General features: G+C 73.3%; 55 protein-coding genes. 32 read left to right on the top strand and 23 right to left on the bottom strand.

Annotated elements, in window-relative coordinates:
- Positions 1-336 precede the first annotated feature (336 nt).
- Positions 337-759, top strand: a complete 423-nt coding sequence (locus tag PSD17_RS10105) for an ATP-binding protein (protein ID WP_339122476.1) — start codon at positions 337-339, stop codon at positions 757-759.
- A 45-nt stretch (positions 760-804) separates the two neighbouring features.
- Here the strand turns inward: PSD17_RS10105 and PSD17_RS10110 are convergent, their stop codons facing one another.
- Both PSD17_RS10110 and PSD17_RS10115 read right to left on the bottom strand, forming a co-directional pair.
- Positions 805-1,074 carry a hypothetical protein gene (locus PSD17_RS10110; RefSeq protein ID WP_339122477.1) on the bottom strand — a complete coding sequence of 90 codons (270 nt, stop codon included), beginning with the start codon at positions 1,072-1,074 and terminating at the stop codon, positions 805-807.
- 311 nt (positions 1,075-1,385) lie between these two features.
- Positions 1,386-1,994, bottom strand: a complete 609-nt coding sequence (locus PSD17_RS10115; protein ID WP_339122478.1) for a TetR/AcrR family transcriptional regulator — start codon at positions 1,992-1,994, stop codon at positions 1,386-1,388.
- Positions 1,995-2,100: 106 nt separating this feature from the next.
- Here PSD17_RS10115 and PSD17_RS10120 point away from each other — a divergent pair, with 106 nt between their 5' ends.
- From PSD17_RS10120 to PSD17_RS10135, 4 genes are read left to right on the top strand one after another with little or no spacing between them, the layout of a single operon-like run.
- Complete coding sequence (locus PSD17_RS10120; protein ID WP_339122479.1) at positions 2,101-3,033, top strand: ketopantoate reductase family protein; 933 nt, start codon at positions 2,101-2,103, stop codon at positions 3,031-3,033.
- Between the two features lie 5 nt (positions 3,034-3,038).
- Complete coding sequence (locus tag PSD17_RS10125; protein WP_339122480.1) at positions 3,039-4,145, top strand: enolase C-terminal domain-like protein; 1,107 nt, start codon at positions 3,039-3,041, stop codon at positions 4,143-4,145.
- 16 nt (positions 4,146-4,161) lie between these two features.
- Positions 4,162-5,103: an alpha/beta fold hydrolase gene (locus PSD17_RS10130; protein WP_339122481.1), complete on the top strand. Its 942-nt coding sequence runs from the start codon at positions 4,162-4,164 to the stop codon at positions 5,101-5,103.
- A 1-nt stretch (position 5,104) separates the two neighbouring features.
- On the top strand, positions 5,105-5,503 hold the full coding sequence (locus PSD17_RS10135; RefSeq protein ID WP_339122482.1) for a hypothetical protein: 399 nt from the start codon (positions 5,105-5,107) through the stop codon (positions 5,501-5,503).
- A gap of 572 nt (positions 5,504-6,075) precedes the next feature.
- Here the strand turns inward: PSD17_RS10135 and PSD17_RS10140 are convergent.
- Entirely contained in the window at positions 6,076-6,378 is a 303-nt protein-coding gene (locus PSD17_RS10140; protein ID WP_339122483.1) for a hypothetical protein, read from the bottom strand.
- 218 nt (positions 6,379-6,596) lie between these two features.
- Here PSD17_RS10140 and PSD17_RS10145 point away from each other — a divergent pair, with 218 nt between their 5' ends.
- Complete coding sequence (locus tag PSD17_RS10145; protein WP_199796693.1) at positions 6,597-6,845, top strand: hypothetical protein; 249 nt, start codon at positions 6,597-6,599, stop codon at positions 6,843-6,845.
- 391 nt (positions 6,846-7,236) lie between these two features.
- Here PSD17_RS10145 and narI read toward each other — a convergent pair whose 3' ends face one another.
- Genes narI through PSD17_RS10165 form a run of 4 tightly spaced genes read right to left on the bottom strand, consistent with a single transcriptional unit; the run spans position 7,237 to position 14,058 of the window.
- Positions 7,237-7,971, bottom strand: a complete 735-nt coding sequence (gene narI / locus PSD17_RS10150; RefSeq protein ID WP_339122484.1) for a respiratory nitrate reductase subunit gamma — start codon at positions 7,969-7,971, stop codon at positions 7,237-7,239.
- Positions 7,968-8,612: a nitrate reductase molybdenum cofactor assembly chaperone gene (narJ, locus tag PSD17_RS10155; RefSeq protein WP_339122485.1), complete on the bottom strand. Its 645-nt coding sequence runs from the start codon at positions 8,610-8,612 to the stop codon at positions 7,968-7,970. Before narJ ends, narI begins: the two co-directional genes overlap by 4 nt.
- Positions 8,609-10,351, bottom strand: coding sequence for a nitrate reductase subunit beta (gene narH / locus PSD17_RS10160; protein ID WP_339122486.1), 1,743 nt, complete (start codon positions 10,349-10,351; stop codon positions 8,609-8,611). The genes narJ and narH overlap by 4 nt, the downstream gene beginning before the upstream one ends.
- Before the next feature lie 2 nt (positions 10,352-10,353).
- Positions 10,354-14,058 carry a nitrate reductase subunit alpha gene (locus PSD17_RS10165; protein WP_339122487.1) on the bottom strand — a complete coding sequence of 1,235 codons (3,705 nt, stop codon included), beginning with the start codon at positions 14,056-14,058 and terminating at the stop codon, positions 10,354-10,356.
- A gap of 192 nt (positions 14,059-14,250) precedes the next feature.
- Between PSD17_RS10165 and PSD17_RS10170 the strand changes: the two genes are divergently transcribed.
- A complete protein-coding gene (locus PSD17_RS10170; RefSeq protein WP_013676375.1) occupies positions 14,251-15,477 on the top strand; it encodes an MFS transporter in 1,227 nt (408 codons plus the stop codon).
- A gap of 19 nt (positions 15,478-15,496) precedes the next feature.
- Here PSD17_RS10170 and PSD17_RS10175 read toward each other — a convergent pair whose 3' ends face one another.
- From PSD17_RS10175 to PSD17_RS10190, 4 genes are all read right to left on the bottom strand, one after another.
- Positions 15,497-15,985: a hypothetical protein gene (locus tag PSD17_RS10175; protein WP_103381119.1), complete on the bottom strand. Its 489-nt coding sequence runs from the start codon at positions 15,983-15,985 to the stop codon at positions 15,497-15,499.
- 183 nt (positions 15,986-16,168) lie between these two features.
- Entirely contained in the window at positions 16,169-19,948 is a 3,780-nt protein-coding gene (locus tag PSD17_RS10180; RefSeq protein ID WP_339122489.1) for a hypothetical protein, read from the bottom strand.
- Positions 19,949-19,963: 15 nt separating this feature from the next.
- Positions 19,964-21,280, bottom strand: coding sequence for a helix-hairpin-helix domain-containing protein (locus tag PSD17_RS10185; protein ID WP_339122490.1), 1,317 nt, complete (start codon positions 21,278-21,280; stop codon positions 19,964-19,966).
- 110 nt (positions 21,281-21,390) lie between these two features.
- On the bottom strand, positions 21,391-21,993 hold the full coding sequence (locus tag PSD17_RS10190; protein WP_013676372.1) for a TetR/AcrR family transcriptional regulator: 603 nt from the start codon (positions 21,991-21,993) through the stop codon (positions 21,391-21,393).
- A gap of 171 nt (positions 21,994-22,164) precedes the next feature.
- Between PSD17_RS10190 and PSD17_RS10195 the strand changes: the two genes are divergently transcribed.
- The 10 genes from PSD17_RS10195 (at position 22,165) to PSD17_RS10240 (ending at position 29,833) form a co-directional block, all read left to right on the top strand.
- Positions 22,165-22,965 (top strand): alpha/beta hydrolase, encoded by an 801-nt coding sequence (locus PSD17_RS10195; RefSeq protein ID WP_339122491.1) that lies wholly within the window; start codon positions 22,165-22,167, stop codon positions 22,963-22,965.
- A 145-nt stretch (positions 22,966-23,110) separates the two neighbouring features.
- On the top strand, positions 23,111-23,644 hold the full coding sequence (locus tag PSD17_RS10200) for a DUF421 domain-containing protein (RefSeq protein ID WP_339122492.1): 534 nt from the start codon (positions 23,111-23,113) through the stop codon (positions 23,642-23,644).
- Between the two features lie 75 nt (positions 23,645-23,719).
- Entirely contained in the window at positions 23,720-24,529 is an 810-nt protein-coding gene (locus PSD17_RS10205; protein ID WP_339122493.1) for a 2-keto-4-pentenoate hydratase, read from the top strand.
- A complete protein-coding gene (locus PSD17_RS10210) occupies positions 24,526-25,296 on the top strand; it encodes a 2-keto-4-pentenoate hydratase (RefSeq protein WP_339122494.1) in 771 nt (256 codons plus the stop codon). Before PSD17_RS10205 ends, PSD17_RS10210 begins: the two co-directional genes overlap by 4 nt.
- 12 nt (positions 25,297-25,308) lie before the next feature.
- Positions 25,309-25,524: a tautomerase family protein gene (locus PSD17_RS10215; RefSeq protein WP_013676367.1), complete on the top strand. Its 216-nt coding sequence runs from the start codon at positions 25,309-25,311 to the stop codon at positions 25,522-25,524.
- Entirely contained in the window at positions 25,521-26,225 is a 705-nt protein-coding gene (locus PSD17_RS10220; protein WP_013676366.1) for an alpha/beta fold hydrolase, read from the top strand. The genes PSD17_RS10215 and PSD17_RS10220 overlap by 4 nt, the downstream gene beginning before the upstream one ends.
- Positions 26,222-26,734: an aromatic-ring-hydroxylating dioxygenase subunit beta gene (locus PSD17_RS10225; RefSeq protein WP_013676365.1), complete on the top strand. Its 513-nt coding sequence runs from the start codon at positions 26,222-26,224 to the stop codon at positions 26,732-26,734. The genes PSD17_RS10220 and PSD17_RS10225 overlap by 4 nt, the downstream gene beginning before the upstream one ends.
- 10 nt (positions 26,735-26,744) lie before the next feature.
- Positions 26,745-27,728, top strand: coding sequence for an amidohydrolase family protein (locus PSD17_RS10230; protein ID WP_339122495.1), 984 nt, complete (start codon positions 26,745-26,747; stop codon positions 27,726-27,728).
- 16 nt (positions 27,729-27,744) lie between these two features.
- The gene (locus PSD17_RS10235) at positions 27,745-29,034 is read left to right on the top strand and encodes an aromatic ring-hydroxylating oxygenase subunit alpha (protein WP_339122496.1); all 1,290 of its coding nucleotides are present in this window, start codon (positions 27,745-27,747) and stop codon (positions 29,032-29,034) included.
- 10 nt (positions 29,035-29,044) lie between these two features.
- A complete protein-coding gene (locus PSD17_RS10240; protein WP_339122497.1) occupies positions 29,045-29,833 on the top strand; it encodes an IclR family transcriptional regulator in 789 nt (262 codons plus the stop codon).
- Positions 29,834-29,848: 15 nt separating this feature from the next.
- Here PSD17_RS10240 and PSD17_RS10245 read toward each other — a convergent pair whose 3' ends face one another.
- Positions 29,849-30,682: a 2-keto-4-pentenoate hydratase gene (locus PSD17_RS10245; RefSeq protein WP_339122498.1), complete on the bottom strand. Its 834-nt coding sequence runs from the start codon at positions 30,680-30,682 to the stop codon at positions 29,849-29,851.
- Between the two features lie 133 nt (positions 30,683-30,815).
- Here PSD17_RS10245 and PSD17_RS10250 point away from each other — a divergent pair, with 133 nt between their 5' ends.
- The 5 genes from PSD17_RS10250 (at position 30,816) to PSD17_RS10270 (ending at position 36,281) form a co-directional block, all read left to right on the top strand.
- A complete protein-coding gene (locus tag PSD17_RS10250) occupies positions 30,816-31,889 on the top strand; it encodes an extradiol ring-cleavage dioxygenase (protein ID WP_013676360.1) in 1,074 nt (357 codons plus the stop codon).
- Complete coding sequence (locus PSD17_RS10255; RefSeq protein ID WP_339122499.1) at positions 31,886-32,890, top strand: NAD(P)/FAD-dependent oxidoreductase; 1,005 nt, start codon at positions 31,886-31,888, stop codon at positions 32,888-32,890. Before PSD17_RS10250 ends, PSD17_RS10255 begins: the two co-directional genes overlap by 4 nt.
- Positions 32,891-32,907: 17 nt before the next feature.
- Positions 32,908-33,249 carry a ferredoxin gene (gene fdxA / locus PSD17_RS10260; RefSeq protein WP_296139361.1) on the top strand — a complete coding sequence of 114 codons (342 nt, stop codon included), beginning with the start codon at positions 32,908-32,910 and terminating at the stop codon, positions 33,247-33,249.
- 44 nt (positions 33,250-33,293) lie between these two features.
- Positions 33,294-34,817, top strand: a complete 1,524-nt coding sequence (locus PSD17_RS10265) for an aldehyde dehydrogenase (NADP(+)) (RefSeq protein WP_339122500.1) — start codon at positions 33,294-33,296, stop codon at positions 34,815-34,817.
- Between the two features lie 147 nt (positions 34,818-34,964).
- Positions 34,965-36,281, top strand: coding sequence for an MFS transporter (locus PSD17_RS10270; protein ID WP_339122501.1), 1,317 nt, complete (start codon positions 34,965-34,967; stop codon positions 36,279-36,281).
- A gap of 339 nt (positions 36,282-36,620) precedes the next feature.
- Here PSD17_RS10270 and PSD17_RS10275 read toward each other — a convergent pair whose 3' ends face one another.
- From PSD17_RS10275 to PSD17_RS10285, 3 genes are read right to left on the bottom strand one after another with little or no spacing between them, the layout of a single operon-like run.
- Positions 36,621-38,108, bottom strand: a complete 1,488-nt coding sequence (locus PSD17_RS10275) for a DUF2252 domain-containing protein (protein ID WP_339122502.1) — start codon at positions 38,106-38,108, stop codon at positions 36,621-36,623.
- Positions 38,109-38,142: 34 nt separating this feature from the next.
- A complete protein-coding gene (locus PSD17_RS10280; protein WP_339122503.1) occupies positions 38,143-38,706 on the bottom strand; it encodes an HD domain-containing protein in 564 nt (187 codons plus the stop codon).
- On the bottom strand, positions 38,706-40,088 hold the full coding sequence (locus tag PSD17_RS10285) for a hypothetical protein (RefSeq protein WP_013676353.1): 1,383 nt from the start codon (positions 40,086-40,088) through the stop codon (positions 38,706-38,708). Before PSD17_RS10285 ends, PSD17_RS10280 begins: the two co-directional genes overlap by 1 nt.
- A 152-nt stretch (positions 40,089-40,240) precedes the next feature.
- Between PSD17_RS10285 and PSD17_RS10290 the strand changes: the two genes are divergently transcribed.
- The 4 genes from PSD17_RS10290 (at position 40,241) to PSD17_RS10305 (ending at position 43,122) form a co-directional block, all read left to right on the top strand.
- Positions 40,241-40,771 (top strand): hypothetical protein, encoded by a 531-nt coding sequence (locus tag PSD17_RS10290; protein WP_013676352.1) that lies wholly within the window; start codon positions 40,241-40,243, stop codon positions 40,769-40,771.
- 613 nt (positions 40,772-41,384) lie between these two features.
- Positions 41,385-42,059: an RNA polymerase sigma factor gene (locus PSD17_RS10295; protein WP_013676351.1), complete on the top strand. Its 675-nt coding sequence runs from the start codon at positions 41,385-41,387 to the stop codon at positions 42,057-42,059.
- Entirely contained in the window at positions 42,050-42,613 is a 564-nt protein-coding gene (locus tag PSD17_RS10300) for a hypothetical protein (RefSeq protein ID WP_013676350.1), read from the top strand. The genes PSD17_RS10295 and PSD17_RS10300 overlap by 10 nt, the downstream gene beginning before the upstream one ends.
- Positions 42,610-43,122 carry a hypothetical protein gene (locus PSD17_RS10305; protein WP_013676349.1) on the top strand — a complete coding sequence of 171 codons (513 nt, stop codon included), beginning with the start codon at positions 42,610-42,612 and terminating at the stop codon, positions 43,120-43,122. The genes PSD17_RS10300 and PSD17_RS10305 overlap by 4 nt, the downstream gene beginning before the upstream one ends.
- Positions 43,123-43,124: 2 nt before the next feature.
- On the opposite strand, the gene PSD17_RS10310 is transcribed toward PSD17_RS10305, so the two are convergent.
- The 4 genes from PSD17_RS10310 to PSD17_RS10325 form a co-directional block, all read right to left on the bottom strand.
- Positions 43,125-43,289 carry a hypothetical protein gene (locus PSD17_RS10310; RefSeq protein ID WP_339122504.1) on the bottom strand — a complete coding sequence of 55 codons (165 nt, stop codon included), beginning with the start codon at positions 43,287-43,289 and terminating at the stop codon, positions 43,125-43,127.
- Positions 43,286-43,660, bottom strand: coding sequence for a hypothetical protein (locus tag PSD17_RS10315; RefSeq protein ID WP_013676347.1), 375 nt, complete (start codon positions 43,658-43,660; stop codon positions 43,286-43,288). Before PSD17_RS10315 ends, PSD17_RS10310 begins: the two co-directional genes overlap by 4 nt.
- Positions 43,661-43,840: 180 nt before the next feature.
- Positions 43,841-44,356, bottom strand: a complete 516-nt coding sequence (locus PSD17_RS10320; protein ID WP_143770564.1) for a hypothetical protein — start codon at positions 44,354-44,356, stop codon at positions 43,841-43,843.
- 238 nt (positions 44,357-44,594) lie between these two features.
- Positions 44,595-45,086 carry a potassium channel family protein gene (locus PSD17_RS10325; RefSeq protein ID WP_132975611.1) on the bottom strand — a complete coding sequence of 164 codons (492 nt, stop codon included), beginning with the start codon at positions 45,084-45,086 and terminating at the stop codon, positions 44,595-44,597.
- A gap of 224 nt (positions 45,087-45,310) precedes the next feature.
- Between PSD17_RS10325 and PSD17_RS10330 the strand changes: the two genes are divergently transcribed.
- Positions 45,311-45,835, top strand: coding sequence for a DUF1269 domain-containing protein (locus PSD17_RS10330; protein WP_013676344.1), 525 nt, complete (start codon positions 45,311-45,313; stop codon positions 45,833-45,835).
- A 128-nt stretch (positions 45,836-45,963) separates the two neighbouring features.
- On the opposite strand, the gene PSD17_RS10335 is transcribed toward PSD17_RS10330, so the two are convergent.
- The 3 genes from PSD17_RS10335 to PSD17_RS10345 are packed head-to-tail and all read right to left on the bottom strand — an operon-like array spanning position 45,964 to position 51,423.
- Positions 45,964-47,724, bottom strand: a complete 1,761-nt coding sequence (locus PSD17_RS10335; RefSeq protein WP_339122505.1) for a SulP family inorganic anion transporter — start codon at positions 47,722-47,724, stop codon at positions 45,964-45,966.
- Positions 47,721-50,441 (bottom strand): cation-translocating P-type ATPase, encoded by a 2,721-nt coding sequence (locus PSD17_RS10340; protein WP_339122506.1) that lies wholly within the window; start codon positions 50,439-50,441, stop codon positions 47,721-47,723. The genes PSD17_RS10335 and PSD17_RS10340 overlap by 4 nt, the downstream gene beginning before the upstream one ends.
- A gap of 13 nt (positions 50,442-50,454) precedes the next feature.
- On the bottom strand, positions 50,455-51,423 hold the full coding sequence (locus PSD17_RS10345; RefSeq protein WP_013676341.1) for a polyphosphate kinase 2 family protein: 969 nt from the start codon (positions 51,421-51,423) through the stop codon (positions 50,455-50,457).
- A 153-nt stretch (positions 51,424-51,576) separates the two neighbouring features.
- On the opposite strand from PSD17_RS10345, the gene PSD17_RS10350 reads away from it, so the two are divergent.
- Genes PSD17_RS10350 through PSD17_RS10370 form a run of 5 tightly spaced genes read left to right on the top strand, consistent with a single transcriptional unit; the run spans position 51,577 to position 56,034 of the window.
- Entirely contained in the window at positions 51,577-52,416 is an 840-nt protein-coding gene (locus tag PSD17_RS10350) for a hypothetical protein (protein ID WP_339122507.1), read from the top strand.
- Positions 52,413-52,958 (top strand): RDD family protein, encoded by a 546-nt coding sequence (locus tag PSD17_RS10355; RefSeq protein ID WP_202946302.1) that lies wholly within the window; start codon positions 52,413-52,415, stop codon positions 52,956-52,958. The genes PSD17_RS10350 and PSD17_RS10355 overlap by 4 nt, the downstream gene beginning before the upstream one ends.
- Positions 52,955-53,374 (top strand): DUF7144 family membrane protein, encoded by a 420-nt coding sequence (locus PSD17_RS10360; protein WP_013676338.1) that lies wholly within the window; start codon positions 52,955-52,957, stop codon positions 53,372-53,374. The genes PSD17_RS10355 and PSD17_RS10360 overlap by 4 nt, the downstream gene beginning before the upstream one ends.
- 5 nt (positions 53,375-53,379) lie before the next feature.
- The gene (locus PSD17_RS10365) at positions 53,380-54,759 is read left to right on the top strand and encodes a diacylglycerol/lipid kinase family protein (RefSeq protein ID WP_233899096.1); all 1,380 of its coding nucleotides are present in this window, start codon (positions 53,380-53,382) and stop codon (positions 54,757-54,759) included.
- Between the two features lie 57 nt (positions 54,760-54,816).
- Entirely contained in the window at positions 54,817-56,034 is a 1,218-nt protein-coding gene (locus PSD17_RS10370; RefSeq protein WP_013676336.1) for an AI-2E family transporter, read from the top strand.
- Positions 56,035-56,117: 83 nt separating this feature from the next.
- Here the strand turns inward: PSD17_RS10370 and PSD17_RS10375 are convergent, their stop codons facing one another.
- Complete coding sequence (locus PSD17_RS10375) at positions 56,118-56,387, bottom strand: hypothetical protein (RefSeq protein WP_013676335.1); 270 nt, start codon at positions 56,385-56,387, stop codon at positions 56,118-56,120.
- Between the last annotated feature and the right edge of the window lie 16 nt (positions 56,388-56,403).

Raw genomic sequence — 56,403 nt, forward strand, 5'->3', positions numbered from 1 at the left:
GGTCCTTCCCCCGGGACACGCCCGGAGCTACAGACCAGTTACACCGAAGATCAGACACTCCCCCCGGTGGTGCGGCCCCGTTTCAGCAGGTCAGGAGGACGGAGGGATTGGTGCGGTGCGGGGTGACTGCTAGTGTGAACCGCCCGTTCAGGTGACAGGTCGGGGTTCGGGCGCACTGGAGCGACGATCGGCCCTCGCCGACGGGTTTGCCGGGGTCGTGGCGCAGTCACGCCGTGGTGGGGGAACCGGGAAGTGGTCCGACGACCGACCGACGACGAGGCGCCCGGTGGACGGCCGTGCTCGATGACGCTGCGGGCCGAGGAGTGGGCCGGGGGAGTGGCCCGGACGGAAGTGTCGGCCTGGTTGGAGATCGTGGGCTGGCCACTGGTGCAGGCGGTCGGGATCGTCGCGGCCGTGGGCGAGGCCGTCGACAACGTCGCCCTGCACGCGTACCCGCCGGTGGAGGGCGTGGCCGCCGGAACGGTGGCCGGGCTGTGGGGGGCGGTGTCGGTGGAGGCGGTGGTGCTGGCCGCCGCCGGGACCCGGCGGGTGCGGGTGGTGGTGCGTGACTGGGGGTCGTGGAACTCGCTGGGCGTGCTGCAGGCCGACGGCCTCGGTCTGCAGCTGATCAACGACCTGATGGACGAGGTGACGATCCGCCCCGGCATCCCGGAGCACGGTCACGGCGCCAGGCCCGGCGACGGCGCCGGCACCGAGGTCACCATGATCAGCTACGCGGTGTCCCGCCGGCCGGGATGAGTCCCCGCCGTCGCCGCTCCACGGGCGGCACCTGCCCGGGCGTGGTCAGGCGGCCGGCCGCAGGGCGGCGAAGAAGAACGCGGTCTGGGCCACGATGAACTCGTCGAGCGACATCTGGGACCGGACCCCGCCGCGGTTCAACGCCCACAGGTGGCCGAGCCACAGGATGCTACGGGCGCACAACCGGGGGTCGACCTGGGCGAACTGGCCGGACTCCGTGCCGTTGAGCAGGATCTTGACGCGCGTTGCCTCGAGCTCCTCCTCCACCGACCGGATGTACGCGCGCACGTCGTCGAGCCGGGCGCGGTCGGGCACGAGGTGGCGGCGGCGTCGTCGTCGCGACCGGCGCGGACGTGGGCGGCGTCCGGGTCGGCGACCACGTCACGACGTGCGTCGCCGGATACTGCGGCACCTGCCGGAACTGACAGCGCGGGCGGCCGTGGCTCTGCGTCGGCAAGGACGCGCTGCGGCGCGGGCCCGACGCGGAACCGCGGCTGTCGCTCGACGGGACGCCGGTGTTCGCACTCGGCGCCATCGGCGGGTTCGCCGAGCGGGCTGGTCTCCGAACGGCGGTCGTCCGATCGACGAGGCGGTGCCCGTCGGTAGCCGTATCGCCGCCGTGGAAGCTATGTCGCAGACGACGCCGTCGCCGGCTCGGCGACGAGGCCGGCGAGGGCGGAGTCGGCGACCGCGCGCAGCCGTTCCCGGCCGGGCCGGCTCTTCGCCAGAACGTTCATCCCCTGGACGACGGCGACCAGGAGGTCGGCCGAGGCCGCGCCGGCACCGGGGCGCAGTTCGCCCGCGGCGGCCGCGCGCGTCAGGGCGGCCTCGAAGGCCGCGCGCAGGTTCGCGAGGTGCAGGCCGACCATGCCGGAGAGCTCCGGGTCCCGGGCCGCGAACTCGACGAGTGAGTTGGTGATCAGGCAACCCCAGCGCCGGTCGCCGTCGACCATGGCGTCGATCAGGTGGTCGAAGTAGTCGCGCAGGCCCTGCACGCCGCTCGCGGGCGCGGTGATGCGCCGGACGGCATCGGCCGACACCGTCTCGGTGTAGCGGCGCAGAGCAGCGGTGAAGAGGTCGCGCTTGGGGCCGAACGCGGCGTAGACGCTGCCCGGCTGGAGCTGCATCGCCTCGCAGAGCGTGTGCATCGACGACGCCTCGAACCCGTGCTCCCAGAACGTGCGCAACGCGGCGTCGAGCGCCTCGTCGACGTCGAACTGCCGCGTCCTTCCCACGAGTCCGATTCTAGTACACGTCGCCGCCCTCGAGAGGCGTCGGACGGGTTGTACTGCATGCTCTTACATGAAATATTTGGCGGAGCATTCATGAAAGGGGCGCTGCATGCGGATCGCCGTGATGGGCACCGGCGGGGTCGGTGGGTACTTCGGGGCCCGGTTGGCCGAGGGCGGCCACGACGTCGCGTTCGTCGCTCGCGGACGACACCTGCAGGCGCTGCGCGAGAACGGGTTGCGGGTCCTCAGCCCGCTCGGCGACCTCACCCTGCCGGACGTCACCGTCACCGACGACCCGGCCGAGCTCGACCCGGTCGACCTGGTGTTGTTCGCGGTCAAGCTGTGGGACACCGAGCAGGCCGCGGCACAGGTCGCGCCCCTGGTCGGGGAGCGGACGGCCGTCGTGTCGTTCCAGAACGGCGTGGCCAAGGACGAGATCCTGCGCCGGGTCCTCGGCGACCGGCACGTCATGGGCGGGGTCTGCTACATCGCCGCCTCGATCGCCGAGCCCGGCGTGATCCGGCACGCCAACATGCTGCAGCGGCTCGTCTTCGGGGAGTACGACGGGACGGCCTCGGCCCGGACCGCTGCGCTGCACGACGCATGTGTCGACAGCGGTATCGACGTCGAGGTCAGCGACCGCATCGAGCAGACGATCTGGGAGAAGTTCGTCTTCCTCGTCGGGCTCTCGGGCACCACGAGCCTGGCGCGCACGCCGATCGGACCGATCCGGGACGAGCCCCGGGCGCGGGCCTTCCTGCGCGACGTCATGGACGAGGTCGTCCGGGTCGGTCGCGCGCAGGGCGTCGCGCTCCCGGAGGACTACGCCGACGACCGGCTCGCCTTCGTCGACACCATCCCGGCGACCATGAGCTCCTCGATGCACCACGACCTCGAGCACGGGAACCGCCTCGAGCTCGCCTGGCTCAGCGGCGACGTCGTCGCCCGCGCCGCCGACCTCGGTGTGGCCGCGCCCGCGAACCGCGCGATCGCCGACATCCTGTCGGTGCACGCGGCCGGCGCCGCCGGACGAGCGGGGTGACGGGGATGGCCGAGCCGGCGCTGACGGTGCGGGGGCTCGACGCGCGGCTCGTGCGGGTGCCGATGCGAAGGCCGTTGCACACGAGCGGCGGCCAGGTCACCGAGGCTCCGCTGATGCTGCTCGACGTGCACACCGAGCAGGGCGTCACGGGTCGCGCGTACCTGTTCTGCTACCTCGACGGGGTCGGCCACGCGGCCGTCGCGGTCGCTGCGTCCGTGCAGGACCTGCTCGTCGGGTCGTCGGCGGACCCCGCGACGGTCGGGCGGACGCTGGCGGCGCGGATGCGGCTCGTCGGGGTCCGCGGCGTGGTCGCCGGTGTCCTGGCGACGATCGACGTCGCCTGCTGGGACGCCGTGGCGGTCGCGGCCGGCATGCCGCTCGTGCGGCTGCTCGGTGCCGAGCCCCGGCCCGTTCCCGCCTACAACAGCAACGGGCTCGGACTGGTCGCGCCCGCCACGGCCGCGCAGGAGGCGGTCGAGCTCGCGGCGGAGGGCTTCGGAGCGGTCAAGATGCGATTGGGCCGCCCGGACCCGGACGAGGACCTCGCCGCGGTCCGCGCGGTCCGCCGGGCGCTCGGGGAGGGGACCCCGGGCGGCGTCGCGGTGATGGCCGACTTCAACCAGGCGCTGACCAGGGTGGAGGCCGACCGGCGCTGCCGCGCGCTCGACGACGAAGGGCTCGCCTGGATCGAGGAGCCGATCCGGCACGACGACCACCGGGGTGCCGCGGAGCTGGCCGCCGCGCTGCGCACACCCGTGCAGCTCGGCGAGAACTTCACGGGACCGCGCGCGATGGCGGCGGCGATCGATGTCGGGGCGAGCGATCTCGTCATGCCCGACCTGGACCGCATCGGTGGCGTCACCGGCTGGCTGGCCGCTGCCACGCTGGCCGACGTCGCCGGCCTCCCGATGTCCAGCCATCTCTACCCGGAGGCGTCGGCCCACCTGCTGGCGGCGACACCCACCTGCCACTGGCTGGAGTACGTCGACTGGGCCGACCCGATCCTGCTCGAGCCCCTGACCGTCACCGACGGTGCGGTGTCGCCCCCCGACCGACCCGGGACCGGTGTCCGATGGGACGAGGACGCCGTGGCCCGCCTGCGCATCGGCTGAGTACGGAGACCGCCCTGTGATCGTCACCCTGGACCAGCTACCGGACGCCGTCCGCGCCGAGTACCCCTACGTGTCGCGGTTCGTGAGCGTCAACGGCATGCGGATGCACCACGTCGACGAGGGCCCCCGGGACGCCCCACCCGTCGTGCTGTTGCACGGCAACCCGACCTGGGGCTACCTGTGGCGCGACACGATGCGCCCGCTGCTCGAGGCCGGGTTCCGCGTCGTCGTCCCGGACCAGATCGGGTTCGGCCTGTCGGAGAAGCCGTCGCTGCACGGAACGCACACGTTGGCCAACCACACCGCGAACGTCGTCGCGCTCCTCGACGCGCTCGACCTGCGCGGCGTGGTGCTCGGGCTGCACGATTGGGGCGGCCCCACCGGACTCGGCGCCGCGGTCAGCCGGCCCGACCGCATCGCGGCGATCGCGGTGATGTCGACGTGGGCCTGGACGGCCTCGCCCGCCGAGTTCCATCAGCGGGTCCTGCCCTGGCGGACGCTGCACGCGCCGCTGCTCGGGCCGTACCTGATGGGCAGGCGGGCGGCGATGCCCGGCCGCGGGATGTACCTGTCGGTCGTCGACAGGGCGCGCTTCGCCGACGGCGCCCAGCACGTCTACGAGGCGATCCTGTCCGACCCGGCCGACCGGGACCTCACCTGGACCTGGCCCCGGTCCATCCCGATCGGCCTGCCGAGCGACATCGAGACGGAGCACTTCCGGTGGCTCGAGGCCGAGGTGCGCGCCCTCCACCGGCCGTCGACGGTCATCTGGGGACGGGAGGACGACGTGTTCGAGCCCGGGGTCTTCGCCGCGCACTGGCACGAGATCTGGCCGCACGCGGAGGGAACCCATCTCGTCACCGGGAGGCACTTCCTCCAGGAGGACTCGGGCGCCGAGATCGGAGCGCTGCTCGTCGACTTCGCGGACCGCGCCGTGCGCTCCGCCGGGGGGAGCTGAGATGGCCACCGTGGAGGTCGTCACCACCCGGCCGCCCCGCACGCGCGCCGTCCCGCTGCTGGCCGAACCCGACCTGGGGCACTACCCGGGGTTCCGGTCGTTCCTCTCGACGACGTTCGGGCTCGACGAGGATCCGCTCGGTGCCCCCGGTCTGCTGGCCGTGGACGGGCGGGTCTACGAGCTCGTCTTCGTCGGTCGCTCCGGTCGGCCGTTCCCGTCCGGGGTCGAGGTCAACGCCCTCGTCGAGGGTCTCGAACCCCTCGACGAGCAGGCCGCCGACACCGACCTGTGGGCCATCCTGCGCTGGCTCGTCGCGGGTGTCGGGGGCGAGTGGACCGACGATGCGCTGTCGACGACCGGCCGGGTCTATCGGATACCCGCGGCAGGCGAACGGGCCTGAGCGAGCCGGGGCGACGACCGCGGGGCGTCGACGTCAGGGCGGCCGCAACCTCACCGTCGTCGTCGGGCGGCAGGACGACAGTGGGGTTGCGCTCCTGCGGGCGGCGACTCGCTGCGCGATCTCGCCTCTACCGACCAGCGCGACCTCCTGCGGACGGGAGCGGGGCGCCCCTCCGTGGAGGTGCGCCCCGCTGGATGGTCGTCGCCGTCGGCCCTGCGGGCGATCAGTGGCCGAGTGGCTGCTGACGACCACGTGCTGGATCGGCGTCGCCGCCGCGGGTCGCGGTGCGGCCGAGGCGGTGCCGGTCGCGAGGGTGGCGACTGCGAGCGCCGCGGTGGCGCCCACGGCGAGCGCGGCTCTCGCCAGGTGTTTCGACATCGACGAGCCTTCCTGAGGGGGAAGGCACAGTGCACCCCGAATCGGTGTCACCCGTCGGTGTGAGGAGTGAAGCCCGGGCGAGCGGCGGGTGACTTCCTGGCATCGCCCGGGGGATTCCGGCCACCTCGAGGCGTCTGTCCCCGATGCGCGTCGTGCTTCGTTCGGGCGGTCGCACGTCCGAGCGCCGTCCGCGGTCAGTGCGCGAGCCGGACCGCCCGCGCGGCGGCGCCCCGACGGGCGACGAGCCGGCTCGACGTCGGCCGGCCCGCTCGGTGACAGTCGGTGATGGTGTCGAGCAAGCGATGCAGGGTCGTGGCGACGAGCCCGCTGGGAAGGTGGTCGACAGCGGTGCGGGCCGCGTCGACCGCATCGATCACCGTACGTGACTCGGGGTCGCGGCAGAGGGTGCGGACGGCGGTGTCGACGGCGTGTGCGGCGAGGTGTACGTCGGCGACGGCGAGGGGCGCCGCAGTCGATGGTCCGGAATCCAGGTGCACGGTCCACCTGTCCTTGACAGTGAGTGTGCGGGCCGCCCGGCCGGCTGTCGCGTGGTCGGGCGGCCCGCGCCGGCGTAGGGGACTACTTCTTCTTCTTGCCCTTCTTGCCCTTCTTCTTCTTGGCCATCGCGCACCCCCCGGACCCGTCGTTGTAATCTCGGTTCCATCCCGGTCAAGGTAGCATTGACCGCGGCTCGGTCAAGGGGAAGTTGACAGGGTTGACCAAGAAGAAAGTGTTTGCGCAGCTCAAAGACACTGTGGAGCAGATCGAGTCGTCGACCTCGGAGATCGATCGGCTGGCTGCGGGGCGCACATTGCGACTACTCGCCGACCAGCTCGAGCGCGACCTCGTCACGGAGGCCCGGGCGGCGGGAGTTCGCTGGGCCGACATCGGCGAGCTCTACGGAACGTCCAAGCAGAGCGTGCAACAACGGTTCCGCGCGCGCCCGACGACTGCCGCGGACTGAGCCGGTCCCCGGGCGGTCCGGTGGCGCGTCCGTGGGGGCACCGCCGACCGTGGCAGCGTCGGGACGGACCACCCGACCCGGGACGTGCGGCCGCGGGCCGTTCACGGTCTGTCACCTGACTGCGCGGGGTCGCCCGTGTGTCCGGGGTGCCGTTCCGGACCGGCGGACACCGGCAGCGAGTTGCCGTCGGTGACACTCCGTGGACTTCGGCCGACTCGGCACCGTCATCGGCGGATGTCGCCACGAGCAGGTGCGGGCAGCCATCGCGCCGGACCGCCGCGGCGACGGGCGCGGCCGTCGGAGACGAAGACCAACCTTGTCGGGGGTCGCCGACCCGACTGCGGCCGGGCCGTCGATCCCACGTCGCCGACAGTGCCGGGCGGCATGGCACCTAGCGGCTGCCGACGTCCTCCCAGCCCCGGCGCCGGGGCCTGGCGGCCGGACCGGTGGCCCGGGAGCGGTAGACGATGTACGGCCTGAAGAGGTAGTTGAGCGGCGCGGTGAAGGCGTGCACGAGCCGGGTGAAGGGCCAGATGGCGAAGAGGGCCATGCCGATCAGGGTGTGGATGTGGAACGCGAGACCCGCGTCGGCCATCCTCGCGACGTCCGGCTGGAGGACGAACAGCGACCGGAACCACGGCGAGACCGTCTCCCGGTAGTCGTGCTCGTCGCCGCCCATGGCGCCGAGCAGGGTGGTGGCCAGCCCGGCGACGAGTGCGGCGACCAGCACCACGTACATCGACTTGTCGTTGCGGGTCGTCGCCGAGAACACCGGCCCGGTCGTCCGGCGCCGGTAGACCAGGATCCCGACGCCGACGAGGGTGCAGAAGCCGGCGACGCCGCCCAGGGTGAGGGCCTGGACGTGGTACGCGGTGGGGGACAGCCCGACCGCACTGGTCCAGGTCCGCGGGATCAGCAGGCCGATGACGTGCCCGATGACGACCACGAGCAGCCCGAAGTGGAACAGGGGGCTCCCGATCCGCAGCAGCCGCGACTCGTACAGCTCCGACGAGCGGGTGGTCCAGCCGAACTTGTCATAGCGGTAGCGCCAGATCGTGCCGACGACGAGCACGGCGACCGCGACGTAGGGCAGCACACCCCAGAGCAGCACGTCCCACGCACTCACCGGCCACCTCCACCGGGGTTCGCTGCGAACGGGGCGAGGTCGAGCCCGACCTGTTCGCGGGGCGGACCGTCGCGCCCGAGCCGCCGGGCGGCCGCGACGTCAGTGGGGGAGGGTCCGGGCAGCAGCGCGCAGACGGCCTCGACCGGCGCCGCATAGGGGGAGGACGCGTCGAGCAGGGCGAGCCGGAGCAGCTCCAGGCCGGCCCGGTTCTGCTGGAGCAGGGCCAGGCCGTCTCCGAGATCGGCGGTGGCGGCGTACTCGCAGACGACGGATAGGTGGTCCGGCAGCTCGTCGCCGCGCAGGTCCAGCCCGGCCGCGCGGTACCGGGCCTTGAGCGCGGCGAGTGCACCGCCGCGGCGGCGGGTCTCCCCGTCGCTCCACCACGTCAGGTACAGGCAGCAGCGACGACGGCGGTCGAAGGTCGCGACGTAGTGCTCGGCCAGCGCGGTGGACGGGGTCCGGTCGGCGGCTCCGAGGAACGAGGTCAGCCGCTCGCGCGGCGGTCCGGCGGAGAGCCCGTGGACGGCCCTGCGCACGAGCGGCAGCGTCGCGAGGACGGTCTCGTCCGGGTACTGCAGGCAGACCGACGCCGCCTGCAGGACGACCGCGGACTCCCGCGCGCGGAGCGCCCCGGCGTTCATCGGCGGTCCTCGGGTGCCGCAGTCCCGGCGGACCCATCCGGTGCCGACCCGCGCGCGGTGACGTCGCCGTGCTCGGCGGGCGCCTCGCGCGGCGGCGGGAACAGTCCTGGCGGGCGGCCCTTGCCATCCCAGTTGAGCAGGTTGACACGCGCCCCGCGCACGCCGGGATCGGCGACGTCCTCGCTCGTCTGGCGCACGCGCAGCGCGTGGAAGGTCTCGACCGACACCGGGACGGAACGGCCCGAGGCCTCGCCGAACGGGCCGAGGCCACCCATCCCCGGGCCGCCGTCGACGTCGAGGCTGCACCCGAGCTCCTCGAGCTGGTGGGCCTCGCCCTCGTAGGCGGTCGGGATGACGTAGCGCTCGTCGTACTTCGCGATCGCGAGGAGCCGGTACATCTCGATGATCTGCTCGGCGTCCATGCCGACGGCGGCCGGGATGGACTCGTCGATCTCCCGGCCGAGGGTGACGTCGCGCATGAACGAGCGCATGGCGGCGAGCTTGCGCAGGACCTCGGTGACGGGGGCGGGGTCCCCGGCGGTGAACAGCTCCGCGAGGTACTCGACGGGGATGCGGAGGGCGTCGATCGCGCCGAACAGGTTCGGCGCGGACTCGCCGTCGTGCCCGGTTTCGACGAGCCTGTCGACGACCGGGGAGAGCGGCGGGATGTACCAGACCATGGGCATGGTGCGGAACTCCGGGTGCAGCGGCAGCGCGACCCGGTACTCCTTGGCCAGCCGGTACACCGGCGAGCGCCGGGCGTGCTCGAGCCAGTCCTCGGCGATGCCCTCGCGCCGGGCGGCGGCGATCACCTCGGGGTCGTCGGGGTCGAGGAGGAGGTCGAGCTGGGCGGCGTAGAGGTCCTGTTCGTCGGGGACGGACGCGGCGGCGGTGACCCGGTCGGCGTCGTAGAGGAACAGCCCGAGGTAGCGCAGCCGGCCCACGCAGGTCTCCGAGCACACCGTCGGCAGCCCCACCTCGACGCGGGGGTAGCAGAAGGTGCACTTCTCGGCCTTGCCGGTGCGGTGGTTGAAGTAGACCTTCTTGTAGGGGCAGCCCGTGACGCACATCCGCCAGCCGCGGCACCGGTCCTGGTCGACGAGCACGATGCCGTCCTCGGTGCGCTTGTACATCGCGCCGGACGGGCAGGAGGCCACACAGGACGGGTTGAGGCAGTGCTCGCAGATCCGTGGCAGGAAGAACATGAAGGCGCGCTCGTAGTCGAACCGGACCTTCTCCTCGGACTCGCTGCGCAGGCGTTGGACGATGGGGTCGAGCGGTCCGTGCTCGGGTGCCCCGCCGAGGTCGTCGTCCCAGTTCGCGCTCCACTCCACGGCGAGGGGCTCGCCTGAGAGCAGCGACTTCGGTTGCGCGACAGGGAAGTCGTCGCCCAACGGGGCGTCGGTGAGGGTCTCGTAGTCGTAGGTCCAGGGCTCGTAGTAGTCGCGGATGTTGGGCAGCACCGGGTTCGCGAAGATCGTGAGCAGCTTGCGGAACCGGCCCCCGGCCCTGAGCTGCAGCCGCCCGCGGCGGTTGCGGACCCAGCCGCCGCGCCAGCGCTCCTGGTCCTGGTAGCGGCGCGGATAGCCCTGCCCGGGCCGGGTCTCGACGTTGTTGAACCATACGTACTCGACGCCGCTGCGGTTGGTCCAGGCCTGTTTGCACGTGACGGAGCAGGTGTGGCACCCGATGCACTTGTCGAGGTTCATGACCATGCCCATCTGGGCCATCACACGCATCGTCAGTACTCCACGTTCTGGCCGGCGCGGCGCCGGATCACGGTGACCTCGTCGCGCTGGTTGCCGGTCGGGCCGAGGTAGTTGAAGGCGAACGAGAGCTGGGCGTAGCCGCCGATCAGGTGCGTCGGCTTGACGAGGATGCGGGTCAGCGAGTTGTGGATGCCGCCGCGGCGGCCGGTGGCCTCGGACCTCGGCACGTTCACCACGCGTTCCTGGGCGTGGTAGACGAACACGGTGCCGGCGGGCATGCGGTGGCTGACGACGGCGCGCAGCACCATGATCCCGTTGCGGTTCACGGCCTCGACCCAGTCGTTGTCGCGCACGCGGATCGCCGCCGCGTCCTGCTCGCTCATCCACACCACGGGACCGCCGCGCGAGAGCGAGAGCATGAACAGGTTGTCCTGGTACTCGGAGTGGATGGACCACTTGGAGTGCGGGGTGAGGTAGCGGACGGTCACCTCGGCGCCGTCCGCGGCCACGTCGCCCGGCCGGTTCTCGCCGAACAGCCGTGACATGTCCAGCGGTGCGCGGTAGACGGGCAGCGTCTCGCCCATCTCGCGCATCCAGTCGTGGTCGAGCAGGAAGTGCATCCGCCCGGTCAGCGTGTGCCAGGGCTTCGCCCGCTCGATGTTGACCGTGAACGGCGCGTACCGCCGGCCGCCGGTCTCGCTGCCCGACCACTCCGGGCTCGTGATCACCGGGACGGGACGGGCCTGCGTGTCGGCGAAGCGGATCCGCTTCTCCTCGCTGCCCTCGGCGAGGTCCGCCAGCCGGGTGCCGGTGCGCCGCTCCAGCTCCCGGAAGCCCTGCACGGCGAGCCGGCCGTTCGTGGTGGCGGACAGGGCGAGGATCGCCTCGGCCAGCTTGGCGTCGGTGTCGATCGCGGGGCGGCCGTCGGCGACGCCGCCGAGCATGACGCCGTTCGTCGCGGCGAGGTGTGCGACCTCCTCGTCGGGCCGGTAGGTCACGGCCTTCGTCGTCACCCCGAGCCGCTCGACCAGCGGCCCGAGTGCGGCCATCTTCTCGGCGACCGCGGGGTAGTCCCGTTCGACGACCACGAAGTTCGGCATGGTGCGGCCCGGCACGGCCTCGCACTCGCCGGCCCGCCAGTCCAGCACCCGCCCGCCCGGCTGCGCGGTCTCGCCGGGGGTGTCGTGCTGCAGCGGCACCGCGACGACGTCGCGGCGCACGCCGAGGTGGGTGCGGGCGAGCTCGGAGAAGCGCCGGGCGATGGCGTGAAAGGCGTCGAAGTCGGTGCGGGACTGGAAGGGCGGGTCGATCGCCGGGGTGAAGGCGTGCACGAAGGGGTGCATGTCCGTGGTGTTCAGGTCGTGCTTCTCGTACCAGGTGGCCGCCGGGAGCACGACGTCGGAGAGCAGCGTGGAGCTGGTCATCCGGAAGTCGAGGGACAGGAGCAGGTCGAGCTTGCCCTCCGGCGGCCGTTCGCCGCGCCAGACGACGTCGCGCGGACGCCGGTCCGGGCCCGCCTGCTCGGCGTTCAGGTTGTGGTGCGTGCCGAGCAGGTGCCGGAGGAAGTACTCGTCGCCCTTGGCCGAGGACCCGAGCAGGTTCGCCCGCCACAGCGTCAGGCAGCGCGGCCAGTTCTCGGGAGCGTCGGGGTCCTCGATCGCGAACCGCAGGGTCCCGTCCTGCAGCCGGCGCGCCACGTGGTCGGCGACGTTCCCGTCCCCGGCGTCGTCGGCGACGTCGAGCGGGTTGCGGTCGAACTGGGGGTAGGACGGCATCCAGCCCAGCCGGGCGGACAGGGCGACGGTGTCCATCGTGTGCAGGCCGGCGAGCTTCCCCTCGGCCAGCGGCGAGGCGAGCGCGTCGGCCCGGTAGCCGTCGTAACGCCACTGGTCGGTGTGGGTGTACCAGTACGCCGTGCCGATCATCTGCCGTGGCGGACGCTGCCAGTCGGTGGCCATCGCCGTCGTGGCCCAGCCGGTGACGGGACGGCACTTCTCCTGGCCCACGTAGTGCGCCCAGCCGCCCCCGTTGCGGCCCATCGACCCGGTGAGCATCAGCAGGGCGAGCACCGCCCGGTAGGTGGCGTCGCCGTGGAACCACTGGCAGATCCCCGCCCCCATGATGATCATGGTTCGGCCGTGGGACTCCTCGGCGTTGGCGGCCATCTCGCGGGCGATGCGGGCGACCTGTCCGGCCGGTACGGACGTGATCGCTTCCTGCCAGGCCGGGGTATACGGCTCGGCGGCGTCGTCGTAGCCCGACGGCCAGACGCCGGGCAGCCCCTCGCGGTGCACCCCGTACTGGGCCAGCATCAGGTCGAAGACGGTGGTGACGAGTCTGCCGGCGACCCGGCGGGTGGGCACCCCACGGCGCAGGACACCGCCGGTGCCGTCGAGGTCGTCGAAGCGGGGCAACAGGACCTCGGCCGACTGACCGTCGAGCAGGGTGAGCTGCGGGGCGACGTCCCCCAGGTCGAGGTTCCAGCGGCCCGTACCGGAGTCGGTGTAGCGGAAGCCCAGCGATCCGTTGGGCACCACGGGGTCCCCGGTCCGGCCGTCGACCAGCACGGTCTTCCACTCCGCGCCCTCGCCCGTGTCGCCGAGGTCGGCGGCGGTGAGGAACCTGCCCGGGACGTGCGCGCCGTCCCGCTCCTCCAGCGTGACCAGGAACGGCAGGTCGGTGTAGCGGCGGACGTAGTCGACGAAGAACGGCACCCGCCGGTCGACGAAGAACTCCCTGAGCACGACGTGGCCCATCGCCATCGCGAGCGCGCCGTCGGTGCCGGGCTGCGCGGGCAGCCAGGTGTCGGCGAACTTCGTGTTGTCGGCGTAGTCGGGGGAGACCACGACGACCTTCTGGCCCCTGTACCGCGCCTCGGCCATCCAGTGCGCGTCCGGGGTGCGGGTGATCGGCACGTTCGAGCCCCACATCAGCAGGTAGGTGGCGTTCCACCAGTCCCCGGACTCCGGGACGTCGGTCTGGTCGCCGAACACCTGCGGGGACGCGACCGGGAGATCGGCGTACCAGTCGTAGAACGAGGTCATCGCCCCGCCGATCAGTTCGATGAACCGCGAACCGACGGCGTGCGAGACCATCGACATCGCCGGGATCGGGGAGAACCCGGCGACCCGGTCCGGACCGTAGGTCCTGATCGTGTGCACGTGGGCCGCCGCGACGATCTCGACCGCCTCGTCCCAGGAGACCCGCACGTGCCCGCCCTTTCCCCGGGCGGACTGGTAGCGGCGGCGCTTCGCGGGGTCCCCGGTCACCTCGGCCCAGGCCGCGACCGGGTCCCCGAGGCGGGCCCTGGCCTCGCGGAACATCTCGACGAGCACGCCGCGGACGTACGGGTACCGCACCCGGGTCGGCGAGTAGGTGTACCAGGAGAACGCGGCGCCACGAGGGCACCCGCGCGGCTCGTACTCCGGAGAGTCCGGCCCGACCGAGGGGTAGTCGGTCTGCTGGGTCTCCCAGGTGATGATCCCGTCCTTGACGTAGACCTTCCACGAGCACGACCCGGTGCAGTTCACCCCGTGGGTCGACCGCACGACCTTGTCGTGGCTCCACCGGTCCCGGTAGAACACGTCACCCTCGCGCCCGCCCCGCGCGAACACCGCACGCAGGTCGTCCGACGTCGTGCGGCGGGTGAAGAACCGTCCCGCCCTCAGCAGCGCGTCGGCAGCCGGACCGTCCGTGCCGGCTCGCGGCGCGGGCCCCCCATCGGCGTCGAGAGTCATCCGTCCTCCGTCCAGCCGACCGTCTCGGACGTGACCTTGGCAGCATCCGACCCAGGCGCAGCACGGTCAATGGTCCTCACCGAGCGGACCATCGTCCCTGTCGGTCACAGCGGCCCGTGCCGGATGCTCGACCGTCGGGGAGGCCCATGCCGAAATCGACCGGCGAGGGGCGACTGGGAATCGGAGACGACCGTGACCGGACCGGCAGCACGCAGACGGACCGAGGCCGCTACCGGCGTGCCGCCCACACCGCGACCGGCGGTGATGCTGGCGCTCGCGACCGTCGGCTTCGCCGTCACGTTCTGGGCCTGGGCGCTGCTGTCCCCGCTCGGAGCCACCCTGCGCGAACAGCTGGACCTCAGCTCGTTCGAGCAGTCGCTGCTGGTCGCCGTCCCCGTCGTCGTCGGGTCGCTCGGGCGGATCCCGGTCGGGGCGCTGAGCGACCGGCTGGGCGCCCGGACGATGTTCCCGATCATGGCGCTGCTGACGGTGCTGCCCGTTCTCTACCTCGGCCATCTCGCCGACTCGCTCGCCGGCTACCTCGTCGGCGGGTTCTTCCTCGGTCTCGGGGGCACGACGTTCGCCGTCGGCGTCCCGTTCGTCAACGCCTGGTACCCGCCCGCCCGGCGCGGGCTCGCGCTCGGGATCTTCGGTGTCGGGATGGGCGGAACGGCGATCTCCTCCTTCACGACGGTGCAGCTCAGCACGTCGGTGGGGCCGAGCTTCCCGTTCGACCTGGTCGCCGTCATCCTCGCCGCCTACGCCGTCGTCGCATGGCTGCTGCTGCGCGACCGCCCGGACCGGCCGGTGGCCGCGGGCAGCGTGTGGAACCGGCTGCGCGCGACCCTCCGCCTGCCCGCGGCGCTGCAGCTGTCGTTCCTCTACGCCGTCGCCTTCGGCGGCTTCGTGGCGTTCAGCGTCTACCTGCCCACCTACCTGGTGAGCGCCTACGACCTCGACAAGGCCGACGCCGCCCTGCGCACCGCCGGCTTCGTCGTCCTCGCCGTCGCCATGCGCCCCGTCGGCGGGTGGCTCTCGGACCGGCTCGACCCCGTGCCCGTCCTGCTCGGGGCCTTCGGCGCCACGACCTTGCTCGCGCTCCTGGCCGCGTTCCGGTTCGGCCTCGTGCCCGTCGCGACCCTGGTGTTCCTCGCCATGGCGGCTGCGCTGGGCACCGGGACCGGGGCGGTCTTCGCGCTCGTCGCCCGGCTGGTGCCCGCCGAGCGGGTCGGTGCCGTGACCGGCGTCGTGGGCGCCGCGGGCGGACTCGGCGGCTTCTTCCCGCCGCTGGTGATGGGCCTGGTCTACGGGCTCACCGGGGACTACCTCGTCGGGTTCCTCCTGCTCGCGGCGACCGCCGCCACCGCGGCCGCGGTCACGGCGACAGCCGTCCGACGCCGGGCCGCCGCCACGACCTGACCGCCCGCCGCGCCGCCGGTCAGATGCCGCGGCGCAGCCGGGCGAGCTCCTCCAGCACCTCGGCGACGCCCTCGGTGTCCTCGACCGCGAACCCGGGGGCCTCGGCCTCCGGCCCGCCCTCCTCCAGGACCGTGATCCCCAGGTCGTCCGACCGCAGCTGCAGGGGCTCCCCGCCGTCGGCGCTGATCCTGAACACCGCGGTGGCGTCGACCTCGTCGCGCAGCCCGGCGACGGCCTCGGGCGCGACGTGGCGCAGCCCGCCCTTCGACCCGGACAGGAGCATCAGCTCGGCGACCTGTTCCGGGTCGCGCCGCGACACGACCGCCACCGTGGTCCTGGGCAGCGCGAGCAGGACGTTGAGCGCCTCGGAGGAGGGCTGCTCGGCGCGCGCGTTGTCGGGGTCGCCGAAATCGGGGGCCAGCGCCCCGTCGAAGTCGCAGGCGACGAGCAGCCGTGGGGTGGCGGCGACGCGGTCGAGCGCGCCCCACAGCTCGTCGAGGTCGTCCATCGACTCGTCCTCTCGTCCGGATCGCAGTGCGGTGCGGTGCGGTGCGGCCGGATCGTCGATCATCGGACGCGTCGCGTCCAGCATGTGTGCCAGGACGAGACGGTGTCCGCGCGGCCGGACCACCGATCGGGTGGGGAGTCGTGCCGCGTCGCGGGGATCGTGCCGGATGTCCGGATCGACGGGTCAGCCCGCGCGCACCGACACGTGCACGTGGTCGTTCTCGTGCAGCACCCAGTCGAACCCGGTCTGCACCGCGAGCGCGGCGAGCCGGCCGAGCTTGGCCCGGTCCCGGTCGTCGACGGTGAGGTCGGCTGCCCGGCCCTCGTAGTGCAGGCTGCTGTGGGAGTGCTCGCCGTCGGGATCCCACGCCTCGGTGAGCCGCAGCCGTCGCCCCGGGAACGCCTGCGCGACGTGTGCCGCCAGGGCCCCGACGAGCTCCGCGAGGCGCGGCGTCATCATCCGGTCGGCGCCGCTGCCCTCCTCGTCCTTGACGACGACGGTCGGGTCGTCGAGCCGGACGAGCGCGTCGAACTCGGGGGACCCGGCCGCCACGACGCCGGTCGCGGCGCCGCTCGCGTCGGCCTCCGCGCGGGCGGGCACGTGCTCGCCGAGGGGGACGTCGGCCGCGACGAGGACGGCGCCGTCGAAGTCCCAGATCTGGTCGACGAAGGGCGTGATCGACGAGGCCAGGTCCGCGAGCCGTTCCCCGATGCGCAGCGCCGCGCTCGGCCCGGCCGAGGACGCCTCGTCGAGGAGGTCGCCGAGATAGACCTGCAGCGTTCCCGCGCGCGGCACGAACCACCGCCACACCGGCGCGAACCCGGCGTCGCTGAGGGCGAGGACGGCCTCGCGGGCGCCCCGGTGCTGGGCGTGGCCCTCGCGGACGGTCTCGCCCTGCTCCCCGCTCGTGCCGTAGTAGGCCTCCTCGAGGAACGACAGCGCGTTGGCGAACAGCCAGGCGTCGAAACGCTCGTCGGTGACGTCCGCGTCGGGCTGCGCGTCGCGTAGCAGACCGGCCACCCACGTCACGATCTCGTAGAGGCCGACGGAGTACGCGCTCCAGTCGTCGAGGGCCGGGCCGATCCCGCCGGTCCGCTCGACGACGCCCGCGGCGATGCCGTGCGTGACGGTGCGGGTGAGGAAGTAGTGGTACCAGTCGGCCGGGTCGTCGTGCCCGAGCTCGTCGGGGTCGTAGAGCAGGTAGAACCCGCTCGGTGCACCGCCGACCTCGTAGATGTCCGCGGGCAGTGCCCCGCGCTCGAGGGCGATCTCGAAGTCCTGGAACGTCGCGTTCGACTCGTCGTCGAAGACGCGGTAGCGGTAGGTGACCGCGGTGTCGTCACCACCGGTGCGGTCCCACGGCAACGCCATCGACTCGTAGCTGATCGAGGAGAGGCGGCGGCTCTGGGAACGCGTGTGGTTGTGGCACAACAGCAGCGCGAGGAACTCGGCCGCGGCGGCCGGCTCGGTCGACGCCGCGAGCCGGCGGGCCAGTTCCGCCACCATCGCCGCGTCGAGCGGCTCGGCGGTGCTGCGGTGGTGGTCGAGGTGGTCGGCCCGCAGCTGCTGGCCGAGGCTCTGGACCCGGCCCCGGGAGAAGAGCCGTCTGGCCCCCGGTGGGACCCGCTCGTCGTTCTCCCACTGGGAGAAGTAGGCGACGAGCATGCCCAGCGGCGGTGCCGTCAGCCGCTCGTCCGGGGTGGCGAACAGCCCCGGTCGGGAGGGCGGGTCGCTGGGCCGGTCGGGCCGCGGGGCCGGCCGGTCGCCGTCGGCCGACGGACCGGTCCCGGAGTCCTCGGCCGTCGTGGCGCCGCGCTTGCGGATCGAGACCGCCTCGCCGCCCGGGCGGGTGACCGCGATCTCGGCATCCGGGCTGGTGGCGGCGCTCCTGACGATGTCGCCGAACTCCTTCGTCGCGGTGACGCCGGGCTCCGCGGCGGTGGCGGGCAGGGCGGACTCCAGCGCCTTCTTCGTCAGCGCGGTGGCGGTGCCGGGGTCGATGAGCTGCTGGTCCTTGGCCTGCTGGATCTTCGACAGCGTCTTGTCGATGCCCTCCTTGGCCATGTAGACCTGCGCGGCCAGGTTCGTCAGGCCCGCCGCCTGGCCACCGAAGTACTCCGCGGTCCCCATGGCCCGCTGCAGCGCGGCGAGGGAGTTCCGCTGGGTCTCCGAGAGCCCGGCCATGTCGCGGAACGTGTCCGCGTTGCCGAGCAGGGCGAGGATCCCGGCGAGCCCCGCCGGGTCGGGAAGTGACGGCGCGTTCTGGACCGTCACCACGGGCGTCGGGAACTGCTGCGGGGTGAGGTCGGGCGGCTCGGCGCGCCGGGAGTCGGTCGAGACGGGCAGGATCGCGGTCGGGCTGTCGGGGATCGGCGACTCCTCCCAGCGCCAGAACCGGTCCTCCTCCTTCTTCTCGCAGCTGTTGCACCGGCCCATGACGGCCTCGGCGAAGACGCCTTTCGTCGGCACACTGACCCGGATCGGGTCGACGGGCTCGGGCTGGTAGAGGTCGAGCAGCGTCCGGGCCTCGCCGGTGACCGGGTCGACGAGCGCCTTCGCCAGCGCGGGATCGAGGAGGAAGCCCGCCGCCACCGGCATCACGACGCAGTTGCCGACCACGCCGAGCACCCGGTTCTCCACGATCGAGGCGAGACTGCGCCCGCCCACGGAGGCCGGGCCCTTGATGCGGTCCAGCAGCAGGAACCGGCGTTCCGGCGTCATCGTCGTCCAGATGACCTTGTGATAGAACTCGATGTTGTCGTTGAGGTGCGCGAGCAGCCGCGCCGCGAGCTCCTGGTCCTCCCGCCGCGGGTTGCGCAGCTCCTCGGTGTTGAGCGGGGTGTGGACGACGACGTCGTCGATCCCCGACAGGTCGTTGCGAATCCGCTGGTCGCGGAACAGATGGTCCGACCGGTGCGCGGTGCGGTAGGAGAGGAACCCCGCGTCGACGAGCAGCCGCGAGTGCGACGGCAGGACCGTGGCGAGGGTCGGCACCGTCGTGGTGAAGTCGGTCTCGGGGAAGAGCGCGCTCAGGTCGGGGAAGGTCAGCGTCGTCACGGTGGACGCGACGCGCACGAACGCGATGTCGCGTCGGCGCAGCGCGCCGAGCGGGCCGGTCATGCGCGCGGTGACCGTCATGGGTACGCCGTTGCGGAAGTCCGACACCAGGGACAGGTCGAGCTTCAGGTCGCGTTCCTCGCCGTTGTCGAGGACGGCGGTCACTGCGACGTTGTCGACGATCGCCTCCGCGACCTGCTGGCCGACGGCGCGCGCGAACGCCTCGTCGCGGGCGTCGGTGCCGGCGAGGTAGCGCGCGTGGAACTCGGCGGGATCGGTCCACGGCAGGAGCGCGCGCATCCACCGCCAGCTGTCGGCGGCGTAGGCGCCGTCCGCGTCGTCGGCGGGCCTGGCGAGCTTCAGCACCAGCCGCAGCTCTCCGTCGACGTGGGTGAGCTGCTCGTCGGCGAAGATGCCGGTCGGCAGGTCGCTCCCGGCGTAGTCCGCGGCGATGCGTTCGAGAGCGGCGAAACCGCCGCGCAGGCGGCGGTCCAGCAGGTAGCGCGACAGCACCTCCTTCCAGCGGATCGCCTTGTCGGAGTCGAACAACGACATGGCGAACGGGACGAAGACGCACTCGGAGACGTCGACGAGGCGCTGGTCGATCCGGAAGTGCCGCAGCACCTCGAAGTACTCGATGGTCAGCGCGTGGCAGTGGTTGTAGTTGGCCACCGACTCCGCGGAGACCTCGAACCGCTCGCCCTGGGTCACCGACTGCACGACGGTGCTGCGCTGGCTGCGGACGGCGTTGGCCGACTGCACCGTCGCGTCACGGATGGACTGCATCGTGCTCGCGCTGGTCTTGCGGCTCGACCGCTGCCACGCGGACGCGTCCGCGTGGCCACCGCCGCCGCCCGCCCCCACGAGCGCGCCGATCGGCACCTCGATCGGCAGGATCGCGCCCACGCCCCCGCCGACACCCTAGCCCCAGACGTTCGACTCCGACCCACCCCGGCTGCGCTCGCTGACCGAGCCCTTCGCGATCTCGTTGACGTCGCGGTCGCGGCTGAGCGCGTTGTCGAGGCTCTCCTGGTAGTCCTGGCTCTGGACGTTCGCGGCGGACTCGCGGCGCTCCCAGTCGACCATGACGACCTGCTTCTTCTGGCCGGGGGCCAGCGGGAGGCTGTAGAGCAGGTCACCGAGCGAGTACCCGTCCGACGACCACTCGTGGCTCAGGTGCAGGACGTGCCCGAACGCGAGCGTGGTGGCCTGGTAGAGGGTGGGGGAGGCGTCCCAGTCGATCGCCGTGTCGGCGGTGAGGTCGACCCGCCCGGGGGCGGGCTTCTTGGTCGGCTTGAGCAGTCCCTTGATCTTCTGGGCGGCGTCGACGTGCAGGATCGGTTCGACGGACTCGCCGTCGATGCGTCCGCGCGTCGTGAGCACGTGCTCGAGGGCGCTGCGGGAGACCGACATCTTCTTGAGCACCGCGGCGTCGCCCGCGCCGGCATCCGCGCCCGGTGGGCGCCCCGCCGACCACAGCTGCCCGATGCCCTTCACGCCCTTGAGCAGCTCGTGCTCGAGGATCGGGCTGAGCCCGGCGACCTCGTCGAGCGTCACCGACGGGCTCTCGGCCAGGACGAGCGGCGTGATCTCCGGATCGGTGGTGCGGACCACCGTGAAGTAGGAGAACTCCTCGAGTACCTCGCCGCGGGCGCTGAAGGTCAGGTCCTCGCAGCCGCAGCCGGATGAGTACAGCGGGTCCTTCGCCGGTTCGACGACGAGGACGAGCCGTTCGGGGAGCAGCCCCGTCCCGGTCGCCGGGTCGGGATCGGCCAACCGGATCGGGACCCGGTGCACACCGTTCACGGTCACGGCCGCGTTGGCCGCGGTGAAGCCGGTGGTGGGCCGGAGGAACTGGAAGTAGCCGGCGCGTTCGGTCGTGACGCCGACCAGCGGGGTGAAGTCGCCGCTCGTGGGCGAGGGCGTCGTGGCGACGTAGACGACCACGGTGGCGCCCTCGACGGCGCGCCCGTTGGTCAGGTCGACGACCCGGCCCTGGACGAGGCTCCGTCCGGGCGGCAGCGCCGTCGTCGCGGCGCGGGGATCCGCGAAATGGACGTGTTCGGCGAGCGTGACCAGCTGGTCGACCGTGATGCCGGGCAGGGCCGCGAGATCGCGGACACCGGTCAGCGGAGCCGCGGCGCGGGCGGCCACGATCGCGTCGGCGAGCGCCTCGGTGATCCCCGGGATGCCCGCCAGCTCGGCGGCGTCGGCCCTGTTGACGTCGATCCTGTCCATCGCGACCCCACTCGCGTTCGACGACCGTGCGGACCAGGTGACTCGGGCGACCGACACGTTTCGTTACGGACCGGTCGAGGAGCGTGAACCCGCCGAAGGCGCCGATACCCCTAGTTCTGCAGGGCGCCTCCGACGATCGCCCGGCCGGCCTCGGCGAGCGTCGTGGACGGGTCGGCGTCACCGTCGAGGTAGCCCGCGACCATCGCGCCGTCGCGGAGCATGACCAGCTGCCGGGTGACACCGTCGGCGTCGGCGTCGGCGACGCCCAGCCGCGTCACCTGTTCCCGCACGGTGTCCGCGAACCAGTCGCGGTGCCGGTCGACCGCCTGCCGCACCGGGTGGTCGGGCCGGGGGTACTCTGCCGCGGCGTTGATGAACGGGCAGCCCCGGAAGTCCTCGGCACAGCCGAGGTCCTCGATCGCTCCGGCCAGGGCGGTGAGCGCGGCACACGCGTCGTCGGCGTGGGCCCGCAGGAGCGCGTCGATGCCGTCGCGCTCCAGCCGTGATCGTCCCTCGACGTAGGCGAGGACGAGGTCGTCCTTCGTCGGAAAGTGCCGGTAGAACGTGACCTTGCTGACCGCGGCCTCGCCGATGATCCGGTCGGCACTCACCGCGCGGATGCCCTCGCCGTAGAACAGGCGGTCGGCCGCCGCAAGGATCCGCGCTCTGACCGGTGACCCCGGCCTGGTCGAGGGGCTGTCGGCCCGGGTCACTGCTCACGTCCTTCCTCTCGGCGCGGGCCGGTCCGATACCGCCGGACCCCGCGGCCGCTGATGTGAGGTGCTGCATGCGGCTCTCCCCGAAGGATAGCTGCTAGCGTGTGGACGTACTAGTTCGTCTACATATGCTGTACTTCCTCCCAACAGAGCTCCGAGGAGCAGGCCATGTCCCGCACGCCCGTCGTCTTCGTCCACGGTCTGTGGATTCACTCGTCCTCCTGGTCGCCGTGGGTGGACCTGTTCCGCGAGGCGGGCTACGACCCGATCGCCCCGGGGTGGCCGGGCGACGGCGCCACCGTCGCGGAGACCCGGGCCAACCCGGAGCGGCTGGCCGGCAAGGGCATCGCCGAGGTCACCGACCACTACGCGGGGATCATCGCCGGACTCGAGCAGCCGCCGGTGGTGATCGGGCACTCCTTCGGCGGCCTGATCGCCCAGAAGCTGCTCGGCCAGGGGCTGGCCCGCGCGGCCGTCGCGATCGACCCCGGACAGATCAAGGGGGTCAAGCCGCTCCCGTTCGCACAGCTGCGGTCGGGCTTCCCCGTGCTCGGCAAGCCCGGGAACGCCAAGCGCGCGGTCTCGCTGACGGCCAAGCAGTTCCGGTACGGGTTCGGGAACGCGATCGACGCGGCGGAGTCCGATGCGCTCTACGAGCAGTTCACGATCCCCGGCCCGGGCCGGCCGCTGTTCGAGGCCGCCGCGGCGAACTTCCGGTCGTCGAGCCCGGCGAAGGTCGACGTCGCCAACGCGACCCGGGGCCCGCTGCTGTTCGTCTCCGGCGGCCGCGACCACACGGTCCCTGACGTCGTGACGCGGGCGGCCTACAAGCTCTACGCGAAGTCGCCCGCGGTCACCGAGCTGCGGCAGTTCCCCGACCGCGGCCACTCGCTCGTTCTCGACCACGGCTGGCGTGAGGTCGCCGACGTCGTCCGTGGGTGGGTCGAGACGAAGGTCCCCGTCAGCTGACCGTGCCGGCCGGGGCGGTCCACTCCCCGGACCGGGTGCGCGACGGGCGGACGACCCCTCGACACCATGGGCCCGGGCCCGCGCGCACCGGGATCGGCCGTGCAGTGCGTCCGAGCGGGTGCGGCGGCTCCTGCGGGAGAGTGCAGTGCCCGGTGAGCTGGGGATCGACCCGCTGGCGGCAGTACGGGTCATCGTCGCGACGGTCGCGATGTACCTGGTGTTCGTCGCGCTGGTCCGGATCTCGGGCCAGCGCAGCCTCGTCGCGTTGTCGGGGTACGAGCTGGCCTGCGTGACCGCGTCGGGCGCGGTGCTCGGCCGGACGACGCTGCTCGAGGTGCCGACCCTCGGCACCGGGGTCGTCGCGCTCACGACGCTGTTCGCCGTCCAGCGGCTGCTGGGTCGCTGCCGGCGCAGCCGTGCCGTCCGCCGCCTCCTCGACCGCGACCCCGTGCTGCTCATGGACGCCGGCGGGATGCGGCACGAGGCGATGCGCCGGGCCCGGGTGACCGAGGACGAGGTCCGCCAGCGGCTGCGGCTCGCCGGCATCGGGGACCCGCGGGAGGTCGGGTGGGTCGTCCTCGAGCGCAGCGGGCAGATCAGCGTCGTCCGGGCGTCGTCGGGACTCGACCCGGCGCTGCTCACGGACGTGCGCGCGCAGGCGCACGACCGGGCGGCCTGACACCCCGCGAGCCGGCCGGTCCACTCGACGGACCGATCGCTACTTCGGAGCCCACACAGCTCCGACGCTGGGGCCATGTCACTCACCGAAGAGGATGTCCGGCAGCTGGCCGCACAGCTGTGGGACGCGGAGCAGCGCTCGGTCCCGGTGGAGCCGATCAGCCGCCGGCACCCGGCCGCCGACGTCGACGACGCCTACCGGATCCAGCTCGAGGGCGTCCGGCTGCGCGTCGCGCAGGGCGACTCCGTGCGGGGTCACAAGGTCGGCCTGACCGCCCGGGTCATGCAGCAGCAGTTCGGTGTCGACCGCCCGGACTTCGGCCACCTGCTCGGGTCCATGTTCCACCCCGAGGGCGAGCCGCTGCCCGTCGACGCCCTGATCGCCCCGCGCGTCGAGCCGGAGCTGGCGTTCGTCCTGGACCAGCCGTTGCAGGGGCCCGGGGTGACCGTGGCCGACGTCCTCGCGGCGACCGCCTTCGTGCTCCCGGCCCTGGAGATCATCGACTCCCGGATCGAGGACTGGCAGATCGGGATCGTCGACACCGTCGCCGACAACGCGTCGTCGGCGCGGGTCGTGCTCGGCGGGGTCCGGACCCCGATCGCCGGGCTGGACCCGCGGCTGATCGGAGTGGTCCTGCGGCGCAACGGCGAGATCGTCGAGACCGGTGCGAGCGGGGCGGTGCTGGGCAACCCGGCCCAGGCCGTGGCCTGGCTCGCCAACACGATCGCGCCCGGCGGCGGGGTGCTCCGCGCCGGCGACCTGATCATGCCCGGCACCTGTACGCGTGCGGTGGCCATGCGTCCCGGGGACACCGTGCGGGCCGACTTCGAGCACCTCGGCCACGTGGGCGTCACCTTCAGCTCGGCCGTGGGGAGTGCGGCATGACCGACGTCGCGACATGGGCCGCACGGCTCGACGACGCCGCCACCGGCACGGCGCCGATCGCCCCGTTGAGCGGCGACGGGCTGACCGACCTGGCCGTCGCCTACGAGGTGCAGCGCGGCGTGGTCGGGCTGCGGCTGGGCCGCGGCGAGCGGCTCGTCGGCGGCAAGCTCGGCCTCACGAGCAGGGCGAAGCAGATCGCCATGGGTGTGGACCGTCCGCTGTACGGGCTCGTCACCAGCGGCATGGCCCGCAACTCCGGCAGCCTGCTGTTGCTCGAGGAGCTGATCCACCCGCGCGTCGAGCCCGAGATCGCGTTCGTGCTGGGGGAGCCCCTGGAGGGCCCCGGCGTCACGGTCGCCGACGTGCTGGCCGCGACCCGCTACGTCTGCCCCGCGCTCGACGTGATCGACAGCCGGTACGAAGGGTTCAGGTTCACCCACCTCGACGCGATCGCGGACAACGCGTCGTCCGCCGTGTTCGCACTCGGGGACGACCTGGTCGAGCCCAGGGGCGACCTCGCACTGACCGGCTGCGTGCTCGAGGTCGACGGCCGGGTGGTGGAGTCCGCCGCCGGTGCCGCCGTGATGGGTCACCCGGCAGCGGCCGTCGCCTACATGGCCAACCAGCTCGTGGCCACCGACCGCCGCCTCGAGGCGGGCTGGGTCGTGCTCTCGGGCGGCCTCACCGCCCCCGTCCCCCTGCTGCCCGGCAGCACCGTCACCGCCACGCTCAGCGGGCTGGGCAGCGTCACCCTCGGCGCGGAGTAGAGGAGAACCCCCATGCCGTTCATCCAGGTCAACCTCGGTGCCGGCCGGACCCCGGAGCAGAAGGACGCGCTGATCCGGGCGGTGTCCGCCGCGGCTGCGGCGGCGATCTCGGTGCCGGAGGCGTCCGTGCGCGTCTGGCTCGTCGAGGTCCCGGCGACGGAGGTCCTCGTCGGCGGGCAGACCCTCGCCGAGAAGCAGGCCGCCGCCGTCCCGCAGGGCCGGCCATGACGCACTTCGTCCTCGTGCACGGCGCCTGGCACGGGCCGTGGTGCTGGGCGGACCAGGTCGAGGCGCTGCGCCGGCGCGGGCACGACGCCACCGCCGTGACCCTGCCGTCCGACGAGATCGGCGCCGGCGCGGCCGCGTACGCCGACGTGATCGCCCGCGCGGTCCGCGAGCCGGGCCGCGACGTCGTCGTGGGCCACTCGCTGGCCGGGCTCGCGATCCCGCTGGTGCCCGACCGGGTCCGGGTCGGCGCGCTGGTGTTCCTCGCCTCGCTGCTCCCGGACCCTGGCCGCTCGTGGCGCGACCAGCTCGGCGCCGGACGTCCCATGGCCGACTGGTTCCACGCCGAGGGGCTGCCGAAGCAGGGCCGCGACGACCAGGGACGGACCGTCTGGCCCGCCGACGTCGCGACCGAGCTCTTCTACCACGACTGCCCGCCGCAGGTCGCCGCCGCGGCAGCGGCACGGCTGCGCCCGCAGTCGCCCACGCCCGTCGCCGAGCCGACGCCGCTGACGGCCTTTCCGGACGTGCCGATGCACTACGTCGGCTGCCGGTCCGACCGGGCGGTCTCCGGCGCCTGGGCCGCGGAGACCGCCCGCGCGCGGCTCGGGACCGAGGTGACCTGGCTGGACGGCTCGCACAGCCCCTTCCTCGCCGACCCGGAGGGGCTGGCCGAGGTCCTGCTGACCCTGGAGGCCCGATGACCGCGTCGCTGACCCCGACCACGGCGGCCTTCCACCACGAGGTGGAACAGTTCCTCTACCGCGAGGCCGCGCTGCTCGACGAGTGGCGGCTCGACGACTGGTTCGCGCTCATGCACCCCGACGTCGAGTACCGCGTCCCCGCGCCCGGCTCCGACCATCTGGACCCGCGGCACACGCTGCAGGTGATCCACGACGACCACACGCGCCTCGGCGGGCGGGTCGCCCGGCTCAAGAGCAAGCACGCGCACGCGGAGAGCCCGCGCTCGCGCACCCGCCGGTTCGTGACCAACGTCCGGGTGCTGGACGGCCCGGTCGGCGACGCGGGGGAGGCCACCGTCGCGGCGAACTTCCACGTCATGCGCACCCGGCTCGGCAAGCTCGACCACTTCCTGGGGACCTACCGGTTCGTCCTGGTGCCCGACGGGGCGGGCTTCCTCGTCCGCGAGCGGGTCGCGACGCTCGACCACGGGATCGTCGAGGCGGGCGGAACCGTCTCGATCATCCTGTAGGGGCGTCGTCGTGCACGACCTGCACACCCACGTGGTGCCGCCCGCGACCCCGTTCCTCGACCGCCTCGTGACCGCCGACCCGCGGTGGGCCCGGCTCGAACCGGGACCCGACACCGGCGACGTGCTCGTGGCGGGGAAGATCTTCCGGACGGTCCGGCGGGTGGCGTGGGACCTCGACGCCCGCCGCGACGCCGCGCAGGCGGCCGGCGTGACCGGGCAGCTGCTGTCGGCGATGCCGGAGCTGTTCGCCCCCTGGGCGCCCGCGGCCGACGCCGCCGACTACGCGCGCGCCTTCAACGAGTGGCTCGCCGGGGAGCTGCCGCGCCACGGCGGCTTCTACGCGGGACTCGGCGTCGTGCCGCTGCGTGACCCCGACACGGCCGCCGCCCTGCTGGCCGACGTCGCCGGCGCGGGGCTCGTCGGCGTCGAGCTGCCTGCCGGCCCGCCGACGGCCGCCCTGCACACCGCCGCCTGGGCCGGGTTCCTCGACGAGGCCGAGCGGCTCGGGCTGTTGGTCTTCGTCCACGCCGTCGGTGGCCCGGGGTTGGCGGACTACCCGCACCCGATGGCCGCCAACGGGGTGCTGTTCCCGGCCAGCATCGGCACCGCGATCGGTGGGCTGATCGCGACCGGCGCGATCGCGGCCAGACCCCGCCTTCGGCTGCTCGCGAGCCACGGCGCCGGCTCGCTGGTCACCGAGCTGCCCCGGATCGACTTCCTGCGGGACACGACGCCCGCGCTGCGGGAGCTGATGCCGGAGTCGGCCGTCGAGTCCGCGCGCCGGCTCTGGTACGACCCGCTGCTGTTCGACGCCGCCCTGCTGCGGCTCCTCGTCGACGTCGTCGGCGCCGACCGCATCGTGCTGGGCACCGACCACCCGTTCATGCCCGTGGATCCCGTGTCCTTCCTCGACGACCCCCTGCTGCCGGCAGGCCTCGCCGCCGCCGTCCGCACGCACAACCCGGCCGCCCTGCTGGGCCTGCCGGCCTCCTAGCGAAGGAGCTGGAGACATGACCGAACTGCTCGAACCCGCCGCCACCACCCCCACCGCCGGGCTCGTCGACGACCGCCCCACCGACGGTTTCTTCCGGGTCAACCGGGCCGCCATGGTCGACGAGGCGGTGTTCGCCGAGGAGCAGCAGGCCGTCTTCGACCGGTGCTGGCTCTACGTCGGCCACACCTCGGAGATCGCCGCGCCCGGCGACTTCCGCACCCGCACCGTGGCCGGACGACCGTTGATCCTCTGGCGCGGGACCGACGGCGAGGTCCGGGTCTTCCTCAACGCCTGCCGGCACCGCGGCGCCCAGCTGTGCCGGGTCCCCGACGGCAACGCCCGCGGCATGTCGTGCTTCTACCACGCCTGGACCTACGCCAACGACGGTCGGCTCACCGGGCTTCCCGACGCCGACGGGTACGGGCCGGGGTTCGACCGGTCCCGGTTCGGCCTGAGCTCCCCGCCCCGCGTGGCCGTGTACCGCGACTTCGTGTTCTGCTGCTTCGACCCCGACGCCGTCGACCTGCCCACCTATCTCGGTGAGGCGCGCGAGTACCTCGACCTGGTGGCCGACCAGTCCCCGGAGATGGAGGTGGTCGACGGGATGCACGAGTACTCGATGGAGGCGAACTGGAAGCTCTTCGTCGAGAACAGCCTCGACGGCTACCACCTGATCCCGTTGCACCGCACCTACTTCGACTACCTCAAGTCGACCGAGGACTCCTACCTCGATCCGCGCAGGCCCACCGAGGCCCGCGATCTCGGTGACGGACATGCGGTGATCACCGTCGAGGGACCGTGGGCACGGCCGGTGGCGCGCTGGACCCCGTCGATGGGCGAGGAGAACCGCGCCTATGTCGAGGCACGGAGGACCGAGCTGGAGGAACGGTTCGACACGGACCGCGCCCGGCGGATCGCGACGACGGACCGCAACCTGCTCGTCTTCCCGAACCTGGTCATCAACGACATCATGGGCGTCGTGATCCGCACCATCACCCCGACCTCCGCGGGTCGCACCGTCATCGCGCAGTGGACGCTCGCGACGAAGGGCGAGCCGGAGTCGGTGCGCGCGCGCAGGCTGGACTCCTACGTCACCTTCCAGGGCCCGGGTGGGCTGGCGACGCCGGACGACATGGAGGCCTGCGAGTCCTGCCAGGAAGGCTTCGCCGCCGCGGCGGAGTCACCGTGGTCGGACATCTCGCGGGGGATCCACAAGGAGGCGACGGGCGAGCCGTTCACCGCGGCCGACGAGATCCAGCAGCGTGCGTTCTGGCGTCGCTGGCGGGACCTGCTCGGCTCGCGCTGAGCAGCGTCGCATGCGCATCAGCGCCGACGAGGCGGGGGAGCAGCGGTCCGTGGGCGACCGGCTGCTCCTCATCCTCGACGCGGTCGCCGAGTCCCCCGGCGAGGTCGGCCTCAGCGAGCTCGCCCGCCGGACCGGTCTGAAGAAGGCCACGGTGCACCGGCTCGCCACGGACCTCGTGGCGCATCGGATGCTGGAGCGCGGCGGCTACGGCTACCGGCTGGGGCTGCACCTGTTCGAGCTCGGCCAGCACGTGCCGGCCTCACGGCGGCTGCGGGCCACGGCGCTGCCGTTCATGTCCGACCTGCTCATCGCGACCGGGGAGATCGTGCAGCTCGGGGTGCTCGACGGCACCGAGATCATCTACATCGAGAAGCTCACCGGCCGGCACAGCGTCCCTGCGCCGTCGGCGGTCGGGGCGCGGCTGCCCGCGTACTGCACGGGGCTCGGGAAGGCGATACTCGCCTTCAGCGACGAGAGTGCCGTGGACCGGGTGGTCAGCGGGCCGATGCCCGCGCGGACGAGCACCACCATCACCGACCCCGCCCGGTTCCGCCGCGAGCTCGACCGGATCCGCGAGACCGGTCTGGCCTACGACCGCGAGGAGGGGACCCGGGGGATCGTCTGCGTGGCGGCGGCGATCGTCGTCGAGAGCTACGTGGGCCGCGACGGGCACCGCGCCGTCGCGGGGCTCTCGGTCACCGGCCCGGCCCAGCGCCTGCAGCCGGTGCGGCTGGAGGCGGCGGTCCGCACCGCCGCACTCGCGATCAGCCGCGGTCTCGGCCACCCCCTGGGCCGCTGACCGGGCCGCGGGCGATCAGCGGCCGGCCGTCGGCGCACCGAGCCCGGCGTCGGGCTCGCCCGCCGGCCGGCGCACCGAGACGGTGGTGCGCCCCCCGAACCGCGCCGACAGGACCCGTCCGGCCCGCAGCGGCGTGGCGGCGGTGAGCCCGCCGGTGATCACCAGCTCGCCCGCCTGCAGGTGGCGGCCGCGCGCCGCGAGCTCCGCGGCCAGCCACGCGACCCCGTGCAGCGGGTGCCCGCTCGCGGCGGCCGACACGGCGGTGGCCAGCTGGACGTCGTCCTCGGAGAGCTCGACCGGCACCCGATGGCAGCGGAGGGGGTCGACGTCCAGGGCGGGCCCGAGGACGACCCCGGCCGCCGACGAGCCGTCCGCGGTGTTCTGCTCGGCGGAGAACCGGTAGTCCCACCAGATCGAGTCGACGATCTCCAGACAGGCGCGGACCTCGGCGACCGCGTCCGCGACCTCGGTGATCAGCAACCCGGGCCCGGACAGATCCCGGCCCAGGACGATGCCGATCTCGGGCTCGACGCGCGGGTGCAGGAACCCTGCCGCGGTGGCCCCGTCGTGGCGCACCATGTCGTCGAGCAACGGGCCGTGGTTGGGGACGGACACACCCATCTGCCGGCGCATCACCGCCGAGGTGTAGCCGAGCTTCCACCCGACGTGGCAGCGGCCCTCGTCGAGCCGCAGCGCCGTCAGCCGGTCCTGCACCGCGTACGCGTCGTCCAGCGAGAGCGCAGCGGTCTCGGCGGTCGCGTCGAGCAGGGCGTGTCCGGCTCGCGCGCGGTGCAGGACGTGGGCGAGCCGCGCGGTGTCGGGCGCCTGGGTCTCGATCAGGTCGGTCACGGCTCCGATCGTCCGGCGCGGTGGTCCGCTGCGGTAACCCGCCGGTCCACTGGCCGGTCCGAGTCGTGGTCGCGGCCGCCCGGGCTTCCGAGACTCGACGGCACAACCCGCTCGACGACGAGGAGGAGCACCCATGGCCGAGATCCTGGGACTCGGGGTCACGCACTACCCACCCCTGAGCGGCACGGACGACAACCTGACCAGGGTCTTCCGCGGCGCGCTGGCCGATCCGCGGCTGCCCGCCGAGCTGCGCGACCCGGCGTCCTGGCCGGAGCGGGCCCGCCGGGAGTGGGCGGACGACGAGGGTGTCGCGGCGGGCAAGGCCCATCGGGCGGCGCTGCTGGAGGGCTTCCGTCGCACCCGTGCGGCGCTCGACGAGTTCCGCCCCGACGTCGTGCTGATCTGGGGCGACGACCAGTACGAGAACTTCCGCGAGGACCTCGTGCCGCCGTACGCCGTGCTGGCCTACGAGGACAAGGTCGTCCATCCGTGGCGGCACGCCGACGAGTCCTCGAACATGAAGGGCAAGCCGAACGTCTGGGGCGAGGGCGAGGACACCGCGCGCACCATCCGCGGCCACCGGCCGTTCGCCAGGCACCTCGTCGAGGGACTCATGAACTGCGGCGTCGACGTGCCCTACGCCTACGAGCCGCTGCACCACCCGGGCTTCGCCCACGCGTTCCTCAACACCGTGCTCTACCTGGACTACGACCGCCAGGGGTTCGACTACCCCGTGGTCGCCTTCCCGCTGAACTGCTACGGCCGCAAGGTGATCAGCTACCAGGGCAACATCTCCCCGCTCGGCGTCGAGCGCGAGCTCGACCCCCCGTCGCCGAGCCCGTCGCGGATCATGGACGTCGGCGCGGCCGTCGCCCGGATCTGCGCCGACAGCCCGTACCGGGTGGCGCTCGTCGCGAGCTCGAGCTGGTCGCACAGCTTCCTGGTCGACTCGACGTTCCGGCTGTTCCCGGACTCGGCGGCCGACGAGCGCATGTACGACGCGCTGGTGACCGGCGACCACTCCGTCTGGGAGCACACGACCCTCGAGGACGCCGAGAAGGCGGGCCAGCAGGAGCTGCTGAACTGGTGGGCGCTGGTCGGGGCGATGCGTGAGCTGGGTGTCGCGCCCAGCTGGACGACGTTCGCCGCGTCGAACATCTTCGTGTCCAACAAGGTCTTCGCGATCTACGACGGTGCGGCCCGGTGAGCGCCGCAGCGGTGGCCGACGTCGCGGTGATCGGCGCGGGACCCACCGGGCTGTTCGCCGCGTTCTACGCCGGGATGCGCGGGCTGTCGGTCGCGCTGGTCGACGCCCTGCCCGAACCGGGCGGCCAGATCTCGGCGCTCTACCCCGAGAAGGTCATCCGTGACGTCGCCGGGTTCCCCGCGGTCAAGGGGCGGGACCTGGTGCGCTCGCTCGTCGAGCAGGTCCGGCCGTTCCGCACCGAGATGCTGCTCGGCCGGCAGGCCGTCCGGCTCGACGACCGCCACGACGGACGCTTCGAGATCGGGTTCGCCGACGGCGGCGCGCTGGAGGCGGGCGCCGTCGTGGTGACGGCGGGGATCGGGACCTTCGCACCCCGCACGCTGCCGTGCGGTGAGGACTTCCTCGGTCGTGGCCTGACCTACTTCGTCCACGACCCCGCCGAGCTCGCCGGCCGGCGCGTGCTCGTCGTCGGGGGCGGGGACTCGGCCCTCGACTGGGCCGACGCCCTGCAGCACTCGGCCCAGGTCACGCTGGTGCACCGCCGCGACAGCTTCCGCGCGCACCGGCACACCGTCGACCAGGTGCTCGCCGGACCGGCCCGCGTGCACACCGAGACGGTCGTCGAGCAGCTGCGCGGGGACACGCGGGTGAGCGGAGCCGTCCTGCGCAACATCGCCACCGGGCGGCTCACCGAGGTCGGGTGCGACAGCGTGGTCGCCGCGCTGGGCTTCGTCGCCAACCCGGGCCCGCTGCTCGGCTGGGGCTTCGACGTCGCCGACCGCAAGATCGTCGTCGACACCGCGATGCGGACGTCGCGGCCCGGCGTCTTCGCCGCGGGCGACGTCTGCACCTATCCCGGGCGGGTTCCGCTGATCGCGGTCGGCTTCGGCGAGGCGGCCACGGCCGTCAACCACGCCGCGGTCCGCCTCGACCCCACCGCCTCGACCTTCCCCGGCCACTCGACGGACGCCCTCGTCGCCGAGGCCGGCGTACTCATCTGAGCGAGAGGGGCACCGTCATGACCTACGTCGTCACCGACGCCTGCGTCGACGTCCTCGACCGGTCCTGCCTCGAGGAATGTCCGGTCGACTGCATCTACGAAGGCGATCGGAAGATGTACATCAACCCGGTCGAGTGCATCGACTGCGGGGCGTGCGAGCAGGCCTGCCCGACCGCGGCGGCCGTCGCCGACCGCACGATCGCGGGCACCGACGCCGCCTGGAACACCACGGACAACGCGTCGTTCTTCGACGTCGTCCTGGCCGGCCGCGACGCGCCGCTCGGCACCCCGGGCGGCGCCACGCACCTCGGCCCGGTCGGCGTGGACACCGAGACCGTCGCCGCGCTGCCACCGCGCTGACCGAAGCGCCGACCGTCCCCGCGCCGATCTCCTGGAGGACTCCCGTGACCACCACCGAACACCGTCCCGTCACCGGCACCGATCCCCGCACCGGGCTCGACCTGCCCCCGGAGGTGGTCGAGAGCACCGACGACCACGTCCGCGACGTGGTCGGGGCCGCCGCCGACGCGGCACCGGCCCTCGCCGCACTGGACCGGGCCGGACGGGCCCGCGTGCTCGTCGCGCTCGCCGACGCGCTGGAGGCCGCCCGCGCGCCGATCGTCGAGATCGCCGACACCGAGACCGCGCTGGGCGACACCCGGCTGAACGGCGAGCTGACCCGCACGGCCTTCCAGCTCCGGTTCTTCGCCGACGTCGTGACCGACGGCGGCTACCTCGAGGCCACGATCGACCACGCCGGTCCGACGCCGATGGGGCCGCGCCCGGACCTGCGCCGGATGCTCGTCCCGATCGGCCCCGTCGCCGTCTTCGGTGCCAGCAACTTCCCGCTCGCGTTCTCCGTGCCGGGTGGGGACACCGCGTCGGCGCTGGCCGCCGGCAACCCGGTCGTGGTGAAGGGCCACGGGTCGCACCCGGGCACCTCGCGACTCGTGCACGAGGTCCTGACCGGGGCGCTGCAGGCCGCGGGGCTGCGGCGCGGGACGCTCGGCCTGGTGTTCGGGCGCCGGGCCGGGCAGGAGCTCGTCGCGCACCCGGCGATCCGGGCCGTCGGCTTCACCGGATCGCTCTCCGGTGGGCGGGCCCTGCTCGACATCATCGACGCCCGCCCGGAGCCCATCCCGTTCTACGGCGAGCTCTCCAGCCTGAACGCCCTGGTCGTGACCGAGGCGGCCGCGCGCGAACGGGCCGGCGAGATCGGCGCGGGTCTCGTCGGTTCGGTCACGGGGTCGGCGGGCCAGCTCTGCACCAAGCCGGGCTTCGTCCTCGTCCCGGACGGGCAGGCGGGCGACGCCGTCGTGGCCGCGGCGGCTGCCGCTCTCGGCGGCGCGAGCGTCGTCCCGCTGCTCAACGAACGCATCCACCGGTCCTACGTCGACGACACCGCGCGGCTCGCGTGCGCCCCCGGCGTCAGGGCCGTCGCCGCGGGTGACCCGGCCGGCGCGGGGTTCACGGTGGCGCCGCTGCTCGTCACCGCCCGGGCGGACGACCTCCCCGACGAGGCGTTCGCCGAGTACTTCGGGCCGGCCGCCGTCGTCGTCCGCTACGCCGGGCCCGCGGAGCTGACGGCCGTCCTGCGCCGGCTCCCCGCGTCGCTCACCGCGACCGTGCACACCGGTGCCGGAGAGCCGGTCCTCGAACTGGTCGGCGTCCTCGCCGGGACCGCCGGCCGCCTCGTCTTCAACGGCTACCCGACGGGTGTCGCCGTGAGCTGGGCGCAACACCACGGTGGGCCGTGGCCGGCGACGAACAGCCTGCACACCTCCGTCGGGGCGACCGCGATCCGCCGGTTCCTGCGGCCGCTGACCTGGCAGGACGCTCCGGCCGACGTGCTCCCGGACGAGCTGCGCGACGTCCCGGCCGCCGGCGTGCCCCGCCGGGTCGACGGGAGCCTGGTGCTGCCCGGCTGACCGGCTCGGACGGCGGTCCACTGCACGGACCGGACCGCCCCGCCGATCTTCGATCCGCCCGATGCTCACGCGGCCGAATCCGGCACACCCCCCGAGAGACCCAAAGGTGCGTCCATGAATATTCGCGACGTGATCGACAGATCGCCCATGACGAGGTTCCAGGTCATGGTCGTGGCGCTGTGCCTGGTGATGAACGTCGTCGAGGGCTTCGACATCCTCGTGATGGCCTTCGCCGCCTCCGGGGTGGCCGCCGAGTGGCACCTCACCGCATCGCAGGTCGGGCTGCTGCTGAGCAGCGGCCTGATCGGCATGGCGCTCGGTTCCGCCCTGGTCGCGCCGCTGGCGGACCGGATCGGCCGGCGCCCGCTGACGCTGGCCTGCCTGGCCGTGGCCACGGTCGGGATGTTCCTGTCCGCGCTCACGACGGGCGGCGTCCAGCTCGGCCTCTGCCGGGTGCTCACCGGGATCGGCGTCGGCGGCGTGATCGCCGGCCTCCCGGTGATCATCGCGGAGTACTCCAGCAGGCGCGGCCGCGGTACCTCGACGGCGTTCTTCGCGGTCGGGCTCCCGCTCGGCGGCGTGGTCGGCGGCACGATCGCCGCGCTGGTCACCGCCGGGTACGGGTGGCGGGCGACGTTCCTGCTCGGCGCCGTGCTCAGCCTGGTCACCGTCTCGGCCATGGCCGCGGTGCTGCCCGAGTCGATCGACTACCTCGCCGCCCGCCGCCCGGCCGGGGCGCTCGCCAGGATGAACACGATCCTCGCCCGGATGCGCATCGCCCCGCTGGACGCGCTGCCGGCGCCCGTCGACCGGGCCGCGACCGGGGTCGGGCGCAACGTGCTCCGCGGGCGCAACGGGATCCGCAGCGTCCTGCTCTGGGTGGCGTTCTTCTGCCTGTTCGCCGCGACCTACTTCGCCGGGAGCTGGACCCCGCGGCTGCTGGAGCAGAGCGGACTGTCCGCGCAGCAGGGGATCAGCGGCGGGATCCTGCTCAACGCCGGCGGCGTCGTCGGGGTGCTGATCGTCGCCGCCCTCGCCCTGCGGGTCGCGGTGACCAAGCTGGCCGTGGCCGCCCTCCTGGTGGGCGCGGTCGCGTTCGGGCTGATGACGATGGCGCTCGGCAGCCTCGGCGCGACGATGGCCGCCGCCGTACTCGTCGGGCTCCTGGTGAATGCCAACGGCGCGCTGCTGTACGCCGTCGCGCCGAGCCTGTACCCCGTGTCCGTGCGGACGACGGCCGTGGGCTGGGCGCTCGCGGTCGGACGGGTCGGCGCGATCGTCGCCCCGCTCGTCGCCGGGGCGCTCGTCGACGCCGGGTGGTCCGGCCGCGGGCTCTTCGGGCTGTTCGCGGTGCCACTGGCCGTCGCGGCCGTCGCCGTCGCGGGCGTGACCCGGCTCGGCGCGCGGCGCGACCCAACGCCCGAGCTCGACCAGCAGCACCTGCCGCCGGCCGTCTCGGCCTGAGCCGGCTCCGCGGCCGCCGGCGCGCGGCCCGGCCGGCGCGGGGGACCAACCCCGGCCGGCCGGTCGTGGTGGTGTCGACCGGACCCCCGGCCCGCTGTCGCGCGCAGCCTCAGGGTCGTCGGTGCGGCCGGCGGGAGCGGTGCGGTTGCGACCGGCTGATCGGGCGCAACCTCAGGGTCGTGGTCGGGCGTTCGGACGACGGTGAGGTTGCGGCCGGTCGGTGGGACGCAACCTGAGGGTCGTCGTTGCGGCCGGCAGGAGCGGTGAGGTTGCGCTCGGGGTGTGGTCCGCGGGTGTGCTGCAGGTCCACGGGTCCGCCGGGACACACCCGGCAGCGGCTCAGACGGCGGCCCGGGGTTGCGGCCGGGTCCCGCGTCTCGACCCGGTCTCGCGGGGGGCCGGGGCACCCTCGGTGACCGGTTGCTCAGGCGCGGAGGCGGCGTCCGGCGAGCCCGAGCGGGCCAGGTCGCGCACGAGCGCGGCGTGGTCGCGTTCGGTCTGGTCGGCGTAGGCGGCCGCGAACTCGGTGACGGCCTCGTCGAAGGCCGAGCCCGTGCCGAGGTACGCGGCGATCGCGATCCGGTCGCCCGAGCGGGCGTGCGCCCTGGCCAGCGACCACGCGCACAGGTCGCCGTAGAACTGCAACCCTTCCGGGCGCATGCGGTCGAGGTCGAGCGAGCCCTTCATGTCCCGCAGCTGGCGCAGGTAGTAGTCGCGGACGCGCCCGTCGACACCCGGCGCCTGCATCCAGCCGAGCAGCACGTCGCTGACCGCCTGCATCAACCGCTGGCCCTCGACGACGCGCCTGCCGTGGTGCGCGGTCGGCACCGGCCCGACGAACTCCTCGAGTACCGACGGCCCGGCCTCCTTCACCTGCAGGAACAAGGGGTCGGCGGAATCCCCGCGGCCGAGCAGCAGCACGATCCAGCACCGTGTCCCGACGCTGCCGATGCCGACGACCTTGCGGGCGAAGTCGATCGGCCGGTAGGCGTCGAACAGCACCCTGCGGTCCGGGGCGAGCGACTCGCGATAGCCCGCCAGCAGCGCGTGCAGCTGTGCCTCCATGCCGACCGCGACGTCGGTGCCCACGAGGTCGCGGACGGGCACGATGAGCGGCGGGGCGCTGATGATGCGGGTACCCGCGTCGTCGGTCTCGGCGAACCGCTCCAGCGCACCGAGGTTGTCGCGCTTGCGTGTCTTCGCGAAGAAGCGGTCCGCCTCGTCCCTGCCCGCCCGGGGCAGCCTGCGGTTCAGCTGTTCCATCACACCGGCTGTGTCGACGTGGGCGTACCAGACGTCGAGGATCGTCATCTCCGCGAACTCGAGCATCGCCGTGCGGTACCGCGCGACGGTGGACCGCACGATCCGGCGTCGCCTACGGGCGGGGAACCCGTTGTCGCGGGCAGCGACCTCCACGCTCGCGGCCAGCCGTTTCACGTCCCACTCCCACGGTCCGGGGGCGGTCTCGTCGAAGTCGTTGAGGTCGAACACCAGGCGACGCTCGGGGGAGGCGAAGAGCCCGAAATTGGCGAGGTGGGCGTCGCCGCAGAGCTGCACCCGCAGCCCCGTCGACGGCCCACGGGCGAGGTCCGCGGCCATCGGCCCGGCGGCACCGCGCAGGAAGGTGAACGGGCTGACGGCCATCCGCTCGTAGCGGAGCGGGAGCAGCTCGGGGACCCGGTCGGCGTCGTCGGCGTGCAGGCGCGCGATCGGGTCGGGCCGGTCGGGCCCGAGGTCCAGTGTCGCGTGGGACGACCGTGGCACCTGGCGGCGCAGCGCCCGGCCCTGCGCCCGCGAGTCCGCCCTGCTCGCCGCAACCTCACCCATGCGAGCACCCTGCGGCGTCACCGCGGCGGGCGGCTCATCCGCCGCAGGTGACTGCGGACCGCAGCCACTCCTCGGCGCGTCGCCAGGCGTCCCGGCGGGCAGGCAGGCCGAGGTCGAGTGCCGCGAGCGCCACCGGGTCGTTCGCACGCCGCAGCCGCACCTCGGCCATGCGGGCCTCGAAGGACACGGGCCTGCCGGTGGGATCGGTGGACATGTCGGCGTACCAGAGCAGGTCGTGGACGATCGAGCACTCGTCGGCGAAGTCGGCCAGCTGGTCGGCCAGCCCGAGAAGGCCGGCCTTGACGGCCGCGGCGGAGTGGAACGCGACGAGGGCGGCGACCTGGTCCGGGAACCCGAGCGAGCGCGCGTGCCGGGCCCCGTCGAGGGGATGGAACCCGGTCCGGACGACCGAAGGGGCGTACCCGATGTCGTGCAGCCACGCGGCGGCGACGAGGGTCTCGTCGTCGCCGGGCGGCAGACCGGCGGCGAGCACCCGGGCGTGACCCGCGACGCCGCGCGTGTGGGCCCAGCGCCGGGGCAGCGTCACGGCCAGTGCCGCGCGGGCCGCGGTCTGCGCAGCCCGCGCGACGTCGTCCATCAGCTCGGCCCGCCGTCGAGGCCCGGCGAACCGGGCGAGCCGTCTGCGTCGGCCGTGACCAGCGACCGCGGCTGGTCGAGCAGCTCGACCACACCGAGCAGCACCACGAGCACGAGGGCGACGGTGAGGACGGTCCAGCCCGACGGCCGGTCCCACAGCACCACGACGAGTGCCGCCAGCACGACGAGGACGGTCCGGAGCAGGACGCGGTGGTCGTGGACCCACGGCCCGACCGGTCCGGCGGCGAGCCGGCGCGCGAACCCGCCCCTGCGCAACGCCCCGACGCCGCGGGAGAGCGCGCCGCGCAGACGCACGGCCGTGTTCGACGGGCCGGTGACCCACGCCGCCAGTGCGACGACGAGCCCGACGACGAACAGCGTCCGCAGTGCGGCGCGGACGAAGCGCACCACGATGTCGTACGTCGAACCGACGGCCGCGGCGGACTGCTCCGCCACCGAGCCCACCACGATCCCGCGGACCGCGAGCAGGGCACCGGCCACCACCAGCATGATCCCCATGACCGCGAGCCCGACGACAAGCGTCGCGCGCCGTCGTCGGCGGGCGAGCAGGACGCCGCCCACGAGCAGCGCGAGGGTGACCCACGGCAGCCAGGTCGCCGTGACGTCGAGCAACGAGTAGAGCGTCTGCGCCCGGATGAGGGTGCTCGCCGGGAACAGCGCGATCGTCGGGTGGATCTCGGGGATCTTCCCGGCGAGCTCGAACCCCGAGGCCACGAGCTGCTGCTTCGCCGCGTCGATGAACGGGGCGAGGTCGAGGACGGTCTCGCCGCCCTGCACGACCAGCGCCGAGGACTGCCCGGCGAGCGCGGCCGCGATCTGCTGGTGGGTGATCGTGAGTGCCCGCTCCCCGGCCGCCACGAAGGCAGGGCTGCTGACCAGCTCGTGCACCTTGCTGCCGACGAAGTTCCGGGTGCCGTCGGCCAGCGGGCCGGTGAGGCCGTGCAGGCGGTCGACGATCGGGGCGGGCAGGCCCTGTGCGGCCAGCGCGTCGACGGCCTCGTTCGCGAGACCCTGCACGTTCACCTGGGCGAAGATCTCCGCGGTCACCCGGTCGGCGACGGTGGACTGCACCGCGGGATCCTCGAGGACCGGCCCGACCGTGGCCACGAAGCGGTCGGTCTCGGAGAGCTGGTTGTGCGTCCAGACCGCGAACACCGACACCGGGACCAGCAACAGACCCAGGACGAGCAGGACGGCCGAGCCGACCGAGGCCCACCGGATCCGGCGCCGGGCCGGGGGTTGCGGCGGCGGTGCGGACCGCAGGTCGGCGACCTCGGTGCGCAACCGTTCCAGCTCGGCGCGCTCGTCCGTGGTCAGCGCAGCGGCGACGCCACTGCTGTCGGGGCTGTCGACGACGGACATCGTGGCTGCTCCTCCCGGCCGCATGAGCGGCCCACCTTCCGCCCCCGGGCCCCGCGAGGCATCACCTCGTGAGGGCGAGGTGGCCCGGGCGGCCCGCGCGCACAGTCGGCGGCGGACCCGCAACCCCGGGCCCGAGACGAAGGAGGACGACCATGACGATCGGTCCGGTGCAACTGCTCGTGCTCGGTTTCGACCATCCGAACTTCCAGGGGCGGATTCGCGCCGAGCTGGAACGGCTCCGCGACGACGACATGATCCGGGTGATCGACTTCCTGGGCGTCTACAAGGCGGTCGGCGGCGAGGTGCAGGTGCTCAAGGAGACCCAGCTCGACGAGGCCGAGCGGGCCGAGTTCGGGGCGGTGGTGGGTGCCCTGATCGGGATCGGCGCAGGTCTGAGCCCCGAGGAGGGGGCGGCGCTGGGCGCCGAGGTGATGACCGCCGAGGACGACGACACCCTCGACGAGGAGGCCTGGGACGCGATCGCGGAGATCCCCGAGGGGTCCGCCGCCGCGCTGGTGCTGCTCGAGCACCGGTGGGCGATCCCGCTGCGCGAGGCGCTCGCCGACGCCGGAGGAGTCCGGCTCGCGTCGGAGTTCGTGAGCCCGCTGGACCTGGTCGAGGTCGGCCTGGTCGCAGCCCAGGAAGCCGAGGCGCTCGTGGCCCGGTCCGCGGACGCCGTCTGAGCAGGACCGAGGAAGGGAGAGACCGATGTTGGGTCGAAACCGCAGGATCGCGCGACGCACGGGACGGCGGACCGGCCGCCGGGTCGCCCGCCGGGTGATGCGCCGTCGCTGAGCGGGACGTGGAACGTCGCCGCGGTGCGCTGTGGGTCGGCGGGGCGGCGCTCGACGAGAGTGTGTCCTACATCACAATTGCGTGATGTCCGGGTGCGGGTGGTGTCCCAGTAGTTGCCGGCCTCGGGGGGCCGGGCGAGGTCGGGCCGTCGGCTACCGCGACGACGGTCAGGCCTCGACTCGGGTGGGTGGCAGACCGTCGTGCCCCGGTGAGCTGCCACCCACCCTCGGTCCCGGCGGCCGTGATGATCCGTGCCTTGCGGTGTCCTACCGGTGAGCCTCTTTCGCCACGTCGGGCACCCCTGGGCGACGAGGACACACCGGAGCGAAGTCGACGTCGCAGGAGGACGCGAGCATGAGTGGCGCTGACGCCAGACCGACGGACATCGTCGGGGACACCCCTGACGACCGGCCGCTCGGGCCGGCCTGACGCGCGGATGACACGATCATGTGATGGCTGTCGGTGCGATCTCGGCCTTCGGGCCGCGTCCGTCGCGGTGACATGGAGGTAGAGGTCCAGGCGCCGGGCGGGCCCGCCGGGGCGCCCACACACGCCGGGCACGCGCGGTCCGTCACCGGGAACGCGACGCAGGAGGATCGCCCGGCGGCCCCGGACGCGACGGCGGCGCTGCCGGACGACCAGACGTTGGTCGTGCGGGCCCGTGAGGGCGACCTCGGCGCCTTCGAGATGCTCGTCCGCCGCTACCAACGGCCGATCTACCAGCTCGCGTTCCGGATGCTGCGTGATGCCGGCGAGGCCGAGGACGTCACCCAGGAGGTGTTCCTCACCAGCTGGCGCCGGCTGCCGGAGCTACGTGAGGCCGGGGCGTTCGGCGGGTGGATGTACCGGTCGGCGACCAACCGCTGCCTGAACCTGCTGCGACGACGTCGGCCCGTCGCGCCGCTCGCCGCCGACACCGAGCCCGGCCATCCTCCGGACACGAGCCCGCTGTCCGATCCGGAGCGCGCGCTCGGGATGGCCGAGGGGCTGCAGGTGCTGACCGCGGCCCTCGACGAGCTCACGCCGGAGCAGCGCGCGGTGTGGCTGCTGTTCGAGGTCCACGGTCGGTCCTACGCAGAGATCGCCCAGGTGCTCGATGTCAGTCCGCAGGCGGTGCGAGGACGGCTCGCCCGGGCCCGCGCCCAGCTGGTGGAGAGGATGTCGTCGTGGCGATGAACGCCCAGAGCGGCGGCCAGCAGCTGCCGTGCGGCCGGTACGTCGAGGACATCGCCGTCCACCTGGACCACGGCGGGTCCGACGCGCACTCCCGGACCTGCGAACACTGCCTGGTGGCCCGCGAGAGCCTGGGCCGCCTCGCGGTGGCCACGCAACTGCTGCGGGACGATCCCGCCGCGCCGCCACCCAACCTGCTCGACCGGATAATGTCCGCGGTCCGCGCCGAGTTCCGGAGCTCCGACGCGCTGCCGCTGCCGACGCCCTCGGGGCCCTCGCAGGTGGCTCACGCCGCTGTCGCAGCGGTGCTCCGCTACGCGGCCGACGGGGTCACCGGCGTCTGGTCACGCCACTGCCGGATCACCCCCGTCACCGCGAACGGCCCCGAGGTCCGGGTGGAGATGTCGTTGTCGGTGCGGGTCGACGGGCCACCGATCGCGGAGGTCGTCGCCGAGGTGCGTCGGCGGCTGGTGGCTGCGCTGTCCGGGCAGGTCGGTCTCGTCGCCACGGTCGTCGACGTCGTCGTCGCGGACGTCTGGTCGCAGGAGGATGCATGATCGGCCCGGCCGACGACCGTCCCGAGCACCTCGGACCGGCGCCGTCACAGGCGGGCGCGGCGCGGCGATCCCCGGCCGATCAGGAGGGTGCGCCCGCCGACATGCCGGCCCGGCCCGCCGGGAACGACCCGTCGGACGGCGGGGACTCGTGGAGCCGTCGGATGATCGAGGACGTGCGCACCGCGGCGGACGTCGCGACCGCCGCGCGGTCCGTTCCGGGGGTCCGGCGGCTCCAGCCCGGGCTGCGCGGCCTGGTCACCCAGGTCACCGCCGACGCGTGGCGTCGGCTCACCAGCCGGGCGTTCCCGGACTTCGCCGGGGTCGAGACCCGCCGCAGGGGTGACGCCCTGCACGTCGAGATCACGATCGTCACCGACTCGCGGTACCAGGCGGCATCGGTGGCCGACGAGGTGCACCGCGCTGCGCTGCAGACGCTGTCGCCGGCCGGCCGGACGGAGATCACCGTCAAGGTCAGCGAGATCGCGATCGTCGAGCCCGGCACGGCCTAGGCTCACGGCTGCCCGCGGGGAGGTGCCGTCGCGGGCTCGGCACGGCCGCCGCCGGAGGGGCCAGGACCGTCGGCGCTGTCGGTGCCGGCCGCTGCGGTGTCGCCGACGTGTGCGTCGTGCCAGCGGAACTCCTCGGGCAGCTGCGCGTAGATCGGGGTGTCACTCATCGCGTGCCGCGTCGCCCGACGGCCGGTCGACCCGGGCCGCGCGACGGCGACCCGGGTGGCAGGCGATCGGTTGCCGGTCGGGCACGTCGGGCGTCGTGAGCCGTCGGCCACTCCGGCCCACGCGCCGGTCCCGGGGCCTCGGGCTCGCCGGACAGTCCGCGTTCGCGCAGGCTGTCGCAGATCTCCGCGGCGAGCCGCTCGGCCAGGTCCCGAACGGCGTCGCGGCCGTACAACCCGGCCAGCCACACGGTCACCTCGCGCGCCGCCCGCTCGGCACGAGGTCGGTCGTCGGGATGGTCGAGAAAGGCCGCGACGATGTCGGACACCGCCAGGTCGAGAGCCCGCCCGTAGTCGGCAAGACCGTCCGCCATCCGCCCGTCACTCCTCGCCCCGTACCGCCGCGGACCCGCCGCGACCCGCGCCGGACCTGTCTCCCGGCCGACGACCCTGCATCCGTGTCGATCCACGTCAGGAATGACACCGTCGGCCGGGAATCGTCACGGTCGCGCGACGAGTACGTCCTCCGGCCCGTGTCACTCTCGGACTCACAGTCAGTGCAGGAGCAGCTTGAGCAGGATGAGGACGGCGCCGAGCGCGGCGCTGCCCGCGGCCCATCCGATCGCCCCGGCCCGTGTCGCGCCGGCGCGGCGCCCCGCGATGTGCCCGAGGCCGCCCAGCAGCAGCGTGGCCACGATCAGGGCCACGAGCACGCTGGTGCTGACGTCCTTCGTGATCAGGCCGACGACGACGAGGACGACGAGCGGGGTGTAGGCCGCCTCCAGCATCGGCCGGCCGTGGCGCAGGATCTCGCGGACCCGGACGGAGCCGCGCACCCCGTTGGCGGCCGCGCCGAGCAGCGCGGAGTACTGGTCGGCCGCCCAGTAGACGGCGACCGTCACCAGCACGGTGATCACGACGGCCGGCAACGTCCCGTGCAGGCCGGCCCCGACCATCGCCGCGGCGCCGACGATGCTGCCGTGGATCGCGTGCGCCAGCTCCTCCGCGTCCGCCCAGCCGCGGAGCCTCCCGCCGAGCAGGCGCGTCCAGCGGTCCCCGGGGCCGTCCACCGTCCCACGGTCCCGGGCGCCGCCGCCGGGCCACACCACCCGCTCGGGGTGAGGCGTGCGGTGGTGCTCGCGCGCGACGGTCTCGATCGCGGGGGCGGCCCCGCGGTCGGGTCGAACCGTGGGTGGGGCGGAGGGTGTGATGGCGCTGGTCGCAGTGCTGGTGCCGGTGCTGGTGATCGTGGTGGCGATGGCGCTCGAGCGGCTGGAGGAGCGGTTGCTGGGCCGGCGCGGCGTCCCGTCACCGGTCGGGACCGGCGCCCGTGCGTCGTCGCTCGGCGACGTCGACGGCGCCGAGGAGGAGCTTCGCGACCACACCGACGGCCAGCAGGCCGACGGCCATCTGGGTCATCGTGAGGATCCTCGTGGCCCCGGTGGTGGGGGTGATGTCGCCGAAGCCGACCGTGGTGAACACGGTCATCGTGTAGTAGAGCGCACCCGTGCGGTCCAGTGGCTGGGTGAAGCACGCCGGGGCGTTCTCCGACATCACCGCGTACGTCGCGGCGTAGAGCAGCAGCAGGAACGGCAGCCCGACCGCCACGGTCGCCGCCGCCCGCAGCCGCGGGGTGTCCGAGGTCATGATCGCGCGCACCTGCCAGGCCAGGGCCAGCCCCAGGCCCACGAGGCCGACGGCCAGCCAGAAGATGACCGTGCCGTCGAGCTTGCCGTCCAGGGGGGCGCGGTAGTAGACGACCAGCAGGAACGCCGCGACGACGGCAGACGCGATCGTCACGGTGACGACCTGCCGGCGGCTCGGCGCCGGTGACGTCTCGGTCACGACGCGCCCGCGCGTTCGACAGCCATCGCCCCTCCCCGGTCGTGCGCTCCGCAGCGTGGCCGGGCGCGGCCCGGTTGTGCTCACCCCTGAGGGGCGAACGCCACTCGTCCGGATCGGGTGATGTCGGCGCGGCCCGTACGACGCACGGTTCGGGGACCGACGAGACAACAGGAGCGGGAATGGCGACGTTGACGGTGTGGAAGTTCGACACGGCAGGCGGCGCCCGAGGTGCGCTCAGCGTTCTGGAGAGGTTGCAGAAGGAGGAGCTCATCCAGATCGTCGACGCGGCCGTGGTGACGTGGCCGGAGGGCAGGCGCAAGCCCAAGACCGAGCAGCTGCGCAACCTCACCGGGGCAGGGGCGCTCGGCGGCAGCTTCTGGGGTCTGCTGTTCGGGTTGTTGTTCTTCATCCCGTTGCTGGGCATGGCGATCGGGGCCGCGATGGGGGCGTTGAGCGGGTCGCTGGCCGACGTCGGGATCGACGACGGCTTCATCAAGCGGGTCCGTGACGAGATCACCGAGGGCACGTCGGCGCTGTTCGTGATGTCGGACAACGCCGTGGCCGACCGGGTGCTGGGCGAGTTCCGCGGCAGCGGCGCCCACCTGGTGTCGACGAACCTGTCCGCGGAGCAGGAGGCCCGGCTGCGCGAGGTCTTCGAGGAGCCGGCCGAAGAGGCGAACGAGGAGGCCTCGACGAAGGCGTGACCCCCGGGGGGGTGACCGGTGGAGCCGGTCCCGGGACGACGATCCCGGGGCCGGCTCTCCTGTGTCGCGGGTCCGACGCGCGCGGCGGACAGGAACCCGGGTGACGTCGTCGGGTCGCCGGTCCCGGCTCAGCCGTCGGTCCGGTCCTCGGCCGGGCCGACCGCCCGGTCCGGGGACCGCCAGCTCGCACCCGTCAGGTCACGGAACGCGGCCACGGCGGCGTCGATCGTCGGGAAGAGGTGCGTCGCGTCGACCGCCCCGGTCAGGCCCGCGCGCTCCACGGTGCGCCGCACCGGGTCCTTGAGCTCGGCGAACACCAGCCGGCGACCCTTCCGCTCGAACGCGGCGGTGAGCTCGCGCAGCATCTCGGCGGCGGTCGTGTCGACGTCGGTGACGGGCTCGGCGGCGATGACGACCCAGCGCACGTCCGGGTCGACGTGGACGAGCTCGTCGATCCACTCCCGGAACGTGCGGGCGTTGGCGAAGAACAGCGGGGCGTCGAACCGCAGGAGCAGACATCCGGGCAGCCGCTCGGCGTGTGGGTGGCTGTGCACGTCGTGGAACCCCGGGAGGCCGGGCACCCGGCCCAGGACGGTCCGGTAGGGCCACCACGCCCGGCGGAACACGTTCGCCGCCGACAGCGCGACCGTGACCGCCATGCCCGGCAGCACCCCGAGCAGCACGACACCGAGGGCGGCCGTCATCGACAGCACGAACTCGGCGCGGCGGACCCGGAACAGCCGCCGCGTGGCGGGCAGGTCGGTGAGGGAGAGCGAGGCGGCGATCACGACCGCGGCCAGGGTCGGCTGGGGGAGGTCGCGCAGCAGCCCCGGCACGAACAGCAGGATCAGCGTGATCGCCGCGGCGCCGACCAGCCCGGTGAGCTGGGTCCGCGCCCCGGCCTGGGCGGCGACCGCGGTGCGCGAGCCGCTCGTGCTGACCGGGAACCCGCCGAACAGGCCCGCGCCGACGTTCGCCGCGCCGATCGCGGTCATCTCGCGGCCGCCGTCGATCGTGCGGCCCTCGCGGGCCGCGAACGACGAGGCGGTCGAGATCGTGTCGGTCAGCGAGACCACCGCGATGCCCAGGGCACCGGGCACGAGCAGCAGGAGGTCGGAGAGCCGCACGTCGGGCAGGCTCAGCGGCGGGAACCCCTGCGGAAGCGGGCCGACGACGTCGACCCCGCGCGCGGCCAGCCCCAGCAGGGCGGTCGCCCCGATCGAGAGCACGACGACCACCAGCACGGCCGGCAGTTTCGGCAGGTACCGCTGCAGGACCACGATGAGCACCAGGCCGAGTGCACCGATGGCGAGCGCCGCGGGCACCGTCGAGCCGAGGCCGGTGACGAACCCCGCCACGTCGCCGAAGAAGCCCTCGGCGTCCACCGAGAAGCCGAAGAGCTTGGGCAGCTGCCCGACCATGATGGTGAGGGCCAGCCCGTTCAGGTAGCCGATCATCGCGGGGCGGGAGATCAGGTCGGCGACGAAGCCGAGCCCGGTGAGGCCCGCGATGATCATGACCGCGCCGGTGATCAGGGCGAGCGCGGACGCCAGCGCGATCGCCCGCGCCGGGTCCCCGTCCGCACCCGCCAGCGGCAGGATGGTGGCCGCGATGAGCGGCCCGAGCGAGGAGTCGGGGCCGAGCACGAGGACCCGGGACGGGCCGAAGACGGCGTAGCCGACCAGGCAGAGGATCGACGTGTAGAGCCCGGTGATCGCCGGCAGCCCCGCCAGCTCGGCGTAGGCCATGCCCTGGGGCACCAGCAGCGCCGTCAGGACGAGGCCCGCGGTGACGTCCCGCCCCAGCCACCGCGCGCGGTAGCCGAGCAGGCTCGCGAGGCCCGGGGCGACCGCCGCCACCCGGCGGTGCTCCGGGGCCGGCTCGTTCACCGGACGTGGTGGGTCGTGCGCCGGGCGATCGCCTTGCCCAGCTCCCAGCACACCAGCAGGGCGAGAGCGGGCAGGCAGGCCCAGCCGAACTGGCTCAGCGAGATGTCGACGGTGCCCAGCAGGCGGTGGAACACGTCCATCTGCGTCACCAGCACGGCGAGGGCGAACTCGGCGAGGATCGTCCAGTTCAGGTTGCGGCTGTCGAAGGTCGCCGTGGTCAGCACCGTGCCGGTCGCGTCCCGGCACTCCACGGCCGCGACGATCAGGCACAGCGCGAACGAGGTGAACGCGACCGAGCGGCCGACCTCGACGTCGCCGAACAGCGCGGGTCCCGCGGCGATCAGCCCGAGCAGGCCCACGCTCACGAGCAGGCCGGTCAGCCCGACGGTGACGACGAGATCGCGGGTGAGCACCGACTGCCCGCGGGGCCGCGGGCGCTTGCGCATGAGCCCCGGCGTCTCCCGGTCGAAGCCCAGCGCGATGCCGAAGGCGGCGTTGACGAAGAAGTGGATCCACAGCACCTGGGCCGGGGTGAACGGTTCGCCGCCCGCCAGGTTGAGCAGGCTCGCGCCGAGGAACGTGAGCACGAAGATCACGAGCAGGATCAGCACGAAGCGGATGTACTTGGTGAGGTTGTCGAAGATCTTGCGGCCCTGCTCGACGGCGAACACGATCGTCGCGAAGTTGTCGTCCGACAGCACCATCCGGCCGGCGTTCTTGGCGACCTCGGTCCCCGACCCCATGGCGATGCCGATGTCGGCGGCCTTGATCGCGGGCGCGTCGTTGACGCCGTCGCCGGTCATGGCGACGACGTCACCCTTGCGCTTGAGCGTGTCGACGAGCAGGACCTTGTGCTCCGGGGCGACCCGCCCGACCACGCCGATCGCGTCGATGCGGCGCAGCCGTTCCTCCTCGGACAGGGCCGCGAAGTCCGCCCCGAGCACGGCCTCGCCCGGGATCCCGAGCTGCTCGGCGATGGCCGCCCCGGTGGTGACGTCGTCCCCGGTGACCATCCGGACGCGGATGTGCGCCGCCTGCGCCGCGGCCACCGCGTCGCGGGACTCGGCCCGGGGCGGGTCGACCATGCCGACCAGGCTCGTCAACCGCAGCCCGACGACCAGCGACAACAGGTCGCCGTTCGGGTCGAACACCTCGGGGGCGAGGTCCCGGACCGCCGCGGCCATCACGCGCCTGCCGTCGTGCTCCATCCGCTCCATGTGGGCGGTCATCCGCTCGACGTCCAGCGGTGCCGGGCCCGTCGGCGTCAGCGCGTCGGAGGCCCGCGCGACGACGGCGGGGGCCGCGCCCTTCACGAAGCACCGGATCACCGGGCGTCCGTCCTCGGCGGTGGCGGAGTGGAAGGTGGCCATGAGCTTGTAGACGGGGTCGAACGGCAGCGTGGCGAGCCGCGGGAACCGGTCGCGGCTGGCGTCGACGTCGAGCCCCGCCTTGTGCCCCAACACGAGCAGGGCGCCCTCGGTCGGGTCGCCCACGACCTTCCCGTCGACGAGCTTGGCGTCGCTCGCCAGCAGGTAGGGCAGCACCGCGTCGATGATCGACGGTGCGGCGCCCGCGGTGTGGTGCACCCGCCCCTCGAGCTCGTACCCGGTCCCGGAGACCGTGTAGCGGTCGGTCGGGGTGACGACCTTGACGGCGGTCATCTGGTTCATCGTCAGCGTGCCGGTCTTGTCGGAGTTGATGGCCGAGGTGAACGCGAGCGTCTCGACCGACGGCAGCTCCTTGACGATGGCGTTGCGCTTGGCGAGGTCGACACCCCCGAGGGAGAGGATCATCTGGGTGACGGTGGGGAGCGCCTCGGGGATCGCCGCGATCGCGAGCGCGACGGCACTGACGAACAACACGTCCCAGGCCTCGCCCCGGCTGCGGCCGAGCACGAACATCACCAGCATCGTGAGTCCCGCTGCGCCCGCGATCCACAGCGTCAGCCGGTCGAGCTCCCGGGTCAGCGGCGTCTTCTCCACCGCCGTGCGCGACAGCATCGCCGAGATCCGCCCGACCTCGGTGTCGCCGCCGGTCGCGGTGACCAGCAGGATGCCGCTGCCGTGGGTCACCGGCGTGTTCATGAACGCCATGTTCCGCTGGTCGGCCGGCCCGAGCGGACGATCGTCGGTGTCGCTCAACGGCTCCGCGTGCTTGCCGACGGGGGTGCTCTCGCCGGTCAGTGCCGACTCGTCGATCTGCAGCGCGGCTGCCTGGACGAGCCGCCCGTCGGCGGGGACCTGGTCGCCCGCGGAGACCAGCACGACGTCGCCGACGACGACCTCCTCGGCCGGGACCGCGCGGTCGCTGCCGTCGCGGCGCACCCGCGCGGTCGTCAGCATCAGCGACTTGAGCGCGTTCATCGCGCTCATGGCCTTGCCCTTCTGCCGCAGCCCGATCACCGCGTTGAGGATCGTCAGCACGACCAGCAGCACCGCGGTGCCCCACTCGGCGACGACCGCCGAGACGACGGCCGCCGCGAGCAGGATCACCTGCATGTAGCTGCGGTACTCGTCGAGGAAGCGCCGCCAACCCGGTTCGGGCTCCTCCTGCGGCAGCGCATTGGGACCGTGGTCGCGCAGCCGCTCGGCCGCCGTCGCCGCCGACAGACCGACGCCGGGGTGGACCCCGAGCAGTTGCGCCACCTCGTTCTTCGGCAGGGCGGTCCAGCGACGGGCCGGAACCGGGGCGTCCTGGGTCCTCTGGTCGGTCTGCATCGCCTCCGCCTCCCTAGACCGTCGCCGCCCGGTGGTGGTGCCCGGCCCGCTTCCCGTGGTTCCGGCTCCCGTTGCCGGCTTCGGGACCCTGGGTGGCGAGCTCGGTGCGTGCCTCCGCCAGTCGTTGCAGTGCCGCGGCGTCGACGGTGGGGAACTGCGGGTCGATCTCGATGAGGGTGTGGACGAGGATCGCCGCGGTGCAGATCCGGGCGAACCACTTCCGGTCGGCGGGCACGACGTACCAGGGCGCCCACGGCGTGCTCGTCTCGGACAGCATCTCGTTGAACGCGTGCTGGTAGTCCTTCCAGCGCCGACGTTCCTTCACGTCGGCGGCGGAGAACTTCCAGTTGCGGTCCGGCACGTCGATCCGCTTGAGGAAACGCTGCCGCTGCTCCTCGTAGGAGAGGTTGAGGAACACCTTGACGACCCGGAAGCCGTTGTCGACGAGGTAGCGCTCCCAGTCGTTGATCTCCCGGTAGCGCCGGTGCCAGATCTTCTTGCGGCTCTCCGCGGGCAGCTTCTGCCGGTCGAGCAGTTCCGGGTGCACCCGCACGACGAGAACCTCCTCGTAGTGCGACCGGTTGAAGATCCCGATGTCGCCGCGGGCGGGCAGCCGCGCGGCGTAGCGCCACAGGTAGTCGTGGTCGAGCTCCTCGGCCGAGGGGACCTTGAACCCCGCGACGTGCACGCCCTGCGGGTTCACCCCGCTCATGACGTGCCGGATCGTCCCGTCCTTGCCGCCGGCGTCGAGAGCCTGCAGGCACATCAACACCCCGTAGGTGTCCTGGGCGGCCAGCCGCGCCTGGTAGTCGGCGAGCATGGCGATGCCGGTCTGCAGCAGCTCGCGGCCCTCCTTCTTGCGACGGACGGTCTTCGAGCGCTGCCGCGGGTCGAAGTCCCGGTCCAGGCGCACCGACCGCCCTGGCCGCACCCGCAGCGGTTCGATGAACTCGGAGATTCGCCGGGTGCGCTCGTCCGCCATGTCGTTCCTCCTCCGGGTCGACCGCGCCCGTGATCGATCGCCTGCCGGGGGGAGCGTCGGCGGTCGGTGTCGGGGGCGCCTCACCTGTCAGGGATGAGGTCCACCGCCACGTGCTGGCGCAGCCTGGTCGTCCGACCCGGACAGGAGGCCACGGTGGACTCGACGACGGAGCGCCTGCTGCTCGGCGTGGGCGGCGGCGCGGCGCGGCTGGTGTGGCGTGCGGGCCGGCCGTTGCGGTTCGCGACGACGACCCTCGCGAACGGCGCGGTCGCGACGGTCACCTTCGTCGCGCCCCGGACCACCGCGGCGCTCGTCCGGCGGGGCCGGCGCGACCGGGTGCTGCTGGCCCGCTGGTGGAACGACCTGTTCCGGCTGGTCGTCGGGCAGGTGGTCGACGCGCTGCTGAGGGCCGTCGACCTGACCTCGCTCGTCCGCGAGCACGTGGAGATCGACGCGCTCGCGGCGGGTCTCGACGTCGACGCCGTGGTGGCGCGGGTGGACCTGGACGCCGTGGTGGCGCGGCTGGATCTCGACGCCGTCGTGCGTCGGCTCGACCTGGACGCCGTCGTGCGTCGGCTCGACCTCGACGCGGTCATCGCCGGGGTGGACCTCGACGCGGCCGTCGCGGGTGTCGACCTGGAGCGGGTCGTCGAGCGGATCGACGTCGACCGGATCGTCGGGCAGGTCGACGTCGACGCCGTGGTCTCGCGGGTGGATCTCGACCGGGTGCTGGCGTCGCTCGACGTCGACCAGGTCGCCGCCCGGCTGGACGTCGACGCGGTGCTCGCCCGCGTCGACCTCGTCGGGATCGCCCGGGAGGTGATGGACGCCCTGGACCTCCCCGAGATCATCCGGTCGTCCACCGGCGCGCTGACCTCCGACACCGTGCGCGCGGTGCGCACGGAGGCGATGGCCGCGGACGGCGCCGTCTCGGGGGCCGTCGACCGGCTGCTGCGCCGCGGTGGGGCCGCGCGACGTCCCGCCGTGCCGTGACCGGCCGTCGGGGCAGCGCGGACGTCATGCCGGAGGCCGTCGCGGGGATCGTGTCCCGCACCCTCGCCGCGGTCGTCGACCTGCTCGTCGTCCTGGTGCTGATGGGCGCCGCCTTCCTCGCGGTCGCGGGCGTGCGCTTCCTCGTCTCGCCGATCGCCTTCCGCTGGCCGAGCCCGAGCTGGACGCAGTCGGTGACCGTGAGCGGGCTGCTCGCCGTCGGCTACCTGACCGTCGGCTGGGCGATCGCCGGCCGCAGCTACGGCGGGGCCGTCCTCGGGCTGCGCGTCCGGTCGGCGCGCGGGGCGCAGCCGGGATGGGTGCGCGCCGGGCTGCGGGCCGTGCTCTGCGTGGTGTTCCCGCTGGGCCTGGCCTGGGCGGTGGTGAGCCGGCGCCGCCGCTCCCTGCAGGACCTCGCCGTCGGCACCGTCGTCGTCTACGACTGGGAGCCCCGGGACGGGCAGGTATCACCCCCTGGGGGTGTCCCGGGCGGTGCCGAACCCGTTCATCGTCGCCTTACCCGAGTCGAGGAGGAGCCACCATGACCACCCGGGCCGAGGACAGTTACACGTCGACCATGCCCGCCGAGAGCTCGACCCGCAGGGGTCTCGTGCTCTTCGCAGGCGTCATGATGATCGTCGCCGGCGCGTACCACGCGCTCAGCGGCATCTCCGCGATCCTGCGCGACCAGGTCTACGTCACCACCCCCAACTACGTGTTCGAGTTCGATCTCACCGGGTGGGGCTGGACCCACCTGATCCTCGGCGCGATCATGATCGTCGTCGGTGTCGCCGTGGTGAAGGACGTGACCTGGGGGGCGATGGTCGGCATCGCGCTGGCCGTGCTGAGCCTGGTGGCGAACTTCCTGTTCCTGCCGCACTACCCGCTGTGGTCGATCCTGATCATCGCGGTCGACGTGACGATCATCTACGCCCTCGCCACCCGTCTGCGCAACGGCTGATCGTCGTGACGACTGGCGTTCCGCAGGGGCTGGGCGCAGCGCCGGGTCGGTCGTCGTCACCGTCGACGACCCGGCGGCTCGCCGCGGCCGGAGCACTGCTCGCGGTGGCCGCCGCGGTCGTGCTGGCCGTCATCGGGCTGCTGAGCGACCCGCTGCGGCTCGTCGCCACCGTCGTGCTGATCGGGATCGCCGTGGCCGTCGGGTGGGCGGCACTGGTCCACCGCGGCGTCATCCGTGTCGTCGCGATCGTCGTCGCGGTGCTCTGCATCGTCGGTGTCGTCCTGTTGTTCGGGTTCGGCGATCCGCTGCGCACGGTCTCGGTGTTCGTGCTGGTCGGGCTGGCGCTCGCCGCGACGCGCGTCGCGATGGGCCACGACCTCGCCCCGGTGCCGGCCGACCTGCACCGGGTCGGCCCGGCCCGGCACGGCGTGCTGCTGATCAACCCACGGTCCGGGGACGGGAAGGCCGAGCGGTGCGGCCTGGAGAGGCACGCGACGACGTGCGGCGTCAGGTCGGTCGTCCTCGCACCGGGCGAGGACGTGCAGGAGCTCGCCGAGCGAGCCATCGCCGACGGCGCCGACGTGATCGGGATGGCGGGCGGCGACGGGTCGCAGGCCCTCGTCGCGGACGTGGCGCGCCGTCACGACGTGCCGTTCGTCGTGGTGCCGGCGGGGACCCGCAACCACTTCGCCCTCGATCTGGGGCTCGACCGGGACGACGTGCCCGGCGCGCTCGCGGCCTTCGGTCCTGCCGTGGAGCGACGGGTCGACGTCGCCGAGATCGGGGACCGCCTGTTCGTCAACAACGCCTCGCTCGGGGTGTACGCCTCGATCGTGCAGTCGGCGGGCTACCGGGAGGCCAAGGTCGCGACGGCGGCGCGGCTGGCCCCCGACCTGCTCGGCGCGCGGCGGCGGCGGGTCGGCCTGCGCTTCCGCGGTGCGGACGGGAAGCAGGCCGCCCCGGTCGACGTCATGCTGGTCTCCAACGGTGCGTACCGGATGGAGGGGCTCACGGGTGCGGGCACGCGCCCGCGCCTGGACAGCGGCGAGCTGGGCGTGGTGACGGTGGCCGTCGAGTCGGCGTTCGACGCCACCCGGATGCTCGCCGCGGGCGCGGCGGGGCTGCTGCACCGCTTCCACGGCTACCGGCAGTGGAGCACCCCGGAGCTCGTGGTGGACTCCGACGAACCGGAGCTGGAGGTCGGCGTCGACGGGGAGGCCTTGCGGCTGCCCGTCCCGCTGCGCTTCCGGGCGCTCCCGGGGGCGCTGCGCGTTCGGCTCCCCACGACCGCGACCGCGGCACCTGCGGCGTTGGGTCCGGCCGGGCCGGCGGAGGCGGTGGCGGGGCTCGTCAGGGTCCTTGGTGGCCGGTCACCGAGAAGGTGAGCTGGGTCACCCCGTGCGGGTGATTTGCGCTACCGGGGCGGGTGCCAGCGTCGTCGGGTGACCACCTCCGAGGACTCGCTGGCCTCGCCCCCCACCCCGTCGGCCGAGACCGACGGGCGGTCGCTGGGCAGCGGCGTGGTGCTGCCCCGCGGCCTCGTGGTGCTCCTCGGGGTGGCGGCGATCGTGATCGCCGCTGCCGGCGCGCGGTCGATCGCGTGGCTCATCGGCCCGGTGTTCCTCGCCCTGGTGCTGGTGATCGCGCTCGCGCCGGTGCACGGCAGGCTGCGCAACCGGGGCTGGCCCGGGTGGGCCGCGACGCTGGTGCTCGCCCTGTCCGTCTACGCGGTCGTCGTGTCCATCGCGCTCGGCATCATCGTCTCCATCGGGCAGCTGGCGACGACGCTGCCGCAGTATGCGGCGCAGAGCCGCGACCTCGTCTCGTCGGCGTCCTCGACGCTCACCCGGTTCGGGGTGAGCCCGGAGGAGCTGCGCAAGGTGGTCGACTCGCTCGACCTCGGCAAGCTCGTGCAGGTCGTCGGCTCGGTGCTCGCCGACGTGGCGGGGCTGGCGAGCAACCTGATCTTCCTGTTGACGTTGCTGCTGTTCCTGACGATCGAGAACGTCACCGTCCCCAAGCGGGTCGGCCGGATCGCGGTCGACCGGCCCCTCGTCGCCGGGGCGCTGCGCTCGTTCGCCCACAACACCCGGCAGTACCTGCTGGTGTCCACGGTGTTCGGGCTCATCGTCGCCGCGCTCGACACCATCGCCCTGTTCGTGATGGGCATCCCGCTGGCGGTCACCTGGGGGGTGCTGGCGTTCGTCACCAACTACATCCCGAACGTCGGGTTCATCATCGGACTCGTGCCGCCCGCGCTGCTGGCCCTGCTCACCGGCGGGCCGGGGCTGATGGTGGCCGTGATCGCCGTCTACGGCGTGCTCAACTTCGTGATCCAGTCGCTGCTGCAGCCGCGGTTCGTGGGCGACGCCGTCGGGCTGTCGGTCACCGTGACGTTCCTGTCGCTCGTGTTCTGGGCCTGGCTGCTCGGACCGCTGGGCGCGGTGCTGGCCATCCCGCTGACGTTGCTCGCGAAGGCCTTGCTGATCGACATCGACCCGCGCGCGACGTGGGCGGACGCGTTGATCAGCCACGAGGACGTCGAGAAGGAGAAGCGCCGGCCGCACCGGGAGGGACGGGGCGCGGGGGTGAGCGGCCGGTGGCACCGCAGGCACCGACCCGAGGGCGGCCCGACCGACGACGAGGCGGTCCAGGCGTGAACCGGGGCAGCGCGGCCCGGCCGACCGTCGTGCCCGCGACCGCTGCTCCGCACCGGCCGGCCCGGTTCAGCCCGGGGAGCGCCTCACTCGTCGGTCGCCCGTCGTGCGGCCGGGGGCGGTGTGGCCGGACGCTCCGCGGCGGAACCCCTGTCGTCGACCGGTTCGGCCCACTGCAGCCGCAGGCCGTGCGTCCTGAACAGGACCATGATGGCGTGCAGGTGCGACTCGTCGATCACCTCGCCGCGCAGGATCAGCCCCGGCGGCACCTCTTCGACCTGCAGGTCGCCGAACTCGTCCAGGGCCGGCTCGGATATCCGGCCGTCCACCCGGAACTCGTACATCGTCGGGGACATCGCCACCTCCGGGCCG

This window comes from Pseudonocardia sp. D17, from assembly GCF_036984265.1.
Taxonomy (GTDB): Bacteria; Actinomycetota; Actinomycetes; order Mycobacteriales; family Pseudonocardiaceae; genus Pseudonocardia; species Pseudonocardia benzenivorans.

Excerpts from the sequence above, each read along its gene's own strand:
- PSD17_RS10120 (WP_339122479.1), top strand. The coding sequence starts at position 2,101 with ATGCGGATCGCCGTGATGGGCACCGGCGGGGTCGGTGGGTACTTCGGG.
- PSD17_RS10125 (WP_339122480.1), top strand. The coding sequence starts at position 3,039 with ATGGCCGAGCCGGCGCTGACGGTGCGGGGGCTCGACGCGCGGCTCGTG.
- PSD17_RS10135 (WP_339122482.1), top strand. The coding sequence starts at position 5,105 with ATGGCCACCGTGGAGGTCGTCACCACCCGGCCGCCCCGCACGCGCGCC.
- narJ (WP_339122485.1), bottom strand. The coding sequence starts at position 8,612 with ATGAACGCCGGGGCGCTCCGCGCGCGGGAGTCCGCGGTCGTCCTGCAG.
- narH (WP_339122486.1), bottom strand. The coding sequence starts at position 10,351 with ATGCGTGTGATGGCCCAGATGGGCATGGTCATGAACCTCGACAAGTGC.
- PSD17_RS10165 (WP_339122487.1), bottom strand. The coding sequence starts at position 14,058 with ATGACTCTCGACGCCGATGGGGGGCCCGCGCCGCGAGCCGGCACGGAC.
- PSD17_RS10175 (WP_103381119.1), bottom strand. The coding sequence starts at position 15,985 with ATGGACGACCTCGACGAGCTGTGGGGCGCGCTCGACCGCGTCGCCGCC.
- PSD17_RS10185 (WP_339122490.1), bottom strand. The coding sequence starts at position 21,280 with ATGGACAGGATCGACGTCAACAGGGCCGACGCCGCCGAGCTGGCGGGC.
- PSD17_RS10195 (WP_339122491.1), top strand. The coding sequence starts at position 22,165 with ATGTCCCGCACGCCCGTCGTCTTCGTCCACGGTCTGTGGATTCACTCG.
- PSD17_RS10205 (WP_339122493.1), top strand. The coding sequence starts at position 23,720 with ATGTCACTCACCGAAGAGGATGTCCGGCAGCTGGCCGCACAGCTGTGG.
- PSD17_RS10210 (WP_339122494.1), top strand. The coding sequence starts at position 24,526 with ATGACCGACGTCGCGACATGGGCCGCACGGCTCGACGACGCCGCCACC.
- PSD17_RS10215 (WP_013676367.1), top strand. The coding sequence starts at position 25,309 with ATGCCGTTCATCCAGGTCAACCTCGGTGCCGGCCGGACCCCGGAGCAG.
- PSD17_RS10220 (WP_013676366.1), top strand. The coding sequence starts at position 25,521 with ATGACGCACTTCGTCCTCGTGCACGGCGCCTGGCACGGGCCGTGGTGC.
- PSD17_RS10225 (WP_013676365.1), top strand. The coding sequence starts at position 26,222 with ATGACCGCGTCGCTGACCCCGACCACGGCGGCCTTCCACCACGAGGTG.
- PSD17_RS10235 (WP_339122496.1), top strand. The coding sequence starts at position 27,745 with ATGACCGAACTGCTCGAACCCGCCGCCACCACCCCCACCGCCGGGCTC.
- PSD17_RS10240 (WP_339122497.1), top strand. The coding sequence starts at position 29,045 with ATGCGCATCAGCGCCGACGAGGCGGGGGAGCAGCGGTCCGTGGGCGAC.
- PSD17_RS10250 (WP_013676360.1), top strand. The coding sequence starts at position 30,816 with ATGGCCGAGATCCTGGGACTCGGGGTCACGCACTACCCACCCCTGAGC.
- fdxA (WP_296139361.1), top strand. The coding sequence starts at position 32,908 with ATGACCTACGTCGTCACCGACGCCTGCGTCGACGTCCTCGACCGGTCC.
- PSD17_RS10270 (WP_339122501.1), top strand. The coding sequence starts at position 34,965 with ATGACGAGGTTCCAGGTCATGGTCGTGGCGCTGTGCCTGGTGATGAAC.
- PSD17_RS10275 (WP_339122502.1), bottom strand. The coding sequence starts at position 38,108 with ATGGGTGAGGTTGCGGCGAGCAGGGCGGACTCGCGGGCGCAGGGCCGG.
- PSD17_RS10280 (WP_339122503.1), bottom strand. The coding sequence starts at position 38,706 with ATGGACGACGTCGCGCGGGCTGCGCAGACCGCGGCCCGCGCGGCACTG.
- PSD17_RS10285 (WP_013676353.1), bottom strand. The coding sequence starts at position 40,088 with ATGTCCGTCGTCGACAGCCCCGACAGCAGTGGCGTCGCCGCTGCGCTG.
- PSD17_RS10290 (WP_013676352.1), top strand. The coding sequence starts at position 40,241 with ATGACGATCGGTCCGGTGCAACTGCTCGTGCTCGGTTTCGACCATCCG.
- PSD17_RS10295 (WP_013676351.1), top strand. The coding sequence starts at position 41,385 with ATGGAGGTAGAGGTCCAGGCGCCGGGCGGGCCCGCCGGGGCGCCCACA.
- PSD17_RS10305 (WP_013676349.1), top strand. The coding sequence starts at position 42,610 with ATGATCGGCCCGGCCGACGACCGTCCCGAGCACCTCGGACCGGCGCCG.
- PSD17_RS10310 (WP_339122504.1), bottom strand. The coding sequence starts at position 43,289 with ATGAGTGACACCCCGATCTACGCGCAGCTGCCCGAGGAGTTCCGCTGG.
- PSD17_RS10315 (WP_013676347.1), bottom strand. The coding sequence starts at position 43,660 with ATGGCGGACGGTCTTGCCGACTACGGGCGGGCTCTCGACCTGGCGGTG.
- PSD17_RS10330 (WP_013676344.1), top strand. The coding sequence starts at position 45,311 with ATGGCGACGTTGACGGTGTGGAAGTTCGACACGGCAGGCGGCGCCCGA.
- PSD17_RS10340 (WP_339122506.1), bottom strand. The coding sequence starts at position 50,441 with ATGCAGACCGACCAGAGGACCCAGGACGCCCCGGTTCCGGCCCGTCGC.
- PSD17_RS10345 (WP_013676341.1), bottom strand. The coding sequence starts at position 51,423 with ATGGCGGACGAGCGCACCCGGCGAATCTCCGAGTTCATCGAACCGCTG.
- PSD17_RS10360 (WP_013676338.1), top strand. The coding sequence starts at position 52,955 with ATGACCACCCGGGCCGAGGACAGTTACACGTCGACCATGCCCGCCGAG.
- PSD17_RS10375 (WP_013676335.1), bottom strand. The coding sequence starts at position 56,387 with ATGTCCCCGACGATGTACGAGTTCCGGGTGGACGGCCGGATATCCGAG.